This window comes from Thermococcus sp. 21S9 (genome assembly GCF_012027635.1).
Taxonomy (GTDB): domain Archaea; phylum Methanobacteriota_B; class Thermococci; order Thermococcales; family Thermococcaceae; genus Thermococcus.
Genome location: NZ_SNUS01000001.1, coordinates 1093262 through 1144598, shown reverse-complemented (window position 1 = coordinate 1144598; position 51337 = coordinate 1093262). Strand labels below are relative to the sequence as shown.

Sequence of the window (51337 nt, the reverse complement as noted above, 5' to 3'; positions counted from 1 at the left end):
GTTTCTCCTGAGGGAATACGGCGACGTCATAGAGGAGTACCGGCGTAAGGTTCTCGGATGACCGAAACGTATTTATACATTTTCTTGTTAAACAACGGGCACGCGGAGGTGAGAGGATGAGCCAGCTAAAGTCCGTCCAGGAGAAGCTCAGACTCATCAGGGTGTTGAGGCTCCTCAAGAAAAGCTACACCTACGAGGAACTCTCGAAAATAACGGGACTGCCGATAACGGTTCTGAACAGGTACGTTCGCGGAAAGGTCCTTCCAAGCGCCGAGAGGACGAGGGAACTGCTCCAGCTCCTCCTGCCCTACATAAACCTTGAGGAGGAGGTAAAGAAGAGGATAAAGTTCGATGAGAGGGGCTTCTTCGACAACATGCCCGTGCTCAGCGACACGGCCCTGATGAGTCTTATAGCGGAAGAGGTGGCCGGGAGGTACCTTGACAAGGACGTCGACAAGGTGCTCACTGCCGCAACCGATGGAATAGCCCTCGGCGTCCACATAGCGAGGGAACTCGGAGCGGACATAGTCTACGCCAAGAAGAAGAAGGAAGTCGGAGTTGAGAAGTTCTACGAGGTCAGCTACGTTCCCAGCGCCTCGGGAACCGTTATGACCCTGTACCTTCCCCAGTGGGCACTCAAGAAGGGCGAGAACGTCCTCATAGTGGACGACGTGATAAGGAGCGGAGAAACCCAGAGGGCCCTCGTCGAGATGACGAAGCAGGCCGGAGCAAAGCCGATAGGAATGTTCTTCCTCGTGAGCGTCGGCGACATCGTTGAGAAACTCCAGGAGGAATACGAGTTCCCGGTTGAAAGCCTCATAAGGTTGGATTGATATGAAGGGGTTCATCTACAACGCCGAGGGGCTGAGCCTGCCGATAGAGTTCGCCCCCGGCGTTCCCTTCAAGTTTGAGTGTAGCGAAGAGGATTGCGGAAAGAGGGTGGTTATAGAGGGAGTTGTCGTTGAGGTTGACAGCGACGAGTTCACGAGGGTTCTCGAAAGAACCGTGGAGACCAGCCCGGACTTCAAAAAAATCCTGGAGATAACGGCGAGACGCTACGTTTTCAGGGGAAAGGTCAACGGAAAGGAAGTGGAGCTTCCCGTTGAGAGCTTCGAGGACTTTGCAAAGCGCTTCCTCGACGAGGTGTTAGTCCTCAAGGGCTAACCTTGGCTCCTCCTTCACAACCTGCATGGCCACGCTCGTGTTCGTTTTCTCAACCCCATCCAGGGATAGAAGCCACTTCACGAAGCGGTTCATGTCCTCCCTGTCCTTAAACTTCGCTATGACGAAGATGTCAAACTCGCCCGTTATGTCGTAGACCATCATCGCCCGGGTTTTCTCGGCTATCTTTCTTTCTATCTCCGCTATCTTCCGCCCCTGCGCCTTGATTCCGATGAGCGCCGTTAACCCAAAGCCCAGCTTTTCGTAATCAAGAACCGGAGCGTAACCCTTGATAACACCCTCCTCTTCGAGCCTCTTTATCCTGTTGTACACGGTTCCCACAGCAACGTTCAGCTCCCTCGCTATCTCACGGTAGGAGAGCCTCGCGTTTTTCTGGAGGAGTGAGATTATCTTGATGTCGAGCTCATCCACCACCATCACCGCCAAAAGTAAACCGTAAACTTTAAATACTCTTCCCCGGGAGGGAATAGCGGGCAGTGGACCGGTAGCCTAGCCAGGATAGGGCGGCGGCCTCCTAAGCCGCAGGTCCGGGGTTCGAAGCCCCGCCGGTCCGCCATCACAGCCCCTGCTTGCGCAAGCGCTGGCGGAAAATTGGGTGCCTTTCTCGGGCATGTCCTTGTTTTAAGCAGGTTTCCTCCATTTGCTCCTTCAATCGGTGTTTCACTCTTCAAAGGCGCCCTTTAGGCGCCGAAAACAAAGTCGAAACTACTCGAAAGGGGCTTCATTTAGTGTCAAACCCCCAGTCAAAGTTGCACTCGCCTAATGCACGACTGACTTTTGCCCATTGGTAAGAACGGGCATTTCCGCCAGCTTTCACAAAGGCCGAGCGCGAAGTTTGACAAACGAGTTCCATTGAGCAGGATACCTCAAGATTCAAAAACCAAAGGAGGTGAGAGAGATGATAGAGGACGCACTCTTACTCTACCTTGAGAGCATGCACAGGGAGAAGAGGGCCAAGAAAAAGAAGGGACGCCTTCCCTTCTGATGCCCTGAGCCCTCTCAATACCCTTCTATCAAAACTCAAATGCCCCGAAACGTTTAAATACCTTGGAGCTTTTAGTTTCTTCAGGTAAGAAAAAACGGAGGTGGTATCATGGTGTACGTGGCTGTTTTGGCGAACATAAACGGAAACCTCCCCGCCCTGGCGAAGGCCCTCGAGAAGATTGAGGCTCTCAAGGAGGAAGGTTATGAGATTGAGAAGTACTACGTCCTTGGAAACGTCGTCGGTCTCTTCCCGTACCCGAGTGAGGTCCTTGACACGCTCGACGACCTCATCAGGAACAACGTCGTCAAGGTCATCCGCGGTGAGTTCGACCAGGTTATAGCCGCCAGCGACCCGCACGCGGAGGGGCCTGATTACATCGACAAGCTGGACTACCCACCATACATCAAGAAGGCCCTCAAGTACACCTGGGAGAAGCTCGGCCACGAGGGCAGGGAGTTCATCAGGGACCTGCCGATTTACCTCGTCGACAAGATAGGTAAGAACGACATCTTTGGCGTCTACGGAAGCCCGCTCAACCCGTTCGATGGGCAGGTTCTTCCCGACCAGCCGACGAGCTACTACGAGGCCATAATGAGGCCTGTCAAGGACTACGAGATACTCTTCGTGGCGTCGCCGAAGTACCCGGTCAACGCGATGACGAGGTACGGTAGGGTCATCTGCCCCGGAAGCATAGGCTACCCGCCGAGCAAGAACCACAAGGCAACCTTCGCGCTGGTTGACGTTGACACGCTCCACGCCAAGTTCATCGAGGTCGACTACGAGAAAGAGAAGAAGCTCGTTGAGGAGAAAATCAAGAAGGAAGGCCTTCCCGAGGAGCTCATCAAGATTCTCTACCGCGGGAAGGTCTGATTCCTCATCCTTTTTTGAAACCGAGGTAAAAGCCCGCGACGAAAGCGCTGGTTCCCGGGAGGATTCCAACGACCTTCTGGCTGAGGCTGACCACCTGCTGGGTAAGACTACCGGTCAGGTTGAATAGCTTGTCTGTGTTTATTGTTATTACTCCCTTCTGCTGGAGGTAGAATAGGCTCAGGACGTAGGCACCGATTATAGCTATCGCCAGCTTCATGAGTTTCTTGAGAGCGTATCCGGTGATGAATCCAACGAGGGCTCCAACGCCCATATCTCCAAACATGCCACTCACGTTGAAATCCATAATCACCACCGAGGTTCCTTAGGAAGCGAACGTATAAAACCTTATCCCCAAAAGGCTTAAATTACACGCTTCCAAAATATTTACAAGACGTAAAACAGGTGGGAGCATGACGACGCCAATAGAGAGGTTGAGGAATAAGGTTACGAAGGAGGTGCTCTGGCTCTACATACTCCGGCTCCTCGAGGAGAGGCCGATGTACGCCTACGAGCTCAAGGAGCGCATAAAAGAGGCCTTTGACTTCGAGCCAGCAACCGTCAGCTCGTACGTCGTCCTGTACAAGCTGGAGAAGGACGGCTACGTTACGGCAGAATGGCAGGAGAGCGAAACAGGAAAGCCGGCCAGAAAGTACTACAAGCTTACGCCGAAGGGTGAGGAACTGCTAAAAGAGGGAATAGAGTTTCTGGAAGAAACGCTGAAAAAGTTGAAGAAAACCTAATCAGCGTCCGCCACCGCGCGGTTCTCTGGCCTTGGGGCGAAGCCCCTTGTAACCACACTTTCTGCACTTCTTTGCGCCCCAGGGGTTGGTGGCGCCACAGCGCATGCAGATAAGCTTCCTGAAGATTCTTGCTTCAGCCTCGGGGAATCTCGCCATCTCAACCACCTCAAATGACCTTGACGGGTTTCGTTCAACGGGGAACTTTTAAAGGTTTGGTGCGGGGGACGGGATTTGAACCCGCGAAGCCCTGCGGCACCGGATCTTAAGTCCGGCCCCTTTGGCCAGGCTCGGGCACCCCCGCGCGAGGGGAAATACAGGGGGAAAGTTAAAAACCTTCCCCTCAGGTCCTCACAATCCTCATCTCGAAGTCCTCAACGGGAACCTTGAAGTCCTCCCTGCTCTCGATTTCCTTCCTGTTGTAGAGTATCTCCCTGGCGAGTATCCAGTAGATGAGCGCGAGGGCCTTTCTACCCTTGTTGTTGGTCGGAATGGCAAGGTCAACGTAGCTCAGGAAGTTCTCGGTGTCGACGAGGGCAACTATCGGTATTCCAATCTCAACGGCCTCCTTCATGGCCTGGTGGTCTGCCCTTGGGTCGGTGACGATGATGACGTCCGGCTCGAAGAAGTTCTTGACCTGCGGGTTGGTCATGGTTCCCGGGAGGAAACGGCCCGGAATGGCCCTGGCACCGGTGACTTCGCCGAACTTCTTGACGGGCTTCTGGCCGTAGAGCCTGACGCTAACGGCCAGGATGTTTTCCGGGTCGAACTTGGCGAGGAACTTACCGGCCACCTTGAGCCTCTCGTCGGTCTTCCTGACGTCGAGGACGTAGAGGCCGTCCTGCCTGACGCGGTATATGAACTTCTTCATGTCCTGGGTCTTCTGCTGGGTGCCGATGTGGACACCCGCTGCCAGATACTGGTCGAGTGGAACGAGATACTCCTCCATTTCCTTCACACCTCCTCATCCTTCAAAGGTTATTATCCTGCCCCTTTCACCCAAATCCTCAGCTATTCTTATCAGCTCGTTCAGCCTGGCGATGGAGTCCTTCCCCAGGACCATCGCCGGGCAACGGAAGCCCACCGCGAGGTGGGCAAGGGCCTCATCGGAGGACTCGTAGCGAGCCTCCGAGAGGATTGGAACGATTCTCTCCGACTTGGCGTCGTTTATGAGATTGTACAAGTCGGTGAGCGTGCCCAGGTTTATGGGTTTTATGGAGAGCGCGTTGTAGTAGCGCCTGTCGAGTATGTCCTTCTCACGGAAGAGGTACTCGCCGTCAACGAAGACCCCGTGGGTTCCGGCTATGAGCTCAAGGAAGAGCTCCTCACCGCCAATGGGCTTTATGTAAGCGACGTTGTTGTCCTCAACCGTCGAGAGGACGGTTTCAATGTCGAGCTCCTTCTTCTGGACGAGCCCGAGGGCAACCTCAAGGCCGAGCTCGTCGGTGGCCTTTTCGGTGGCCTTTGAGTAGGCCTCAACGGTGTTGCCCTCAACGTTCTCAAGGACGCTGTTGAAAGCGTCAACGACGTCGGTAATCTCCATCAAATCGCGAACCATGACGTAGTAGTCGAACTCCTCACCCCGACCGAGCTCAAGGATTGGAACGGGCAACTCAGTGGTGAAAGTTCCACCAAGATAGCTGTAGAGGGGAAGGTTCTTCTCGCTGGCGGCGGCCTTTGCAGTGGCTATAGAAACCGCCAGCGCGGTGTTGGCTCCGATGTGGCCGAAGTTCTCGGTTCCGTCTATCTCCCAGAGGTAGCTGTCTATCAGCTCCTGCTCGGTTGCGTCGAAGCCTATTAGCTCGGGTCCGATTATCTCGTCAACCTCGCTCACAGCGCGATGAGCCTCGGCTATGTAGAGGCTCGGGTTCTCGTCTATCGGCGAGGCAAACCGCCCAAAGCTCGAGCTGGTTATGACGTCTACCTCAACGGAGTATTTGCCCCCCTTGAGCACTGCAACCCTGCCGATTACGTTCTCTATCACCGTCATCGTTCATCAGCTCGGCCTTATTACGGTGAGCGGGATTATTCCCTTCTCGAACTCCATCAAGGCAGCTTGAAGGGGAGTTATTCCCTCGGGAACGTCTATCAGCACGGGGGCGCCCATCGCTATTTGCAGAGCCCTCGCACCGATGATGCGGGCCTTCTCAAAGCGGGTGTACTTGAACATACTCACCACCCCTTCCTTCCACACCTTCAAGAGAGGTTTTTTCAGTGAACGGAATGTTGGTGGGGCCGCCGGGATTTGAACCCGGGTCTCCGGCACCCCAAGCCGGGAGGATAGACCAAGCTACCCCACGGCCCCGCCCAGAATTGCGGTTTTTAGTAGACTTTATAAACCATTACCTGGTCGATGAGCTCCACGTGGCTGAGGAGCGTTCTCCTGCAGCAGTACCTCTCGACGCCGAGGTCGTCGAGGACCTTGCCAGGGTCTTCCCCGGCCTCAACCCTCTTCTTGAACTCGTAGTACTTGTCTGCCAGCACCTTTCCGCAGGTGAAGCACCTGACGGGGACTATCATTTCCCACACCTCAAATTGTTAAAGGGAAGGCATCAACGGTAGGACTTCTGCCTCTTGGCCCTCGGACCCTTGGTCGAGCGGTTGGGCTTGTGGGGCTCGGTCCTCCTGCTGTCGCCAACGAGCATAGTCCTGTCGTACTTCATAAACTTTTCCTTGAGGTTCATGTCGTTGGTCCACTCGACGAGGGCCCTTGCTATGGCAACGCGTGCGGCCTCGGCCTGACCCATGAAGCCTCCGCCCTCGACCTTGACGTCGATGTCAACCTTGCTGACAATCTCCTCGCCGGCAAGGATGAGCGGTTCCATAATGGTGAAGCGCGCTATCTCGGGCTCGATTATCTCGACGGGCTTGTGGTTGATTCTCACCCTTCCCTTTCCTTCCCTTATGGTGGCCCTCGCTATGGCGGTTTTCCTCTTTCCAGCAGTCTGGATGACCCTCATCTTTCTCACCTCAGAACTTTCCACCGAGGAACTTGGCCACTTCACCAACGGTGACGTACTTCGGCGTGGCAAGCCTCGACATGTGGGCCTCGCTTATGGTCTCAAGCTCCTTGCCCTCAAACTCCTTGGGAACGCCGACGTAGACCTTGAGCCTTCTGAAGGCCTTCCTTCCGCGGTCGGTCTTCCAGGGGAGCATGCCCCTAACGGTTCTCCTGACTATCTCGTCGCTCCTCTTCGGATAGAAGGGGCCCCTCCTCGGGTTGGTTCTGGTTCTGAGTTCGGTCCTCTGCTTGTACTTGGCGAAGATGTCCTCGCGGTTTCCGGTGATGATGGCCTTCTCGGCGTTGACGATAACGACCTCTTCGCCCTCGAGGAGCATCTTGGCAACCTTCGAGGCGAGCCTTCCGAGTATGAGTCCTTCAGCGTTAATAATCCTCATGGCCCATCACTCCATTATGATTACTCCACTACCCTTCGGGTTTCTCTCCATAAGCTCCTCGATGGTTATGACCTCGCCACCGGCCTCAAGGATTTTCTTCTTAGCGGTCTCGCTGAACTTCCAAGCTGCAACGGTGACCTTGTGCTCGAGCTTTCCTGCACCGAGGACGCTTCCCGGAACGATTACGGTGTCGCCCTCCTTGGTGTAGCGGTTTATCTTGCTGACGTTGACTTCAGCCCTCTGCCTTCTCGGCCTCTCAAGGCGCCAAGCGATGTCCTTCCAAATCTTAACTCCCTCTTCGTTCGACTTCTTCCTGAGTGCCCGAATGAGCCTTCTCAGGTTGATGTCGGTGGGACCGGTTCTCTTGACCATGAACATACCTCCTCAACGCTCTCGCAGGGAAACCGACAGGTGGACGGGGTGAGCGTTATGGTGCGGGGGCGGGGATTTGAACCCCGGAACCCCTACGGGACGGGACCCTGAATCCCGCGCCTTTGGCCAGGCTCGGCTACCCCCGCGTCAGTCGGCTAATTTATGGAGTTCGTTTATAAATCTATCGCTCTTCCTCATGAGTATCTTGAGCGCTATGCTCACGATTTCCTCAACGGGGAGCTCTCCGTTTGTTTCCACTGTAAAGACGAACGTTCCAGGCACTACTTCTTCCCTAATCTTCTCGCCCTCGTAGGCCTCGAACTTCCTCGGCAGGTAGAAGGCCTTGGTGGTGGTTATGACTATCTCGTCCTTCTTCTCCTCAACAGGTAAACCGCGCCTCTCGGCGAGCTCCTTGAGCTCTTCCCAGTCGGGAACGTCCTTGCTAACGTGGATTTTCGTCAGGTACTTGTAGTAGACGAAGCCCGGCTGCCACTTGGCGTGGTCCTTTCCGCGACCGAGCTTGGCGTAGGCGTTGAGCGTGAGCTTCTGCCCCTCGGCGAGCTTGACTATCGGAATGTTCGGGTTCGCGGGTTTGATTCCCTCGTCACTGCTCTTGAGGTCGCCGGAGTAAACCATACCGGGCCCCTCTGCCTCGAGTGAGAGAGTAACGGTGTAGTCGTCGAGTTCAAGCGCGTCGAGCGAGAACCTCTCGACAGGAGTCGTGAGAGGAATCATGGCCAACCTATGGGCGATTATCTCGTCGAATAAAGCGGAGTCGTTCTCGAAGAACTCGACCTCGTCAACGGCAAAGGTCGGGACGTCGGCCAAAATAGTCCTTCTAAGGGCGTTGGCAAAGGCGACGTCTATGCCGCTAACGATGAACTTTATCGAGTCCTCCCTCTTTTCAAGAATTTCAAACTTCGGCTCCATTTGCATCACCAAAAAAGAAGTTGTAGAGGTCAGACGCGCCTACCGCGCCTACCGCCCTTGGGCCTGGTTCCGTCGTGCGGTATCGGGGTAACGTCTTCCACCCTGCCGATTCTGAGGCCGGCCCTCGCGAGGGCCCTGATTGCCGCCTGAGCACCGGGTCCAGGGGTCTTGCTCTTGCTTCCTCCGGGGGCGCGAACCTTGATGTGAACACCGACGAAGCCCTTCTCCATAGCCTCTTCAGCGGCCCTCTTGGCGGCAATCATAGCCGCGTACGGAGAGGGCTCGTCCCTGTCGGCCTTGACGACCATACCACCGCTCCACCTGGAGACGGTCTCGGCCCCGGTGAGGTCGGTGATGTGGATGATGGTGTTGTTGTAGGAGGAGTAAATGTGGGCAACTCCCCACTTCTCCTTCTTCTTAAGGTTAACCTGCTGCTGGGTTTCCTCGCTCATGCCTCACCACCCTGCTTGGCCTGTTCGATAACCATTCTCTCCGGGTGAGATTCCTTCGCGAAGGGAGAGTTCTTGGAGTAGGTGATGGTGTCCTCCTCCTCGCGGAGGACGAGGTAGCCGGGTGAGCGGATTATCTGGCCGTTGACCTCGATGTGGCCGTGGACTATGAGCTGTCTGGCCTGCTTGATGGTCCTGGCGAGTCCCTTCTTGTAAACTATCGTCTGAAGCCTTCTCTCGAGGACGTCCTCAACGGTGAGCGAGAGAACGTCATCGAGAACTGCATCGGCCGGGAGAAGGCCGAGCCTGTGGAGCCTCTGGAGGAGCTGCTGCCTCTCGATTTCGGCCTGCTTACCGCGGGCGGCGAGAAGGCGCCTCGCCCTACGCCTGAACTCCTTGAGCTGGGTCTCGTGGCGCCAGAGCTCCTTCTTGTTCTTGAGGGCGTACTTCCTCTTCAGAACCCTCTCGCGGTCGAGTCTCTCCTTAATCCAGGGGTGAGAGGGAGTCTCGTACTTCTTCCTCTGCCTCTTCGGGTCTCCCATTTACACCACCTCACTTCTTCCTCCTGCTAACGCCGACCGTAGTTCCGTGCCTGAAGTTCGACCTGGTCCTCTGACCGCGGAGTGGCAGGCCGAGCTCGTGCCTTATACCGCGGTAAGCGCGTATTCTCCTGAGCCTGTTGACGTCCTCGCGCCAGGCCATAACGAGCTTGGCGGTAATGAGGTGCATGTCCTTGCCGGTCTCGTAGTCCTTCGGCCTGTTGACGGCCCAGGCCGGGATTCCGTGGGCGACGGGGTCCTCGAGGATTTTCTCTATCAGCTTGACCTGCTCGTCGGTGAGGTAACCGGCCTTCATGTAGGGGTCGAGTCCTGCAACCCTGAGCACCATAGTGGCGAAGTTTATTCCTATTCCCTTAATCCCTGTCAGTGCCCATCTCAACTGCTTGTGTCCATCCAAATCAACGCCCGCAACGCGGACTATGTGCCTGAAGTTCTCGGTCATTACGAATACACCTCCCATCCCTCTTGGGAATCAAAGGGATTTTGGCGCCGGGACGGGGATTTGAACCCCGGCGGGCAAACGCCCACGGGCTCTCAAGGCCCGCGCCTTCCCAGGCTAGGCAATCCCGGCGTACACGCGGTAACCGCTCCCCTTCGCGAGCTCTCTCACTTCGGTGAAGTGCTCATCCATGAGGGCCTTAATATACTTTGCCCCCTGCTTCGTCTTAATCACCAGTTGCAGGAGGCCACCATCGTTGAGATGCCGGGGAGCGTTTATAACTATTTCCCTCAGGACTTCCTTTCCCGCGTGCACGGGGGGATTGGTGATGATTGAGTCGAATTTTTCGCCCTTAACGGGCTCGTAGAGGCTTCCCCACCTGACCTCGGCGTTTCTAACGCCGTTGATTTTTAAGTTTTTCCTCGCTATGCTGACCGCTCTCCTGTTCACGTCGGTCATGACGACGTAGTCAACGAAGCGCGATGCGACTATGCCAATAGCCCCGTAGCCACAGCCCAAATCGAGGACGCGCCAGTTCCTGTCGAGAACCATGTTCTCTATGAGCAACTCCGTCCCCCGGTCGAGCTTCCCGAAGGAGAAGACACCGCTCGCAGTGATGAACTTGAAGCAGTGGCCCCTAAGGCAGACCTCTATCGTCTTCGTCTTCAGCGGGACGTTCGGCTCTTCGGAGTAGTAGTGGCTCATGTGCGGTGCTTCGTTGAGGGGTTTATAAAGGTGGGGATGCACGCGAATCCATGTCCAGGTTGGCAGGTTTCACCAGCGCTATTGCTCATCGATTCCCACACCATGAATCCTCAACCTCAACCACCCGATAAACGTCCCGAAGGGCAAAAACATCGTCGTAAAGAGGTACAGGAGCCTAAACATAGTTAACAGGGATTCCCGGATAAACGAAAAGCTGTAGTTCCCTGTGATTATCATCAAAGCAACCACCACCCCAAGTCCATAAAAGACGGCATAAAACAAGCGTCCAGCCCCAATTTCAGCGTATTTCCTCTCCAGCAGTCCCCTCTCAATGAGCTTCCGTGTTATCTTGTAGTCTTTTTCAGAGACAACCGCGAAAACTACCCCAGCCAGCCCACTGATGATTACGTTGTCAGTTACAAACAGGTACAGCCCCAAAGTAATGGCAACAAAATTCATAACGGCCCGGATTTTGAGTACCCGGTCAGATATCACATATTTGTGGGCCATCATGGAGTAGTACCAGCCAGCGATAACAAAAACATAAAGAGCCATTGAAACACTCTTTTCCAAGCTAACACCGGAGAAGTATGAAATCATGAATAGGAGAATTGACGCCGAAAGCTCCCTCAGAAAGTTCTGCCAGGAGTAAGTGATTTTCTCAGGCGTCTTATTCTTGCTATAAAACGCCGAGGCGAGGAACATCAGGGAGGAGCCTATTGCAAAGAGAGCGCCGAGCACCTTGACGAGGGAAACGAACGAAGTTCCCGGTTTTGCAAAGACCAGATACATAAACCCGAACAAGAGCACACCGAACCCAAACGAGCCCAGGAAAAAGATGAGGTACCTTAAGCCCCTGGATTTTAAGAGCCCAGACTTTCTCCATTTCTCTGGTTCCTTCCAAAGAACATGGGCCAGAGTATAGAGAAGCGATAGGACGACCCCAAACAAGAAGCTTTCTCGCCATGGAAGCGAAAGGAAGTAGTGAAACATGACTGCCAGAAAAACAATCCCGAGAAGAAAGTTTAGGAGGAGACGAGGGTCCTTCCAGCCCATATACATGCCACCTTGCTACGATACGCTAAAACGTTTAATAAAAGTTGTTTATGAGGAAAATCAATCAAAAGCACCCAACTCTTCCGCCGGCGCTTGCGTCAGCAAGGGGCGCTACCACATTTTGGGATACCAGTCCCTTGGCATGAAGACCTTGTCAACGTCAACCGCTATGCCCTTGCTCCTCTGGAGCATCTCCCCGCTCGTCATCGTGGCCTTTCCTAAAGCGACAAGCTCGTCCTTGAGGGTCATTATCGCAACGAGGTCACCCTTCTTTATGCCCTTGTGGAGCTTGACTATTCCCGGAACGGCCAAATCTGCACCGTGCGTCACAGCTGAAACGGCCGAATCCCTTATCCACACCTTGGGGAGGTGTTCGACGGCCTTCTCCATCGGCTGTATCGCCTTCCGGAAGTACTCCTCAATGCCGTCCTCCTTCCAGAAGTGGTAGTAGTCCACCAAATCGTGGAGCGTCACCAGCGTCTCGTCCTCCTTGAAGGGACCGCTTCTGGTACGGCGCAACTCGGCCATGTGAGCTCCAACGCCCAAAGCTAGACCTATGTGGTGGATGAGCGAGCGTATGTACGTTCCCGCCTCGACGCCAACGCGGAAGAGCACGTCCCTGCCGTCTATCTCGAGCACGTCGATGTAGTAGACCTTCCTCGTCCTCAGGCGCCTCTTTACGGCACTCCTCAGCGGTGGCCTCTGGATTATCTCGCCCTGGAACTCCCTCATGACTGCGAGGATTTTGTCCTCGGGAACGTCACCGTGAAGGTGCATCAAAGCTACGTACTCCTTACCTGCAGGAAGGAGCGCCTGAACGACCCTCGTGGCCCTCTCAAGGGCAACCGGTAAAACACCACTGACCTTGGGGTCGAGGGTTCCGCCGTGGCCGGCCTTGCTCAGGTTGAAGAGCTTCTTAATCCACGCGACAACTTCGTGGCTCGTCGGTCCCGGCGGCTTGTCGAGGTTGATTATGCCGAACTGTATGTGCATCTCCATCGGCCTCTTCTCCGGCGGAAAGCCCCACTTTGGATTCGTCTCGGCCTTCTCGTCCTTAATCAGTACCTCTCGCTTTATGTCAGCCGGAAGGATTCTCCTCACTTCGTCCCTCGCCATGAGCATCACCGATGAGCGTTATCGCCCTAAACTCGAAAACTCCCCTTATAAACCCACCTAATACTTAAAGCGATACGTGAAAACCGGCCAGTTGGGGAGGTATTTGACCAGTTTGAGGTAGCCGGGGACGAAGACTTCCCGTTTACCCTTCTTCAGCCCCTTTATTATTGCCCTAACGACGTCTTCGGGTTCTATTGAACCCTTCGGGTATGGCACGTTGTTCCGGGTGAAGAACTCCGTCTTGACCTGCTTTGGATAGACGCGCATGACACGGATTCCCCTATTCTTCAGCTCCCGCTCGAGGTTCACCGCGAGGTAGTGCAGTGCGCCCTTGGCGGCGCAGTAAGATGGAAGCTCGGGAACGTTCACGAAGGCGACCCCGCTGATTACGAAGACGACCGTTGAGCCGGGTCTAAAGAGGGGCAACAGCTCCCGCGTGAGCTCAATGGGAACCAACGCGTTAACCTTGAATAGCCTCTCGAGTTCTTCGTCGCTATGCTTAAGAAGGGGCTTCCTGAGTGCATAGCCGGCGTTGTTCACGAGGAGGTCGAGTTCCCCTATTCCAAGCTCCCTTAGGGCTTTTGCTATTCTTTCTGCACTGTTTGGCTCGCTTAAGTCAGCAACGATGTAGTCAAAGTCGCCGAGGGCCTTCAGCTCCTCGAGCTTCTCCCGTCTCCTTCCCACGCCAACAACACTGTAACTTTCATCAAGCAACACCTTCACGAGAAGCCTTCCGATTCCACCGGTTGCGCCGGTAACGAGTGCAATCATGTCAATCCCCGAAGAATTAACGAGAGAAGCGTTAAGAAACTTATTGGAAGAAGAGTGAGGGAAAGCCCTCACTCAAGGCTTATGCCGGCCTCTTCGAGGGCCTTCTTTATCTCCTCGTCGGAGGCACCGCGCTCGATGTTGACCTTCTCCGGAAGGGGCTCGAGGTGCTTGACGTTCATCCTCCTGCGCTTGACCTTGTTGAGGCCAGCGCCGGTGACGAGGACGAAGTTCTTGTCGATTATGTCGGCAACGACGACCTTCTGTCCGGCCCTCCTTCCAGCAATAACGACGGCAATCCTTCCGACCTCAATAGCTGGCATTCATCCCACCTCCTTCTTTTTGTTTTCCGGGCTTGAACCCGACCCCGCGTCGCCGTCGGGGTAAAGGTGGTCGATGGCGGCCTTCACAATCGCGAAGACCCCATCGGGACCCCATTTGGCAGTGTTTATGATTAAATCGTAAATCGACTTGTCCTCGATGTCGATACCGTAGAGGTTTAAATACCTTTTCCTGTTCTGTTTCTCCCTCTCGGCAATCTGGACGAAGGCCTCCTCAACGGAGACGCCTTCCCTTCTTGCAACCCTCTTGGCACGCTCCATTATTGGAGCGTCGAGCCATATCTTAAGGTCCGCGTTCTTGACCATCCATCCGGCGAGCCTACCCTCAATGACAACGTTACACTCCTTGGCTGCCTCGACCTGCCTCCGGTCAACTTCCCTATCTATCTCCGGGTGGAACTCGACGTACTTCTGGAATTCCTCCAGGGTCATTCCCCTTTCCTTCGCCATCTGCCGGAATATCAACCCGGCGTAAACGTGCTTGAAGCCGTAGTGCTTGGCAAGGTTCCGGCAGAGGGTAGTAGTTCCGGAACCGGCCAGACCACTGACGGTTATGACGAGGCAGCCCTTCGGCATAGGCGCACCTCAGCTGAGGGAAGCCCTAACCTGGGCCTTCATAACCTTCCTCATGCAGCTCGGGCAGAGGTTCGGGTAGGGTCTCTCGGGCCTCTTGGCGGTCTTCGGGAGCTTCCTGAGCTCACTCGGCCTTCCGCGCGGAACGCCGTTGAGGGGCCTTCCGCACATGGCGCAGTGGGCAACCTTGGGCTTCCTCCTCTCGAAGTGGATTACGGTTCTTCCTCCGGGAGTCCTAACGTACTTCCTCCTCCATGACCTTGAGCGGTACATCGGCTTCATTACTCTCACCTCGCAACCCCTTTCAGCGGAGCGTTTTTAAATTTATCCCATGTCGAGGAGCTTTCTGAGCACCATACCAATGACGTAGCTCGAAAGGATGTACCAGCCGAAGTAGCCAAGTTCACTTCCCGACAGAGCGGAGTGGTACATCTTGTGGAACCAGTCGAAGAGGAAGAAGTTAAAGGGAGCCTTGGCTATCGCGACCTCGGTGTACCATCTCCTGAGCCAGCTGAAGAATATCCAGAATATTGGCATCGTTAGGAACATTGGAACCATCTGTTGCTTCATAAGTTCGCCCTGCATCTTCATAAGCTCTAACTGCTTCTGCTGGGCCTTTCTGAGCTTCTTTTCATCACCGCTCTTCTGCGCCTCCCTCATTTCCTTCTGAACTTCCTTGGCGAGCTTCTGGAGTTTCTTCTGCTTCTCAATGTCCGTGAAGAAGTAGTAGAGCAACGTGTAAAACCCGCCGATTATGAAGCCCATGAACGTTATGACCCATAGCGGGTGGTAGTTCATCATAAACGGCCCAAAGACCTTGTCAAGGAACTGATAAATCCCCTCAATCATACTCACTCACCGCCAGGTCCAGCACTTGGACGAGTTCGTTAACCGCCTCTTCAAGACCCTTATCCTCGTGGTTCTCGATTATCTTTATGAGTGCGTTTGAGTGCATGGCGTAGCTCACCGCCGCGGCCCTGTTGAGGTCCTGGTGCCTCTCAATCTGCTCCTCGGTCTCAACGTCCCTGTCCCTCTTGAGGTCGCGGAGACGCCTTCCGAGTATCTCGCTCGGCGTCGCCTCGATTATCACTATGAAGTTGGGGTTTATGACCTCTATAACCTCCCTGGGAAAACCAAGTAAGTAGCCAACGGGAGTCCTTATGGTCGCGTGGGTGTCGAGCAGTACCGGTTCCTCCCGGGCTATCTCGACTATCTTCTGGGCGGCTTTGAGCTGGAGCTCCCTCTGCGTTTTCGGGTCGAGCTTTCTCATCTCATCCCTGTGCTCAACGAGACCGGCCTTAACGGCCTCTTCAAACATTAGGTCGCCGAAGTTTACGAGCCTGAACCTCGCACGGGTTCTCTTGAGGGCAAGTCTCGTAATGGTACTTTTGCCAACTCCTGGAATGCCTGTAATCATGACCACAAACGGCATAGCTCTCACCCAGGGAGTTCTGGTGGGGTAAGGAAGAACGGCCTTAAAAGGTTTTGCAAAAAGGAAAGGGTCACTTGGCGAAGAACCTTCTGAGGGCAGGGAACATCTCCGTTGCCTGCTCCCTCGCTATCTCCTCGTAGAACCTGTAGAGTATACCGACCGTCAGCAGTATTCCTGTTCCCGTACCCAGCGCTCCGAAGAAGTCCGCGAGCACTGCCACCAACGCCAGCGTGAATGAACCCCAGAATGTAACGTACGGTATGTAGCGCTGGAGGACCCTCTCAAGGATTCTCGGGTCGCGCCTGAAGCCCGGAATCTGAAGTCCTGCCTGCTGGAGCTGTCTTGCTATGCTCTTCGCGTCGAGTCCAGTCAGCTCAACCCAGAGGAAACCGAATATCAGCGACCAGAATATCGTCATTATCGCGTAGACGAAGGCCCTCCAGGGGTCGGCTATGACGTGGAAGATGTCCCTTGGTGGGTAGAGGTACGTGACGAAACCGCTGGTCGGGTATCCGTTCTCCCCAAAGGTTCCAAGCCAGGTTATGCCGTAGTTATTGAGGAGCCTGGCCCAGAGCTGTATGTTGGCGTAGAGCGCCATGGTGAGGATTATCGGGATGTTGCTGACGTACATGAACCTTATCGGGTACCTTCCGCGAACGGTTACACGACCGTAGCTGAGCGGAATCTCGACGCGCATGCTCTCAAGGTAGACGACGATGAGGAATACCACTATTGTTCCCATGAGCTTGACCATGTCCGGCAGGGTACCACCACGGTAGAGGGCACCGGTAATGTCCCCCTTAAGGAGGTGCTGTATGAACGCAGGGATAGCACCGACGATTGCCGGCTGGCCAGTGAGCGGGTCGATGTACTCCTTGCTCGGTATTGGCGCGAGGGCCTTGTAAATGACCGTCTGCGAAACTCCCGCGGCAATGAAGAGACTGATACCACTGCCTATTCCCCACTTGCTGACGAGTTCATCAAGGAGTATAAGCATAGTTGACGCGAATCCCAGCTGGAGGACTATCAGGAGCGCAAGGCCCAAGCCAATGTAGACGAACCCATCCGGACTCGTGACGGTCTGGAATGCACCTATCCCAGTGCTGACCTTACCAAACGCTCCCGCGAAGACGTAGATAGCCGCCTCGAAGAAGCTCATGAATACCGAAAACAGCTTCTGAGCGGCCTGGTAAAACCTCCTATCCTCGGGATTTGAAAGGTCGAGCTTAACTATCTCGGAACCAACGAGAAGCTGCATGATTATACTCGCGGTAACGATGGGACCGATACCCAGAGTTAACAGGGAGCCACTCCTACCCGCAAGCACGAAACGGAGCGTTGCAAAGTAATCCTGAACCTTGGGTGGGATTCCATACAACGGGATTTCAGCGAGTATGAAGTAGAGCAGTAGAACTATTCCGGTCCACATGAACTTCTCCTTGAGGGGAACGTGCCTCTTCGGCCTCTCAACCTCGGGGAAGTAGCGCTCTATGGCGTATACAATGTCCCTTACCTTTCCCATAGCCGACACCCGCCAAAAGTTGAAAGAAATCAGGCGAGGATGACCTCGCCACCAGCGGCCTTAATCTTCTCCTCGGCCTTGGGGGTAACGTAGTAGGCCTTGACAACGATGGCGCGGGTGAGCTTTCCTGTACCGAGAACCTTGTCAACGCCGAGCTGGGTGGCGTCGAAGACGAGCTTTCCTTCCTCCTCGTAGATGATGCCCATGTCCTTGAAGAGCTCGAAGTTCTCGTCGATGTCGCTCAGGTTGATGACCTTGGGGACGTACTGAACGGCCTTGGGCCTGTGGAATCCGCGCTTGCCGAGGCGGTCGGGGGCGTACTTGATGGTCCAGGTGAACTTCTGGTCCTTCCTCTTACCGGTACCGGCCATACCACGACCGCCCTTGCTTCCTCCTCCTCTGTGCTTCTTCTTGCACCCCCATCCGTGAGTGTGACTTCCGCGGAACTTCCTAACCTTCTTCCTCCTCCTAATCATCTCTCGCCACCTCAGAGCATTCTCTCAATGAGCTCGTTAATCTTCTCGCCCCTGTAACCTAAAGCCCCGCCTTCCTTGAAGGTGCGCTTCTTGCTTCCCTTCAGTCCTCCCCTCGGCGGGTGGAGCCTGAAGACGGGCTTGATGTTGGGTAAATCCCTGAGCTTCATCTCGCCGTTGATGACCTTATCGGCGAACTCCTCGATGGTCATTCCAAGCTTCTCCTGGACGTACTCGTCGGTTATCGGCTTGTTGCCGACGAGCCTGCCCCTCTTTCTGAGGAGCTTGACGAGGGTCTCCTTGTCTATTTCGCCCCAGGTGATGTAGTCCTTGACCTTCTGTATCATTCCACGGTAGCTCGGGTTGTCGTCGACTATGACGAGGTGGTTAATCCTGTGAAGGCGAAGCATGGCGAGGGTGTCCCTCACCTCTCCCCTCGCCCTAATCCCGCTCCTAAGCCTTATGAGTGCGAGCTTTGCCATCTTCTCTCACCTCACTCAAGGGTGAAGCTCTGAGGCATCGCCCTGCCAACGACGATACCGTACTTCTCCTCCATACCGGGCTGTATGGCAACGCGGTTGGTGTTGTAGAGGGCGTTGAAAACTGCCTTGGCGAAGTTGACGGTGGTCCTCGTCTCACCGAGGGTCTGAGACCAGACGTCCTGAACGCCAGCCAGGCTCAGTATCTTCTTGCCGACGTCACCGATGACCAGTCCAAGGCCACGCGGTCCGGGCATGAGCTTGACGCGGACGCTTCCCTCTTTGCCCTCGACGGCGAACGGAATCGAGTGTGGCCTCCTGCACCTGCACTCCCATGAACCGCAACCGCGCTTGATTTCGATGATGTTCATCTTGGCGTAGCTGATGGCCTTCCTGATGGCTATACCGACTTCCCTTCCGTGGCCGATTCCGAGGCCGACGTAGCCGTCCCTGTTGCCAACAGCTGCGAGAACCCTGAAGCGAATCCTCCTACCGCTGTCGGTCATTCTGACGGTGAGAGCGATGTCGAGCACTTCCTGATTCTCCCTGAGGTTGGTCTCGGGAAGGAGGACGTCGACTATCTCGGGCTCCTTTATCTGGTAACCCTTCCTGAATATCTCGTGAATGTCAGTTATCTGACCCTCCTTGACGAGCATGCCGAGCTTGGTCCTCGGCTCCCACTCCTCAAGAACCCTCTGGGCAATCTCTCTCGGGTCGCTCATTCTCTCGCCCCCTCAAACTTCTCGATTATCTTGGCCTTAACCTCTTCAAAGTGCTCGGGGAGCTTCTCGGGCTCAAGGCCCTTGACGAGGTAGCCACCAAACTGCTTCCTGTAAAGGGCCTCGTCCTCCTCCTTGAGGGCCTTGGCGTATTCCGCCACGTGCTCGCCCCTTATCCTGTAGTCCTCGGGGAATATCTCCTCGCTGTGCGGAACGTTCAAGCCAGCGTCAACGGCTCCCTTGAGGACGGCGAAGATTGAACTGCCCCTCGTCGGCGGGTGAAGGCCTATGTCGAGTATGGCCTCCTCAACGCCGGCCTTCTTTGCCTTGTAACCGATGAGCAGTCCGAGGAGGTAGGCGCTCGGGGTGTTTCCGGTGTGGCCCTTCCAGCCGAAGTCCCTGATAAGCTCCCTCGTGTGGGCGGAAACTATCGTCCTGTCGCCCTTCGGGTCGTAGACTATAATCTGCGCTATGTGGTGGTTGAGGGTCTTCCTCACGACGAGCCTCGGCTTCTTGCTCTTGAGGAGCTTGAGCCTCTTGTGGTAGTTGGTCTTACCCTCTCTCCTCCTCCTGAAGGGAACCCTATACCTTGGTCCTCTCGCCATTTATCTCACCTCACTCCTTCAAGATGCCGTGCTCCTGCATGAACAGGTAGAGCTGCCTCTTGTTCTTGAACTGGCCACCCTTGGCCCTGATGTAGAGCCTCCTGTAGGTGTGGGCGTCAATCTTGCCCTCGGCCTTGAGCTTCCTGAGTTCCTTCCTGAGGGCCCTTATGGTCATCATCCAGCGCTCCTTCTTGCCCATCCTGGCGGTCTTCTTACCCTTCCTGCTTCCGGGGCCCCTGTGGCGTCCCTTCTTCCTCGCCTCGTGGAAGGCCCTCGCCCTGGCCCTGCTCTGGCCCTTGATGGGCTTCTTCTTGATGACGCCGTCGTGGATGAGCCTCTTTATGTCCTCCCTTGTTATTGCCGCGGCAACGTCGTCAATCCTCTCGGGGTCAATCCAAACCCTGTTCTCACCGCACTTCAAAATGTCAGCGGCAATCCTTCTCTGCATCTTAAGCATGAGCATCACCTCGCGTTGAGGACCTTAATTCCGAGCTCCTTGGCCCTCGCGATTATAAGCTCCCTCTTCCTCGCGCCGACGGTTCCAGCTATCCTCGCGGCCTGCCTGGTCGGGTCTATTGCCTCGAGTTCCTTGACGTTGTGAACGAGGACTTCCTCGTAACCGCTCGGGTGAAGCCCGCGAACGGCCTTCGGTGAGCTCCAGCCTATGCTCGGTGAGCGGGGCTTGCCCTTCTTCTTGAGCCTCATCTTGCTGTCGATTCCCTTGGGCCTGCGCCACTTGGGGTTGTTCTTGAACTTCGGGTACCTCCACCACTCCTGACGGAGGAACTTGGGCTTCTTCCTCTTGAGCCTGGCCCTCACCCTAAGGAGTCTCGCCTTCTCGTCCATTTCTCACACCTCAGAACTTTATCGGCTTGCCAGCCTTCTCAACTATGTAAATACCATCCTGGAAGACACGCCTGTCCCACTTCGTTATCCTCGTGGCCTGCTCGATGTTGGCCGCGGTCTGGCCAACGGCTTCCTTGTCTATGCCCTCAACGGTTATCTCCTGACCGCGAACCTTCACCGTAACGCCCGGAAGGATTTTGGCCCTCCTCGGGTTCTTCTCACCGAGGAAGTTCTCGATGACGACCTCGTCGCCCTGGACCTTGACGGTGACCGGGAAGTGGCTGTAGACCACTTTGAGCTTATAGGTGAAGCCCTCGGTGACGCCCTTAATCATGTTGGCTATGTGGGCCTTGAAGGTTCTCGCGATGGCGATGTCCTTCTTCCTCGGGAACTCCTTGTAAACAACGACCTTGCCGTCCTCGGTGAATATCTTAACGCCCGGGTACTTGAGCTCCCTCTGGAGTTCTCCCTTGGGGCCCTTGACCTTGACGGTGTTGCCTTCGATGGTGACCTCGACTCCCTCTGGAATCTCAACCTCTTCCCTTATCCACGCGTCTATCGGCATCGCTCTCACCTCAGTAGACGTAGGCTATCAGCCTTCCACCGATGCCCTTCTCACGGGCCTCCTTGTGGGTCATAACGCCCTGGGAGGTGGACACTATGAGGATTCCGAACTCGAACGCTGGAAGGAACCTCTTCTCCCAGTACTCGTAGTCCCTGGCCTTGACGGGGAACCTCGGCTTAATCGCACCGGCCTTGTTTATCTTGCCGATGAGCTGAACGCGGTAGATGCCTGCCCTTCCATCGTCTATGAACTCGAACTCGCCGATGTAGCCGTTCTCCTGCATAACCCTGAGAACCTCACCGATGAGCTTCGAGGCGGGCTTTATGTAAACCTCCTTCTTTCCAACCCTCTCGCTGTTGGTCATGTGGGAGAGAGCGTTCGCAAGCGGGTCAAGCAGAGTCATCGCTTCTCACCTCACTCATACTTCTTGAAGCCGAGCTTTGGAGCGACCTCGCGGAAGCAGTGCCTGCAGAGCATAAGGCCGTGTATCCTGATTATCGGGCCGTACTGGCCGCAACGCATGCACCTTCTCGCTCCCTTACCAAACTTTCTCGGCTTCCTCTTGTTGTAATCAGCCTTCGCCATCTCACAATCCCTCCACGTTGACCTTGAACTCCTCAATAGCGAAGACTATACCCTCTTCCTTCGTCAGCTTGTGCTTGGCCGGTATCTTCCTCCTCTGCCTCTTCCTCTTGGCGACCCTAAAGCCGGGCCTCTCAAGGGTGACGCAGACGTCCATACCGAAGATACCTATCTCGGGGTCGTACTCGACGCCCGGTATGTTGATGTGCTCCTGGATTCCAAAGCAGAAGTTCCCGTGCTCGTCGAAGTTGCCGACGCTGAGCTTCCTGTCAACGGCCTCAAGGAGCCTGTCGAGCATCTCGTAGGCCTTCTTTCCACGGAGGGTGACCTTAACCGCTATCGGCTCACCGCGCCTTATTCCGAAGTCCTTGTTGGTCTGCTTCGCGCGCCTCCTTATCGGCTTCTGGCCGACGAGGCCCTGGAGCATCTTCTCGGCCTTGGTAAGCCTCTCACCGCTCTCGCCAACACCGATGTTTATGGTGAGCTTCGCAATCCTCGGCTTCCTCATCGGGTGAGCTTCCCAGTCTGCAAGGATAGCCTCCCTGTTAATCTGCATCGTCTCTCACCTCACGGAAGGGAAATCTCCGGCTTGTCCTTACCAACGACGAAGGCGTACTCCTTCAGGGTGTCAAAGAGCTCGCCGTTCTCGTCCTCGATGGTGACGACGTCGGGCCAGCCCATTGGGAAGTGCCTGACCTCGACTATCTTACCCTTCCTCGCGACGTTCTTACCCTGGGTAACGAAGACGTAGGCACCGACCTCGAAGGGCAGTATCTTGACTATCTGCCTCTCCGGAACCTTCATGATGACGGTGTATGAGGTCTTGTAAGCATCTTTCTCGGCAAGGCCAACGAGGTGGTTGGTTCCGTCGTGGAGGTTGAGCTGGACCTTCGCGCCCTTGACCATCCTCTTGTTGTCAATCCTGAAGGGCTTGAGCTTTGCCTCTTCCTCGCTTATCGGGTGGAGGATGAGCTTGCCAATCCTGTTGGGCAGAACCCTGTAGTGCTCCCCGGTTTCCGGAATCGAGACAACGTCCATGATTCCAACGGGGAACTTGTAGTCCTTCCTAACCCTACCGTCAACGAGTATCTTGCCCTCGTTGAGTATCTTCCTGGCCTCACGAGCGGTCTTGGCGTAGCCGAGGTAATCCCTGACTATGTAAAGGAGCGGTATGGAAGTCTTCATGCTGTGCGGACCCGGGCTCGGGCGAACGGCCCACTTGTAGGCCTTCCTGTGGATGTACCAAGCGGTCGGGGCGGCAAGTCTCTTAAGGTGCCTCTTCGGACCCTTTCTCGCCATCACTCAGCCCTCCTCTTAATTATCTTCTCTCTCCTCTCATCGTCAAGGTTGAGGTCAACAATCATCACGTTCGAGGGGTGGAGCGGGTAGTAAACCTCGGTTCCGTCGGTTCTCTTCTGGATGACGCCCTCAACGTGAATCCTGTACCTCTTGAGGTCGACCTCGACGACCTTTCCCTCCTTACCCTTGAAGTCTCCGCGCATGACCTTGACCTTGTCGCCGACCCTAATCGGGAGGTTTCTGACGCCGTACTTCTCCCTGAGGTCCTCGCTGAGGGTCGCGCTCATTATCTTGTTCCTAAGGTGAAGGGGAGCGTTGTAGAGGAACTTCCTCTGCTTTCTCGGCTGTTTCATATCAAGCTTCATAACTCTCACCTCACAGCACTATGCTCGCTATGCTACCGAGCCTGACCCACCTCTCGGCGGCCTCTCTGGCTATGGCACCCCTGATTTCGGTTCCCCTCGGGACGCCTTCGGGGGTAACTATCGCGGCCGCGTTGTCCTCGAACTTGACGCGCATGCCGTCGAGCCTTCTGTACTCCTTCCTCTGCCTGACGACGACAGCCCTGACGACCTGGTGCCTTATGTCGGGCCTTCCCTTCTTGACGGTCGCAACGACCATGTCACCGACTCCAGCGCTGGCAAGCCTCCTCCTGGTTCCCTTGTAGCCGACGACGCCGATTATCTGGATGACCTTGGCACCGCTGTTGTCGGCGACCTTGAGGTAGGCCCCAATCGGGAGCGCGCGGGTGGGCCTAACGGGGCTGATTCCCCTCGTCGCACCGGCACCCTTCTTGGCCATTGCCTCACACCCCCTCCTTCCTCTCGGCCCTCTCAAGGACGGCCACAACTACCCAGCTCTTGGTCTTGCTTATCGGCCTGGTCTCGGCTATGAGGACTTTGTCGCCGGTCTTGGCGTTGATGCACTCCGGGTTGTGGGCGTGAACCTTGCTCCTCCTGAGCTCGTAACGCTCGTATTTCTTGAGGTAGTGGTAGTACTGCCTCTCAACGACGACGGTCTTCTTACCCTTGTCGCTGACGACTATACCTTCAACGTATCTCCCGTGTATCTTGAGGTTCCCGTGCCAGGGGCACTTGGGGTCGTTACATACCTCAGCGGGAGGCTGAACCCTCAATCCAATCTCTCTCATTTCCGCCACCTCTTCTTGAGTCTCATCTCGGGCCTTCCAATCAAATCACGACCGTTGATTCGGATTTTCTCATCGCCGAGGTCGAACTCAATCTCGACCACGTCCTTTGGAACGACCCAAACCCTCTCCCCACCTATGGTGAGGGTGTTCCTCGTCTCGTCAAGGACGTAGCCCTCGATGCCGACCAGCTCTGGATGAGATGCCCTTATAATCTTTGCTTTGAGGCCTATGAGCTCGTGCCAGACTAGGTTTTTCCGCGTCACTCGACCTCGATGAGCTCCTCGGAAAATCCAAGGTCTCCGAGCAACTTCTTGATACGGTCCCTGTGGTCGCCCTGGAGCTCTATCCTTCCCTTCTTTACGGTTCCGCCACATGCCAGCTTCGCCTTCAGCTTCTTTGCTATGTCCTCGAGGTCGAACTCCTTCTCGTCTATGCCCTCGATTATGGTCTTAAGCTTTCCGTAGCGGGCCCTCTCAATGTAGACCCTAATCCTCTGCTGTTCCTTCAGGACCTCCTTAAAGAGCATCTCATCCAGAGGGTTCACAATCCTCGGCACCTAACCTCACCTTTTCTCCCTAAGCTTCTCCTTCTTTATGGTAAGCAGGCGCGCGATGTCGCGCCTGAGGTTGCGGATGACCATGGGGTTCTCGAGGGAAGCCCCCATGGTGAGCACGCCCCTCTCCTTGGCAAGCTCGAGGCGGAGCTCCCTTATCTTCTGCTCAATCTCCTCTATGCTCATCTCCCTAATCTCACTGGGCTTCATCGGCGCTCACCTCTTCCTCGACTATGTCCTTGACCTCAATCTCATCTGGCAACCTCGCGTCAGGTGGCATGATGGCAACCTTAACTCCTATAACACCGAGCTTGAGCAGGGCCTGAGCATAGCCCTTGCTGACGAGGGTCTCGGCCGGGTTGCCGACCTTGGCGAGGTAGCCCTGGTAGAACCTGACACTCTTGGCTCTCTCACCGGTGAGCTTTCCGCTGAGCCTAATCTCAACACCGCGAGCACCGTTCCTCATGATGGCCCTGATTGCTGAGTAAGCGGCCCTCCTGAAGTGGATTCCCCTCTCGAGGGCCTGAGCAAGCCTTACCGCCTGAACCTTGGCGTTGAGGTAGGGGTTCTTGATTTCCTCGACCTCAATCTGCGGGTTCTCGAGACCGAACTGCCTCTCGAGGATTCTGGTCAGTTCCCTTATCCTCCTTCCACCCCTGCCGATGACGTAACCGGGGCTCGCGGCAAAGATTATGACCTTGGTTCCAAGGGGAGTCTTCTTGATGTCAAGGCCTCCGTAACCGCCCCTTCTAAGTTCTTTCTCAAGGTACTCGTCGATGAGCATCTCCTTAACGCCTTCCTTGATGAAGTACCTCTCGATAGCCAAAGGTCTCACCTCCTAATCTCCTCGACGACTATCTCTATGTGGGTCGTCTCCTCGTTGAACGGGGTGGCCCTTCCAAAGGCCCTCGGGATGTAGCCCCTGAGGACCGGGCCTCTGTGCGCTGCCGCGTGGATTATCTTGAGCCTGTCGACGTCGAGGCCCTTCTGCTCAGCGTTGTTCTTGGCGTTGAGGAGTATCTTCTTGACGGCCTTGGCGACCTTGACCGGGTACCTTCCGGGGCCGAAGCCCTTGCCCGGCTTGTGACCCTGGCTGTCGTTGAAGCGCTTCATAGGAACGGGCCTTCTAAGGTTTATAACGTCGTCAAGGTACTTGAGGGCGTCGTTGAGCATCATACCCCTTATCTCCCTGAGGAGCTCGACGCTGTGCTTGGGTGAAATCCTGAGGTCCCTTCCGCTTGCGCGAGCCATCCTCTCGGGGTCAAAATTTTGGAATGAGTAGGAAAACCTGCCCCTGCTCATCTAAACCACCTCACTTGATTGCCACGAACATCGATGACCTGGTAGCTCCAACACCCGGTGAGCCGTGCTGGACTATCTTCCTCGTGAGGGCGAACTCACCGAGGTAGTGGCCTATCATCTCCTCCTTTATCTCAATCGGGACGAACTCCTTGCCGTTGTAGACGTGAATGGTAATGCCGACCATCTCAGGGAGGACTATCATGTCCCTGCTGTGGGTCCTTATGGGCTTGCTGTACTTGCCCTTCTTGGCCAGGCGAATCTTCCTGAGGAGCTTCTTCTGCTCCGGGCTAAGGCCCCTCTTGAGGCTTCTCCTCTGCCTGGCCGGAAGGAGCTTGGCGAACTCCTCAAGGGACATGTTGAGCAGTTCATCGAGCGTGTAACCCCTATACTTAAACTCCTTCTTTCTCGCCATCTTCACTTCCTCCTACCAGTTCTTCTCGCGGCTATGTGACCGACCTTCCTTCCGGGCGGAGCGCGCCTCGAAACGGTGCTCGGCCTGCCTATGTGGTGCTCCTTACCACCGTGCGGGTGGTTGACGGCGTTCATCTTGACACCCCTCGGCTTGGGCCAGAACCTGTTCCTGGCCTTGGCGATGTAGTAGGCCTTACCGGCCTTGACGATGGGCTTCTCGAGCCTTCCACCGCCGGCAACGACACCGATGGTTGCCCTGCACTCGGGCTTGAACTGCTTGAGCTCACCGCTCGGAAGCTGAACGATGACCTTGCCCTTCTCCCTGCTGACGACGAGGGCGTAGGTTCCTCCAGCCCTGACGTACTTTCCGCCGTCGCCCGGAATGCCCTCGATGTTGTAAACGTAGGTTCCCTCCGGTATCTTGGCGAGCGGAAGGGTGTTGCCTATCGCCACCGGAGCCTCGGGGCCGATGTAGATTTCCTGGCCGACGAGGACTCCTTCCGGAGCGAGGATGAGCTTCTTGGTCCCGTCCTCGAACTTGACCCTCGCGACCGGGGCGGTCCTTCCCGGGTCGTGGAGGATTTCCTCAACGATTCCCCTGAGGGTCTTCTCCTTAGTCACGCTAAGAGGAACGTACTTAACGGCTCCCCTGTACCTGTGGGAAGGAGCGCGGAAGGTGGTAGTGCCCTTACCCCTCCTCTGCTGTATGAGACTCTTTCCCATCTCACATCACCTCAGAACAATCCCAACCTTGCGGCAATCTCACTCGCGTCGTATTCGGGCTTGAGCTTGACGTAAGCTTTTTTCTCGCCCCTCATGGTGATGAGGGTGTTGACCTTCTCGACCTTGACGTTGAACATCTCTTCCACGGCCCTCTTGATGTCGGCCTTGGTAGCTCTTCTGTCCACTATGAATGTGAGCTTGTTCTCCCTCTCTATGAGCGAAACAGCCTTTTCGGTAACGAGTGGCCTTATGATAACCTTATAGGGGTCCATCTCTCATCACCCGTAGATTTCCCTAAGCCTCTCTATAGCGCCCTTAGTCCAGACCGTAAGCCTTCCGGGGTGAGTTCCGGGCGCGAGAAGCTCAACGCCGAGGTTGTCAACGGTAACGACGTCAACACCTGGGTGGTTCCTCGCTCCCTGGACGATTCCCTCGTTCTTGGCAACGACGATGAGCGGGCCCTTGGCCTTCTTGTAGCGCCTTCCGCGCATCTTACCCTTACCGGCCCTTATCTTGGTGTTCCTCTTGGCCCTCTCGATGTCGTCCCAAACGCCGAGCTTCTTGAATATCTCCCTGGTCTGGGCGGTCTTGAAGACCTTCTCAAGGTCGTCAACGACGACCAGCGGGAAGGCCGGAACGTTGTCAACCACGTGACCCCTCGCCCTAACGAGGTCGGGGTTGGCGGTTGCGGCAATGGCGCTCATTATGGCCAACCTGCGCTCCTTCTTGTTGATGTCCTCCCAGATTATCTTCTCGACCTTCGGCGGATGGGTTCTCCTTCCACCGCGAGCGAACGGAACGAATGCCGCGAACCTCGGCGGGGTCTTTATCCTCTCAACCCTCGCCATTCCGTGGCCCTTACCGATGTTCTCAGTGACCCTTCTCTTACCCGCCTGCGGGTCCCTTCCCTGGGGCTGTATCCTGTGGGTCCAGGAAGCGATGACAGCTCTCCTGATGAGGTCGGGCCTGAAGGGAGTGCTGAACACCTTGGGGAGCTCTATCTCCTCAACGGGCTCGCCTTCGAGGTTGAAGACCTTAACCTTCATTTATCTCACCTCACTGCTTGGACTCCCTACTGACGTAGGTTATCTGGGGCCTCTCAACGGGTGGCTTCTTCTTGGGTGGCCTTATAGCAGGCCTAACGCGGATTATCCTCTTGAAGGAACCCGGAACGCTACCCTCAATCATAAGGAAGTCGCTCCTGACGATTCCGTAGTGCGGGAAGCCACCCTTCGGGGTTATCTCAATCTCGTTGCCGTTGAGCACGAGCTTTCCGTTCTCGCCTATCGCTATGAGCCTCTTGTTGAACTCGGTCCTGTGGTGGAAGCCCATCTGACCGGCCTGCGGAACGGTCCACATGACGCGAGCGGGGTGCCAGGGACCGAGGTTACCGATGTGCCTGCCCTTTCCGGCCCTCTGGGCCTTGTGGAACTGGACCTTGACTCCCCAGCGCTTGACCGGGCCCTGGGTACCCTTACCCTTGGTGACCGCTATGACGTCGAGGAGCTCACCCTCGTGGAGAACCTCGCTCGCGCGGAGCTCCTTGCCTATCTTCTCCTTGGCGTAGTCGAACTTGGCCTTAACGTCGTCGCCACCGATGGCGTACTCCATAACCTCGGGCTTCTTCTTGAGCTTGATGAGCCAGGGCTGGGTGTGGACGAGAAGCCTGACGTCGACAATCTCGCCGTCGTTGACGAGGTCCTCAAGCTGACCGAGCTTGGCCTTGAAGGCCTCCTCGTCGTAGTTCTTCGGCAGGGTCTTTATACGCCTCTTGACGTTGTCGTTGAGCTCGTGGAACCAAACTTCGGTGGCGGTCTCAAGGCCAAGGTAGCCCTGCTTGTAGGCCCTGATTCCGTAGACGAAGAGAGGCGGAACCTCAACTATGGTCACGGGCACGAATATCTCCTTGCCCTTGGTGAGCCCGGGGCTGTCGTCTATCATGAGGATGTGGGTCATTCCGGCCTTGTAGCCAGCAAAGCCCAGCATCCTGACCTCACTGTCCTTTGGCCACTTCTTGATTCTCGGGACTACACTCCTAGCCCTTTTCCTTGGGCTGAAGGCGAGTGAACCTCTCCTTGGTCTGTGAACCTTTCCCATCTCAATCCCTCCTCATGAGATTGAATATCGCCAGCGTGGCGAGGAGCGCCTCCTCGGTGCGGACGGTTTTAGTTTTCTGATTTGGAATCGTGTTGAGCACGAAGTCGAACTCGTACTCTCCGCCGAGGAGCTCCATAACGCCCTTCCTCGGCGAGCCAAAGGCGATACCAACCTCCCCTTCGAGCGGGGGAAGGTTGACCTTTCTCACGTCGCGACCCTTCCTCGAGGTCGCGATTGCCAAATCCAGGTGAGCCTTTTTAAGTGTTTTCGCCAGGGGCTTCCCACTCAGGTGGACTTTGTACCCCCAGTATTCAGTTGGCTTCGCCGGAACGACCTTGAGGGGTCTCGTTGACACGATTCTGAACGTTGCCCTGCCTTCGACGTTTCCCTCAACGATTGCCAGCTCGTCGAGTCCAATGTCCGCGTAGATTCTCCTTCCCTTCCGGAAGGCGTAGCCCTCGCGGATTTCCCCGACCCTTGGTTTTCCCTTGAGCTTGTGATGTGGCGTCCTGAGCGGGGGGACGACGCCCACGTACTTGAGCTCGGGCATCAGGGGAAACAGCCTCTTCCTGAGGTACTGCGGGGTCTCCATGTACTCAAGGACCGTTTTTATGAACTTCCCGTCCCTTCCGCCTGCCCTGTAAATCCAGATGTGCTCGACGCCGAAGATTGCGCAGGCCCTCGCAACCTGCCCAACCTTGTACGTCCGGATTTTTGGGTCGTCGGTTTCCTCAAGGAGGGAATCGGGAATGAAGACGTGCCAGGCCATATTTCGCCCCCACTGTCCTCCCTAACCCCAACGCGCTGAAGGGAGCTTATGGAGACTATTTAAAAGACTTTCGAACCCTGCAACCCTTTTTCGTGTTTGAGAGTATGAAAATTTTTTGCAAACGAAAGACAAGGGGGCTCTGCCCCCTTATCTCTCTGTACTCTCAAACCCCCGGAGGGGGCTTCGCCCCATAACCCCCGTTTTCTTCCAAACCTCCGGGGGGCTAGCGCCCCCACACCCCCAAACTTCGCGCAGGCGAACAAGCTTTAAGAAAGCTTGACCAAAGAAGTGCCCTATCTCGCCAACGGGCAAAAAGACAGTTGTGCACTAATTAAGGCGCGATTTTAAAACGAGTTTAACTTCAAAGATGCCTTGAGTATTAGTTTCAACTTATTTTTGGCGTCCGAAGGACGCCGTTTGGAGAGTGAAACACTCAACAAAGGGCAAGTTAATAAGAAACTCCACTTTACAATTGTTAAATCTTAGAACATGCACTCACTCTTCCGCCAGCGCTTTCGTCAGAAAGGGCTGTACTGGTGGGCCCGCGGGGCTTCGAACCCCGGACCTCCGCCTCGTGAGGGCGGCGTCATAACCAGACTAGACCACGGGCCCGCCCGGAGTATGGAGAGCGGGCAAAAATATAAAGCTTTCGCTAAACCTCCTTCAAAATCTCCTCGGGCGCACCCGCGAACTCGACCAAGTACTCCGCCTCGACGATGTGGAGCCTTCCCGGAACTATGAGAACGTGGGGTTGCCTTCCAAAGTCCTCGTTAATCATATCCTTGACGTAGCCTGCCCTTATCCTCGGGTTCAGCGAGCCGGCCCTTGCCAGAACCACGACGAGGGTTTCGGGCGTGAAAACGCCTTCCCTCTTCATCTCCTCTACCTGAAGGAGTATCTCCATCGCCTCGTTGGCGGTCATGTAGCGGTTCCGCTCGGCCTTTATGTCGAGGAAGAGAAGCGTGTGAAGACCGCGTTCCCGGTTCTCCCTGATTACGTCGTAGTGGCTCGTTGGGAACCAGTTCTTCTCCGGATAGGCAACGGTCGCGCTCTTTCCGAACTTGTAAATTTGAAGCCCGGTTACGGCCACCGCGGAGTAGATGCTCGGGGCGTGAATCACGTAGCTCTCAACACCGGCCTTCTTCGCCCGGATTCTCAGGTCGGAGTGGGTCGTCGCCACCATCGGGTCTCCGGCGGTGAGAAACGCCACGTCCTTCTCCTTCGCCTCCGGAAGGACGATTTTCTCGAAGTTGAGCTCAACGTCCTCCCTGCTCAGCCTGACTATTGGCTTGCCTATGAGTTCTTCCACTTTGTCTATCGTCGTTCCCGCGAGGAGCGATGTGTAGAACTCCGCGAAGACCTTCTCACACTTCCTGGCCGTTTCGAGGCCCTTGAGCGTTATGTCCTTCTCATCGTAGAGTCCGAGCCCTATGAAGTAGAGCGCCATTCTCACCACCGATACCGGATTTCCCTAAAACTTTTAAGTTTTGGGAAAACTACTTAAAGGTTTTTGGCGAACCTAACCCGGTGAGGGCCGTGCAGGTCAGCAAGAGGGAGGAGGAGTACCTGGAGGCTATGTACATCCTTCACAAGAATAAGGGTGTAATCAGGGTTAAGGACATAGCCAAGATAATGAACGTCAAACCGCCGAGCGTCGTTGACGCCCTCAAAAAGCTCGCCGAAAAGGGTCTCGTTGAGTACGAGAAGTACGACAGGATTCTTCTAACGGAGGAGGGCAAGAGAATAGCGGAGGAGACCTACTCGAAGCACGTCTTCCTCACGAAGTTCTTCGTTGACATTCTCGGAATTCCGCCCGAGATAGCTGAGCACGACGCCTGCCAGTTCGAGCACTACGTCAGCGAGATTACGGTCAAGAGAATGAAAGAGTTCGCGAAGTTCATTCAAGAGCAGTGTCCGTACGTTCTCAAGCAGTTCCTCAAGGAGAAACTGGAGGAATGATTCTTTTCTGCTTCCGTCTTCTTGTTCCAGCGTTTCTTTTGAAGAATAGAAAGTTCAAAATGGAAGAATTCAGAAGAGACCTCCAAGGTAGGCAAAGTAGGCTATAAAGACACCGGCCAGGACGTACATGAGCGGATGAACTTCCCTCCAGCGACCACTGAAGACCTTGAGGACTGTGTAGCTTATGAAGCCCACTCCTATTCCGTCCGCTATTGAGTAGGTGTACGGTATCGTGACGAGCACAAGGAACGCCGGCAGGGCCTCGGTGTGGTCGCTGAAGTCGACCTCCTTTAGGGCACTGAGCATGTAGTAACCGACTATGACGAGCGCGGGAGCGGTTGCGAAGGAAGGTATCGCGCCGGCGAGGGGAGCTATGAAGAGGCCTATCGCGAGGAAAAGCAGGCCGGTAACGAGGGCCGTCATTCCCGTCCTTCCGCCCTCTTCGATTCCCGCTGCACTCTCAATGTAAGTGGTGACTGTTGATGTTCCAAGGACGGCACCGAGGGTCGTTCCAATTGCATCGGTGAGGAGAACCTTCTCCGCATCGGGAACCTTGCCGTCCTTAGTGAGGAAGCCAGCCTTGGCGCTCAGGCCGGTAACGGTTCCAAGGGTGTCAAAGAAGTCAACCATGAAGAACGCGAAGACGACTCCAAGGGCTCCGGCGCTTATGAGACCGTGAAGGTCCATCTTCATGAAGGTGTAGCTTATAGTCGGCGTCGAGAACAGCTTGTGTGGCCACGGCGCCGCTCCGGTAATCCAACCAAGGAAGCTCGTCGTGAGGATTGATATGAGCAGGGCCCCCTTGATGCGCATGGAAATCAGAACACCTGTGAGGAGGAGTCCGAAGACGAAGAGGAGAACGTGCTTTGAGGTCAGAACCGATGTGTTCAGGCCGGTGAACTTAAGGGTTCCACTCAGGAGAACAGTCTTGCCAAGCGGGATGACGGCATCCTTGGCACCCTCAACCTGCGCGGAGAGCAGGCCAACGTCGTTCAGGCCAATAAGCGTCAGGAACAGACCAATTCCAGCACCGATGGCATACTTCTGGCTCCTTGGAATCGCGTGGATTACCGCGCTCCTGACCTTGGTGAGGGTGAGCGCGATGAAGATTAGGCCCTCGACAAAGACCGCCGCAAGGGCGACCTTCCAGCCGTACTTAGGCGCGACAGTGTACGCGAAGTAGGCGTTGAGACCCATTCCCGGCGCGAGGGCGAAGGGCTTCTTGGCATAGATACCCATGAGAATCGTCGTGAGTCCTGCAGAGAGCGCAGTTACGGCGACGAGGGAGTCAAAGGCATCCTTTCCCATCGCAGCGCTGAGTATCTGCGGATTGACAAAGAGGATGTACGCCATCGTGAGGAACGTCGTTATTCCAGCGAGAACTTCGGTTTTCATATTGGTTCCATACCTGTCAAACTCGAAGTACCTCTCAAACCACTCCATGAGCGTCCCCCCAGATGTTGACATAAAAACGGCGATAGAATGAGCTTATAAAACTTTTTTTGACATAAATCTGTTATAAACTGAGGAGGGAGAAAGACCTTACTAAGATGCCCACCCGCGGAGGAACGCGGTTTGGCTCAAAGGGCAAATCCGGCAGGGGACGCTCCGCTATGATTGTATGACCCTCGACGTCCAGATAAAGCCTCATCCTCCCAGGGAGGAGCTCGTAACCTGTAACAGTGGCATCTTCACCTTCAGTTATCAAAACACTTTCAGGCCTGAAGAACACCTTAACATTTCCATCAGCACCAACCGGGAACTCAAGGTTTCCAAGCCTCGCCACGCCGTTCTCGGCCTCAAGCTCAAGGATGTTGCTCGTCCCGAGGAACCGCGCCACGAACTCCGTCCTCGGCCGGTAGTAGAGCTCGAGTGGCTCTCCCACCTGTTCGATTCTTCCGACGTTCATGACGGCAATCCTGTCGCTTATAGCCATCGCTTCCTCCTGGTCGTGGGTGACGTAGACCGTCGTTATCCCGAGCTCGCGCTGAATCCGCCTTATCTCGGAGCGGAGGCGCTCCCTTATCTTCGCGTCGAGGTTGCTGAGGGGCTCGTCCAGGAGCAGGACTTCCGGCTCAATGACAAGAGCCCTCGCGAGGGCAACGCGCTGTTGCTGTCCGCCACTCAACTGCTCCGGATAGCGGTTTTCAAGGCCCTCCAGCCCGACGAGTTCGAGGGCCCATCGAACCCGCCTCTCTATCTCCCCCTTCGAGAGCCTCCTCATCTCCAGACCGAAGGCGATGTTCTTGAAGACCGTCATGTGGGGAAAGAGCGCGTAGTCCTGAAAGACTATGCCGATGTTCCTCTCGTTGGGCTCAAGGTCCGTAACGTCGGTACCGCCAAAGAAAACCCTCCCTGAGTCAGGCTTTTCAAGGCCCGCTATAATCCTCAGCGTCGTCGTTTTTCCACAGCCACTCGGGCCGAGCAACGTCAGGAACTCGCCGTCCTTCACCGAGAGGTCAACGCGAAGCTCAAAGCCGTCCCAGCGCTTGCTTACGTTCCTGAGCTCAATACTCACCATACCTCCTCACCGACCTTTTCTATTATTAGGAATCCTACTGCAGACACCACCATCAGGATGGCCGAGAGGGCAGAAGCGCTTCCAAAGTGCCTCGCACCAAGAAACTTGTAAACGGCGAGGCTCATCGTGGTGTACTCCGGCGGGGCGAGCATGTAGGTCGCTCCCAGCTCGGCTATACTCATCGCGAAGGCGAAGATTGCCCCAACGATGAGGCTTCCAAGGGCCAGTGGCAGTTCCACCTTCAGGAATGCCTTCCACTCGTTGGCTCCGAGCGTCAAGGCGGCCTCGCGCAGGTTCCGCTTTATCTTGGCCAGTCCGGTTGAGAGGGAGCGGAAGACGAAGGGGTAGGCTATGACGGAGTGGGCTATAGCCACAATCCAGAAGGTGTAGTAGAGGGGCGTTGACTGGAAGACCATTATGTATCCGAGCGCGACCGTTACTGGGGAACTCGCAAGGGGTAGCATGACGAGAACGTCGAGAACGCGCTTTCCCCGGAAGTCCCAACGGTTCAGCAGGTAAGCGAGCGGGAGCGCGACGAGAATCGAGATTACAACGGTCGTGAAACCGAAGAGGAGGGAGTTCTTTATCGCACCGAGGGTCGAGACGCCGAACATCGGGTTGTACTCCGGCGAGAAGACCCTGCGGTAGTTCTCAAGGCTGAGGTGACCGTTGAAGAGAAGGGAGTCGTAAACTATCGCCAGCAGTGGGGCAACGATGAAGACGAACACGAGAACCGAATACAGGACCACACCCAGCCCCCTGATACTGAGAAAATCCCTCGGCCCGAGCTTCTGGGGTCTTTGAAGAACCCTCTGCTCCTCCCTCTTAGAGTACGCCTCAAGGGAGCGGAGGTAGAGGTACATGAAGATGGCACTCAGGGTTATCTGAATCACAGCCAGAGCGGAGCCGGTCCGGAAGTCAAGAAGGGTCATGACGGTCGAGAAGATGTCCACCTCCATGGTCACGTAGCGGTAGCCACCGAGGATTAGAGGGATTGAGAAGCTCAGGAAGCAGAAGACAAAGGTGAGCATCGCCGAGGCAAAGATTGCGGGCGAAATTAGGGGCAGGGTCACCTTCCAGAAAAGCCTGAAGCCCCGCGCACCGAGCGTTTTGGCCATCTCCTCGTAGTGGGGATTAACGCGTTGCCAGAGCGACGAGACCATTCTAACCACTATCGGGAAGTTGTAGAAGGCGTGGGCGAGGAGTATGGCCTTCCACGTGTAGATTATCCCCGGGTCGCGTCCGAGGAGGTGGGCTATGAAGCCGTCCTTTCCGAAGAGGAGGATGAAGCCGAGGGCGACCATTATACCAGGCATTACGAAGGGGACTGTCAGAATAGCCCTGATTACCCTCTTGCCCGGAAAGTCGTACTTGGCAAAGATGTACGCCCCGGGGAGGCCAATAATGAGCGTAAGGACGGTCGAGGCGAGCGCCTGGCCGATTGTAAAGCGTATAACCCAGCGGTGGTAGGAGTTGCCGAGGACTGCCGAGAGGAACTTGGGCGTCGGGCCGTTATCCCAGAGACCCAGCTTTAGAATATGCACCATAGGCAGGTAGAAGAAGAGGAGCAGGAAGGCCAGCGGGAAGGCTATGAGTAGGTAGCTCGGCCTGAACCTCATGGCCAAAACTCGGTTTTGAGGGTTTATAAGGGTTGATTAACAATAAAACCTTCCCAAACACGAAAGCAAAGTATAGTTATCACCGTCCATCTTCCCCCACCTGAGCCTTAAAGTACTCCTCGGCCCTTTTAATGAGGAACTCGTCCTCCACCTTCCGGCCGATGCGCTTGAAGGTGAGTCCAACGATTTTTAAACTGAACAATGCTTTGTCCTCTAAAATGTCACTGTAGCACTCTTCATCCGTCAAATCGATTTCCTCTATCGAAACGAGCACTTTATAGTTATCTAGGGTTTTAACAAGCACATACTCCTTCTCCTCCCGCCTGGGTCGTTCAATAAGCTCGTAAAGGCCATCTTCAATGCCAAGGAGCTCTTTCTTCACCACTGTGAGACCAGAGGGCAGAATTTCGAGCTTTCTGTTTTTAATTGTCTCGGGAAGCAAGTTTATGAGCAAATACGACATGTCTTGCTCGAAGCCAAGTTCTGTAAGGTCTGTATCATCCCGGTAGCCGCATATTAGGAGGGGTTCTGCCTTCATGAATTGTTTTAAGAGCCTGATAACCTCCGAGCTGAGGACGAACCACCACCAGCTTCTTGGATTAGGGTGGATTTCGAGGATTGTGTAGCCTTTGACAGTATAAATCCGAAAGTCCGCATCGACTATCGTCTCACCATCGTCAGTCCTCAGTGGCGGGTCAAAGAGCAACTCACCTGAGGTGATTAACTGAAAGTCCTCTCCTAAAAGACCCTTCCCTCTGAGGTAATCCATCCGAGCATCACCGAACTCTTCATCCCTAACCTCAACTTTAAACTCCCTTTTAAGGAAGTCTTCAACCTCTTCTGGCTTCTTATCAAAGACAAGGTAGACGTAGGTATCAACACCCATAATTTCACCACCTTTGCTATAGTTTGGAAAAAATAAAATAAGAAAGTTAGTTAAAGGACCCGAGATAAACTAAGTTTAATCAACGTATTGTATTTTGAACTAATAATGTCGCCCGATGGATTTTTAATCCAACCTGAAATAGATTTCCCAAATCCTAAAAGCACTGTTGGTGTTGAATCGTTTGGGTGATACCATGAAGGCCCCAGAGCTGGGAATCAAAATCGGCGTTTACGAGCACGGAAAGAGGAACTCGATAGCGGATTTGGGCGTTAAAGTCGGCCACACGACGCTCATCGAAGGGGAGGACGTGAGAACTGGCGTGACGGTTCTCTTACCACCGGTCAAGAACCCCTACAAAGAGAGGCTCTTCTCGGCCACTTTCGTCATGAACGGCTTCTCCAAGCCGATAGGCTTCGTCCAGGTTGACGAGCTCGGCTACATTGAGACTCCGATAGCGTTAACCAACACGCTGAGCGTCTACACGGTCGCGAGCGCGATGGTGAAGCACATGATTGAGCTGAACCCCGATTTGAAGAGCGTTTCTCCCCTCGTCATGGAGTGCAACGACGCTTACCTCAACAACGTCAGGAAGATGGCGGTTAGGGAGGAGCACTACTTCGAGGCCCTCAAAAACGCCTCGCTGGACTTCGAGGAGGGAGCAGTTGGAGCGGGAACTGGAATGAGCGCCTTCGAGTTCAAGGGCGGGATAGGCTCGTCTTCACGGGTTGTCGAGATAGGTGGCGAGAGCTATACGGTCGCCTCGCTCGTCCTCGCGAACTTCGGAAAACGGGAGGACCTGACCATCGCCGGCGTTCCCGTCGGTCTCGAGCTGAAGGACTACCCTGGAAGGGGAACCTCTGGTAAGGGTAGCATCTCGATGGTGGTAGCGACAGACACTCCGCTAACGGCGAGGCAACTGAAGAGGCTCGCGAAGAGGGCCGTTGTGGGCCTCGCGAGGACGGGTGGCTACGCCTATCACGGCAGTGGCGACGTCATCTTAGCTTTCTCGACCGCTCAAACCGTTCCCTTCGACAAAGAACCACACCCGATAAGTTTCCTGCCCGACAACGCCCTCAGCAGGCTCTTCAAGGCAACGGCTGAGGCGACGGAAGAGGCGATAATCAACGCCCTCCTGGGGGCGAAAACCGTCGAGGGCAACGGCCACGTTAGGTACGCCCTGCCCGTAGAGAAACTGCTCGAGATAATGGAAAGGTACGGGAGGCTCGAAAAGGCCTAAACCTTTATCTCCTCGTACTTCTTCTTCATCAGGAGTGCGTCCTCCTCGATGTTGGGGCTCTCGCTTATGACAACGCCCTTGACGCGGAACTCCTTGAGAACGCGAAGCAGGTCCTCCCAGTTCATGTCACTCTCCTGGAGCGGGAGGTGCCTCTTTTCACCTTTCTCGGTGTACTCGATACCGCTCATGTGGATGTGCATGTTGTCCAGAGCCTCTCTGCCAAGCCTGTCCTCGATAAAGGCCAGCATCTCGCGCCACTCTTCAACGGAGTTGCACCTGCCTTTGTTCCTCGCGTGGGCGTGCGCGAAGTCTATCGTTGGCAAAACGGTCTCAAGCTCCTCGCTGAGCTTCACTATCTCCTTAAGGTCGCCGAACTGGGTCGGCTTTCCTGTCAGCTCGGGCCTGAGCCAGACCTTTATTCCTCTGTCAAGGAGTTCCCTCTCAATCTCCTTCAGCGCGTCCCTGATTCTGTTGTAAACCTTCGCCGGGTCCTGCTTGAGGTAATAGCCCGCGTGAAAGACGACGCTCCAGCCACCCGCCTGATAAAGCCTCTCGGCGCTCTGGATTATCCTCCTCTTGCTTGCCTCGACCTTGGCTTTTTCACTCGCGTTGAGGTTGATGTAGTAAGGGGCGTGCGCCGTGAGCAGGACGTCGTGCTTTTTGGCGACGTACTTGATTTTCTTCGCGAGTTCTGGCTTGAGGTTGACGCCCCTGACGAACTCAAGCTCCATCGCGTCCAGTCCAAGGTTTCTCACGTGGATGATGCCGTCTATCGTTGAGCGCTTTGGCGTTGAGAGTGGTATTCCAGCGGTTCCGAAACGCAACCTGTCTACTTTGAACATCCCTCTCACCGGTTTGATTAGGGAAGCCTAACTTAAAAACTTACCTCAACGCTCTCACCAAGGTAGTCCTCCAGCTTCTTTAGCTCCTCCTTGAGCTCGGCCTCGATTCTCAGAAGCTTTCTCTCGAGCTTCTTAACATCGTCCGCCAGCAGGGACAGCTCCCGTTCTATGGCAACGAGCTCATCTTGAACGGGCTTAACGCTTCTCAGGAGCTCCTCCCGCCGTGCCTCAAGCCTTTCCTGTTCCCTACGAAGTTCACTCAGCTCGGACAGCTTGCCCTCAAGGTTTTCAAGCAACCATTCCGCCGATTTCCTGGCCTTTCCCTCAAGTCTCGGGTAGACGTTGACGAGAAGGGACAGGAACTCTTCGGGCCTCTCAATTGCAACCCCACTGTCTCGGGCAACCTCATCTGCTATTCCGCCGAGGCGCATCCTCTTAAGTGGTTTCTGGAGCTTTGAGACCTTTGAACGGAGTTCAAGCTCGATTGAGCGAATCTTAGAAGAAACTTCACGGGCCTCTTTCTCAACTCTCGCGAACTCCTCCGATGAAAGGAGGGACTCGAGTTTTTTCCTCTCCTCTTCGAGTTCGTGAGCGAGTCTTGAAAGCGCATCCCTCTTGGCCTGGAATTCACGCTGAGCCTTTCTGAGCTCCTCAAGCTTCTCCACAACACTAATCTCCGGTGGAACGCTTTTTTCAAGCTCTTCCCTGAACTCCGTGTAGCCCTCGCTGAGCTCCTTGAGAAGGGAATTAACCGCGTAGACCTCTTTCTCGAAGAGAATCATAACGTGCTTTCCGTAGTCAACGTGAACTTTCGCAAGGTCTGGAAGACGCTTTCCGAGGTCATCGATGGTCTGAATTCCCTCAACGGCATGCCTCATGGCACTTACGTAGTTCCTCCGGTCGGCTTCAACTATCTGGAGGAGCCTCTCGTCCACATTCTTCGGGGGCGTGGCCTTCTCCAGCTTTCCGACGGCCCTGAGAAGTTCCTTTTTCTTCTTTCCAAGCCACTTGTTGTACTTCTTCCTGAGTTTTTCGGCCTTTTTCAGGCCTTCCTCACGCCTTAGCTCGTACTCCCGTATCGCTTCCTCCAGTCTCAACCTTCATCCATCCTTTAACTTTTCCACGGAGGTAAACACCAACCACGACGGCGAGCGCAACGTCGGCAATCGCAAAGAGCAGTTTCTGGAAGACGTCTATGTCCGAAATCGTCAGTATCGCGAGGGCGTAGCGGGTGGTGAGGTCAATAGTCACCCAGAGGGCCGGCGTCATGAGAAGGGCAGACGCGTAGTACCATATGTGGTGGTCCCTCTTGAGGTAAGCCTGGATTACCCTTCCGGCCATCATAACCGCGATTCCCAGGGCAATCGAGCCCGCAAGGGCGTTGAGGTAAATCAGAGTCGCCAGGAGCGATGTTCCCGGATAACTGCCGATTAGCTTAAGCGAATAGCTCTCAAGGTTCAGGTAGGCGTTGATTGCACCGCTCGCTATGACGAGTATACCCGCAACGAAGGAAAGAACTACGACGAACTGCTCAACAACCGCCTTCCTGAGTGAAAGAATGAACTTTCCAATGCTGAAGTTGAAGCCCTTGGTGAAGAATATCCCGCCGATTATCAGGAGGACAGTCCCCCAAATAACCGTTGAAACTATCTTCTCGCTCTCGGGATACCACACGCCGACGAGCTTGGCTATCCCGTAGAGCAGGGCCATCAAACCCGGAATGCCGAAGACGACGCGCGCGACCTCGGGGTCGCTCAGGATTTCCTTCATGTACTTGACGATGATATACCAGGTCGTCTCGATGCTCGGGCTCTGCTTGACGACGACGCGGTGGGAGGTTATGATTGGGACCTTTGAGGTGATAATCGGGAAAATCTGCTCGTCCTCGGCCCCATCGGTAACGGGGATAACCCCATCGGCCGGAAAGACCTTGAGAACCTCCTCAAGCTGTCTCGCAAGTTCCATATCGCTCTTTAGCCCAACTTTCGGGTGGCCGGTTATTATGGCAACCTCAACCTCATCGAATTCGCCCTTCTCCTCGAGCTCGTCCCTCAGCTTAACGGCCGCGTAAACGACGTTCGCGTCGCTGTCCTCGGGATCGGCGAGGCTGAGCTTCAGGGCGGCATCGATACAGGCATCTCTCCCTATGACCGGCCCCTTAACGCCCGCCTTCTTGCCGAAGTCGTCATCGCGGTCAATTGCCAGAACGAGAACCCTCATCACCGCACCTCTCCAACCTTTTCGAGGACGGATTTTACCTTGTCCTCCATGTGCCTCTCCTTGTCGCGCCTGTCGTCAATCCTTATCGTTGTGGAAACCCTCTCCGCGCCGAGCTTGAACATAAGCTCGTGGGCCTCCTCGATTATATCGAAGGCCTCCCTAACGGTCTTTGTCTCGATGATGGTGGCCATCGGCGTCAACTGATATTTAACGCCCTTCCTCTCTAAAAGCTTTATCACCTCGGCGACGTACCTGCTCAGGCTCTTCTCCCCGAGGGGAACGACCACGAACTCGACGATGACCACCTTCGACACCCGCTTTAATCTTTCTCGGCAGTAATTTAAGGGTTGCGATAGGTTAATAAACTAACGAGAGGTAATTTTAAGGGGGTGAGAGCATGTACAGGATTAAGGACGAGTGGGGTGAGTTCCTTGTCAGGCTCGCAAGGAAAGCCATAGAGGAGTACGTGAGGAACGGAAGGGTCATCGAGCCTCCTGAGGACACACCGCCGGAGCTCTGGGAGAAGATGGGTGTCTTCGTGACTCTCAACCGCTACAACGTCCCGCCACAGATGGCGCTTCGCGGGTGCATAGGCTTCCCCCTGCCGATTTACCCGCTGGTCGAGGCGACGATAAAGGCGGCAATCCACGCGGCCGTTGAGGACCCGCGCTTCCCGCCGGTCAGACCTGAGGAACTCGACGAGCTAACGGTGGAGGTCAGCGTCCTAACTCCGCCCGAACCGGTAGAAGGTCCGCCCGAGGAGAGGCCGAGGAAGATAAAGGTCGGCAGAGATGGGTTAATAATCGAGAATGGCATCTACTCGGGCTTACTGCTCCCGCAGGTGCCAATAGAGTGGGGCTGGGACGAGGAAGAATTCCTGGCCCAGACCTGCTGGAAGGCCGGCCTGCCACCGGACTGCTGGCTCGACCCGGACACGAAGGTCTACCGCTTCACCGCTGAGATTTTCGAGGAGGAGTACCCAAGGGGACCAGTGAGGAGGAAGCCGTTGGTTTAGGCTTGTGTTAGGGAGTCAATTTCTCCTTTAAGGACGTCGTAAAAGGCAACCATAGTCTCAACTGCCCAATTTTTTATAGCTTCATTTGAGGTCAGGTTCGAGAGGGGTCCCGCTTCCCGTTCGGTGTATATGAGATTGAGAGATCTAGTAGATGACGTTTCATCCCAATGAATTTCATCTTCACGCAATCTCTTTTTAAGTGCTGACGTTATGGTGTCTTTTCGTTGAATCAGGGCTTGTTTGAGTTGTTGTGAACCTTGCGATTTCATGTCTAAAATGAGAGCAACCCTGACACGCTTAGAATTTTTAGGGCCTAGTATCTTCCACTCTAAATGGACACCAGTGTGTCCCAAGGGAATTTCAAGCCATCTGTTGGGTCTCGCCCGCCGTTCTGTAACTCCTGGCTTCTTTTCTTTGAACATTGATAGGACATCACGGAAGAACTCAAAGTAAATCCTTTCTGATTCTGACAACGTCTTGGGTTTGTTGGAATCTTCCGTAGCTGAATCATCAATAATGAGCCGAGGAGCCAGTATTTCTATTTCACCCTCGGTAAAATAGTCAAACTCGATTATGTTAATATCAATCCCAACCTTCCTGAGCCAATTGACTATTCTCTTGGTGTCCTCTCCTGCGGAGTATGACACAAGAAGCATACCAATGTCATACGGAGATGTCAGGGAGTTCAAAAGAGTCTCCACAAAAGACTGAATTGTATCCTCCTCAGCATCACCGAATAAAAACTCGTAGAGTTGCTCTGGTGTTTCTACATCTATTTCCAAAATTCTCATTAGCTCGTTGAACGTCATGTTTTGAATATCAGAGGCATAGTCAAGTAACTGCGCTATTGCATCTCTGTATCCCATATCCCGTTTGAACTCTACAAGGAATAATTTTCCAGTTGAGGCCAACAGCAGTAAATCCAATCTGCCACCACTTGGTAGTCTGACTTCCCTCTTTAAAGACCTGATGTCACACTCGGAATCATCGCACACAAGAGAACCAATAATTTCGGGATTGGAGCTAATTAAGCTCTGCAAATCTCGCTCTAAATGCACATTAGAGTACTGAACTTCGGGCACAATTCTGAGCTCTCCTCGCGACTTTAATACTATGTAGGACATAAGTTCTGCACCAAAACGAATACCCAGTTAATCTTTAAAACATTGCCCAACCCAAATGTTACTTGTTACTTCCTACATGCCAAAGCCTTCAAAATACCCGTATTCTTCAATGTACTCACGGAGTTCCCTCCAAGAGCCTTTAAGCTTCCTGCGTTCCCTTGGTTTTCCATGAATACGCCCGGACCTCAACAGGTTTGCCAGTGCAAACACGTCATCAAAATCAGAGATCACGCTCTCCATGTGTGGAAATTGGGGGAGAATGGTTTTAACCCTTTCTCATCTTCACTATGAAGAAGCTGTTGCAGTCGTGCCTGTGCGTCCACGCGCGGAACACCTTATCCCCGATTTCGAGGAAGCCTCTATCGCCCCAGCTGAAATCGTAGGGGATTATCTTCAGTCCAACCCTCTCGACGGCGAAGAGGACGTTCTCCTCGTCCTCATCAACCCTAATCGAGCACGTCGAATACGTCATCTCTCCGCCGTCGCGCAGGTTCTCGTAGGCGTTGCGGAGCATGTTCCTCTGAACGCTTATTATGCGCTTAATCTTGTTCTCGTCGAAGCGCCACTTCACTTCAGGGAACTGTCTGTAGGTTCCCGAGCTTGAGCACGGCGCGTCGAGGATTATCCTGTCGAACCTGTCTTTGTCCTTAAAGCTCTGCCCGTCCGCGTGAACCAGCTTGACGTTCTTAATCCCGAGTAGCTTCATCTTCTCCTTCATGCGCATCAGCCTGTCGTAGGAGTAGTCCACCGCGACTATCTCGCCCTTGTTCTCCATTAACGCGGCGGCATGGAATGTTTTTGAACCCGGGGCAGCGGCCAAATCAAGAACCCTCTCTCCCGGCTTCGGACTGAGAACGTGGGCGACGTAAGCACTCGCCAAATCCTGAATGACGAACTTCCCCTCTTTATACCAGTCAAGCCTCGTTACCGGCGTCTTGTAGTCGAGAACCTTTAGAACGTCCGGGACTGGCGTTAAGGCCGTTCTCACGCCGTTCTCCTCAAGGTAATCGCGGAGGGAGTCCACGTCGGTCTTTAGAGTGTTCGCTCGAACGTAGTATCTCTGAGGCCTGTTGTTGCTGAGGAGCAAGCGAACGGCTTCGTCGTAGCCCAGAAGCTCTATCACATACTCAACGTACCAGCGCGGGTGAGAGAAGCGAACAGAAAGCCACTCAATCCTATCCCTCTCCTTGAGCCGTTTCAAGGCCCTCTCCACGTCGAACTTCTCTATCGAGTGCATCAGCGCGTTGATGAACTTCGCCCGGCTGAAGTCAAAGCGCTCCTTGACGACCCTCACAATGGAATCGGTTGCCACCGCCGGAGGAACCTTCCGGAAGTGGATTTCAAACGTCCCGATTCGGAGGAGATTGGCGAGATAGGGGTCGAGGTCTTCCACCTTCGAGCCCTTCAGCACGGAGTTGATGATGAAGTCTATTTTTCCCCTCCACTTCTCAATCTCGAAGACGTAGGCGTGCGCCAGTCCGCGGGCCTTCTCCCTGTCCTTTCCGGCAACCTTCCGGAAGACCCGCTCAAGGGCGTGCTTGGAGGAGAGCTCACGCTCATCAACTAAGCTCAAAGCGTCCGCAACGACCTCCTGAAAGCTCACCCTGTAAAACAGCTCCATGCTCGGCCCTCCGAGGGATACCTTAAAAACCTGGCGGTGAGGTTTATTAGCCCTCGGTTCGATAAAACCTTTAGGTGTGAGTCATGATTCTCGATACCGACTACATCACCGAGAACGGGAAGCCCGTGATAAGGGTCTTCAAGAAGGAGAACGGCGAGTTTAAAATCGAGTACGACAGAACCTTCGAGCCGTACTTTTACGCCCTTCTGAAGGACGATTCGGCGATAGAGGACGTTAAGAAAGTAACGGCAAAGAGGCACGGGACGGTCGTCAGGGTGAAGCGCGCCGAGAAGGTGCAGAGGAAGTTCCTCGGAAGGCCGGTGGAGGTCTGGAAGCTCTATTTCACGCACCCCCAGGACGTTCCGGCGATTCGAGACAAAATACGCGCCCACCCCGCGGTTATCGACATCTACGAGTACGACATACCCTTTGCCAAGCGCTACCTCATTGATAAGGGCCTGATTCCGATGGAGGGCGACGAGGAGCTTACGATGCTCGCCTTCGACATCGAAACGCTCTATCACGAGGGTGAAGAGTTTGGAACCGGGCCGATTCTCATGATAAGCTACGCCGACGGGAACGAGGCGAGGGTCATAACGTGGAAGAAGATTGACCTGCCCTATGTGGACGTCGTCTCAACTGAGAAGGAGATGATTAAGCGCTTTCTCAGGATTGTTAAGGAGAAGGACCCCGACGTGCTCATCACCTACAACGGCGACAACTTCGACTTCGCCTACCTGAAGAAGCGCTGTGAGAAGCTCGGGATAAAGTTCACGCTCGGCAGGGACGGGAGCGAGCCGAAAATCCAGCGCATGGGCGACCGCTTTGCCGTTGAGGTGAAGGGCAGGATTCACTTCGACCTATATCCAGTCATAAGGCGCACGATAAACCTCCCGACCTACACCCTTGAGGCCGTTTACGAGGCGGTCTTTGGAAAGCCCAAGGAGAAGGTTTACGCCGAGGAGATAGCACAGGCCTGGGAGAGCGGGGAGGGCCTTGAAAGGGTCGCGCGCTACTCGATGGAGGACGCGAAGGTGACCTACGAGCTGGGAAGGGAGTTCTTCCCGATGGAGGCCCAGCTTTCCAGGCTAATAGGCCAGAGCCTCTGGGACGTCTCACGCTCGAGCACGGGCAACCTCGTTGAGTGGTTCCTTCTCCGGAAGGCCTACGAGAGAAACGAGCTCGCCCCAAACAAGCCCGACGAGAAAGAACTTGCAAGACGGCGCGGAGGCTACGCGGGGGGATATGTCAAGGAGCCGGAGCGGGGATTGTGGGACAATATTGTGTATTTAGACTTCCGCTCGCTGTACCCCTCAATCATAATAACCCACAACGTCTCGCCCGATACGCTCAACCGCGAGGGCTGTAAGGAGTACGACGTCGCCCCCGAGGTTGGACACAAGTTCTGCAAGGACTTCCCGGGATTTATACCAAGCCTTTTAGGAGACCTCCTTGAGGAGAGGCAGAAGATAAAGAGGAAGATGAAGGCAACGGTTGACCCGCTGGAGAAGAAACTCCTCGATTACAGGCAACGCGCTATCAAAATCCTCGCCAACAGCTTCTACGGCTACTACGGCTACGCCAAGGCCCGGTGGTACTGCAAGGAGTGCGCCGAGAGCGTTACGGCATGGGGGAGGGAGTACATAGAAACCACCATTCGCGAAATAGAGGAAAAGTTCGGCTTTAAAGTGCTCTACGCAGACACAGATGGATTTTTTGCGACAATCCCCGGAGCAGACGCCGAGACCGTGAAGAAGAAGGCCAAAGAGTTCCTCAAGTACATCAACGCGAAACTACCCGGCCTGCTCGAACTCGAGTACGAGGGCTTCTACGTGAGGGGGTTCTTCGTGACCAAGAAGAAGTACGCGGTGATAGACGAGGAGGGCAAGATAATCACGAGGGGCCTCGAGATTGTGAGGCGCGACTGGAGCGAGATAGCGAAGGAGACACAGGCCAGGGTTCTTGAGGCGATACTCAAGCACGGTGACGTTGAGGAGGCCGTCAGGATAGTGAAGGAAGTGACGGAGAAACTGAGCAAGTACGAGGTTCCGCCCGAAAAGCTCGTAATCCACGAGCAGATAACGCGCGATTTGAGGGACTACAAGGCTACTGGCCCGCACGTTGCCGTTGCGAAGAGGCTCGCGGCGCGTGGAGTGAAAATCCGGCCCGGCACGGTGATAAGCTACATCGTTCTCAGGGGCTCTGGAAGGATAGGCGACAGGGCGATTCCAGCCGATAAGTTCGACCCGACGAAGCACCGCTACGATGCGGAGTACTACATCGAGAACCAGGTTCTCCCTGCGGTGGAGAGGATTCTAAAAGCCTTCGGCTACCGGAAGGAAGACTTAAGGTATCAGAAGACGAAGCAGGTCGGCTTGGGCGCGTGGCTGAAGGTGAAGAAGTAATTAGACGGGTTATTCCCCGTTTTCTATTCTCTCCAAAACCTCTAAAATCCCCTCGACGCTCGGCACCTCGAAGCCCCTCTCGTGGATTCTCCTCACGCCTTCTGCTTCTGGATTAATCCAGACCGCCCAGAGGCCCGCTTTTAGAGCACCCTCAAAGTCCTCCGCCTTTGTGTCGCCGATGTGTATGGCCTCCTCAGGCTTCACGTTGAAGGCCTCCAGAGGTTTCCTGAACATTTCTGGCAGAGGTTTGAAGGCCCCGACCTCGTCGGCGAAGAAGGTTCTGTCAATGTAGTTCATGAGCCCGAAGCGCTCGAGGAGAAACCTCGTGTATGAACCCGGCCAGAACATCACGTTGCCCGTGACGGTGACCTTCAGGCCCTTCCGCTTGACGCCTTCGAGGGCCTTTTTGGCTCCGGGGAGCACTATCGCCTCATCGACCTTGAGGACCGCCCTCGCTCCCGCTCTCTTCACCAGCTCGACGTCTATTCCGAGTAAATCTGCCAGCATCTCCTGGCTTTCCTCCAAAGCTCGCCTCGGGTCACCCTCACCTCTGGCGCGCATGGCCTTTATCCTCTCGCGCGTCAGCATTATTCCCTCGGCCACGTCGAGTATGCATGCCCCCATGAGCTTCGTCAGCTCCACCGTGAGGGCATCGAGCATGACCTCTATGTCGAGGAGGGTGTTCCAGACGTCGAATGAGACGAGCTTCACCTTTATCACCTCCTCATAGTACAACATATGTGGTTTAAAGTTCTTTTGTGGTATACATAAATTAGGATAGTCAGAGAGACCAAAACAAAAAGAAATGCAAGTCAAAAGGGCCAATGCAGTCTATAAATATAGCTCAATGTACAAATTCCTTTTTCACGTATGGGCTTGTAAACGCACGTAATAGTGCACCATAACTCCGTATTACAAATGCAAACCTGTCTCCTACACTGGACTTTCTGGGGATGTTATAGACAACCATATGGTCACTGCTACTCCACAGAACCTTCACTTCATCTGGTGACTTTAGGCCTTCTGGGTCAACGTCCTGCCGTCCCACCGCGAGGATTGCCCTCCTAATCGTACCAAGATTTTTAAATTTCGGTGTTTCACCGAATGCGTTCTCTCCGAGTTGCCCCTGTGGTAGGGACGGTTTCCTTCGAACCTCGATTGCCTCTGCCTCTAAGACAAATGCATCACTATGAGTTCCGGGAATCCGACGTCGATAAACGGCGTCGTGCCCGAGCAAGATTGCTTCCCCGATACGGAGGTTGTTTATCCTCGAATCCGGATGTTCATCCAGCAGGAGGGGTATGTTTGCGGAGTTTCCCCCGCTGATTAGCTCAAACCTTATTCCAAATTTATCTTCAATTCGATTCACTATCGAGTCAAATTCGTGTATCTTGTCCTCAGTCGGTATAACCCCTGTCAGACATGCCAGGTTCATAGCCAGTCCCTTTACCTCAACGCCATCGTAGCTTAGGGCAGTGTCGATGAAGTCCTCGAGTTCATCCCTGCATATTCCATCACGCCTCTCACCCATCTCGACCAGAAGAACCACGTCATGAGTCGTTCCGCGTTCAATTGCGACTTCTGAAAGCTTACAGAGGGTCTTGAGCTCGGTGTTCAAGGACATATCAGTGTACTTAACGACCTCGTCCACTTCGCTAATCATTGGGGGTCTGAGAAGCATGATGGGAGCATTTATACCGGCTTCTCGAAGCTTTTTAACGTTTTCAATCCTTGAATCCGCCAGAAATGAGGCACCTCCATTCAACATAGCCTTTCCAATTTCTGGGCTTCCGCAGACTCCCTTTGTAACCCCCGCAACGTTCATTCCGTGTCTTTTAGCAAGCTGAACAATGGTTCTTGTGTTCTTTTCAATCTTTTTCAGATTTACAACAAGGCGGGGATACTCACTCATTCGGTGGTTCCCCCGCGATAAAGCATTCTGTAGTACTTCTTTTTCATTCCAATCTTCTCGTAGAGCCTGATGGCATTGGTGTTCTTGACATCAACGTGGAGTGAAAAATCACCGCCGGTTACTTCCTTTACCTTCTCAAGGAGCATCGTTCCAATTCCTCTTCCCCTGAACTCCGGCTTTGTTGCTATGTACGAGAGATGATACCTCGGGAAGAAAGTTTCGAAGCACACCCTCGATACCACCGCTATTCCGGCGAGTTCGCCCTCCTCATACGCCAGAAGTATGAACCCCTTGGCCAATGCATTGTACACTGCCTCGAGAATCTCATTTTTTGGGTCACTGAACTCTCCAAGCCATTCGTCGAGGGTATCCACAAACGTTTCGATGTCAAGTGGAACCGTGGTTGGACCCCGCAGAACAACCAACGTCCTTTTACTGTCTCCATACTCCTCAGTAACATACGCGCTTTTAATGGCTTCTGCCATACACACACCCCCATTTACAATGTTTTTAAGTAATATTGTTTACTCGATGTACTATTATGTCACGACACTTAAGTATTTTTCGGTTGGGGACAAATGTGGCAAAATTACAAAATAGTAACTCTAAATATCCTATTATTTGGCAAATTATATCCCATTTAATCCAAATAAGTGGCTAAATGTTAACATGATACCACAGTTATAAGTGAAAGGGTAGGGTAAAATTAATCAAATTAATGAAGTAACAAAATTATTTCATAAAATTCAGCGCTCTGAGAATGCGAGGTATCTGAGGCCCTCCATAAGCCCGGCTTCCCTCAGAACCGCCTTGAGGTTTCTAAACCGGGAGCGCATGACGAACAGCTCGTAGAAGCCCTCGAGGTTGCCCCAGTGGCCGTAGGCAGATAGAGCGAGGTACATCACTTCCTTGGGCTTGAGCTTTCTCCCGAGGCTCTCGTTGAGGGCTTTAAGTCCCGGCCTGACTCTGTCGAGCAGTCCCTCGCGCTCGATGAGGTGGAGCATCAGGTCCTCGACCGTCGGTTTCTTCCACTCTATCAGCTCGTCCTCGAAGGGCAGTCCAATAACGAGCGGAATCACCTCGGTTTTTCCGACGAGGTAGCCCCTCGCCGTAGTTCCATGCTCAAAGCCCGAGAGCTTCCCCGCTATCGAGGCGAGTGCGCTTTCCCTGCTCTCGTCGATGTCAACCGCAACGCCGAGCCGGTCAACGCTGAAATCGAAGACCTCCATGGCTCTTAGAAAGTTTCCGAGGTTTCTAATTACCCCGGAGTTGCCCTCGCTCGGGATGACGGCGAGATAAACCCCATCAGATTCCCGTCCGAGGAGGTCGAAGTTGTCGCGCTCAAAGACGCGCTCTATGAAGCGGAACTGGTACGGGGCCTTTCGGCTCTCCCTGAACTCGAAGAGCTTCTTGAAGACGGCCTTGAAGAACTTGGCGTCGGTCTTCCCCTCGACGAAGAGTACGCTCGCCTTGGCATTTTCCCCCGAGAAACCTCCGCGGACGTCGAAGTCGAGGTATTTCCTCAGCTCGTAGGTCTCCTTGAGCGTTATGCTCCTCCCGGTGTCCGAGTAGATTAGAACGTTCTCCTCTCCTTTTCTAAAGCGGTTCGATATCAGGTCTATCAGCTCTAAACTGGCCGTGACGATGGTCTCGTCGCCATTCAGTGAGCTCACGAAGTTAATCAGCTCGTCGCGGTTCTTCGAGTACTCCGGGAAGAGAACGGCACTATCTGCGAAGGCCTCCCAGCGCTTTCCCGTTACTACTTTCATTCACCTCACCATGTCAACCGCTATCGCGCCTATGACCGCGAAGGTGCTGATTATGACCGTCGCGTTGAAGTACTGAACCGCGTCGAAGTGGGCTATGTAGTCTATGCCGAAGAGGTAGATTAGAACCGCGGAAACGGCGTAGGAGATGAGGGCGACGGTTATAAGCCTCTTGGGGACGTGAAAGATTTCCTCGCGCTT

75 protein-coding genes and 6 tRNA genes (2 of these 81 cut by a window edge) are annotated in these 51337 nt (G+C 54.6%); 10 read left to right on the top strand and 71 right to left on the bottom strand.

Annotated elements, in window-relative coordinates; all coding sequences use genetic code 11:
* The 3 genes in view from E3E28_RS06555 to E3E28_RS06545 are tightly spaced (at most 55 nt apart) and all read left to right on the top strand, a layout consistent with a single transcriptional unit that may run on beyond the window.
* Positions 1-61 carry the 3' end of a YkgJ family cysteine cluster protein gene (locus E3E28_RS06555; protein ID WP_167914484.1) on the top strand. Its footprint begins 425 nt before the window's first position, so the window shows 61 of its 486 coding nt (coding positions 426-486); its start codon lies beyond the left edge, outside the window; the stop codon is at positions 59-61.
* 55 nt (positions 62-116) lie between these two features.
* Positions 117-833 (top strand): phosphoribosyltransferase family protein, encoded by a 717-nt coding sequence (locus E3E28_RS06550; RefSeq protein ID WP_167914483.1) that lies wholly within the window; start codon positions 117-119, stop codon positions 831-833.
* Position 834: 1 nt separating this feature from the next.
* The gene (locus tag E3E28_RS06545; RefSeq protein WP_167914482.1) at positions 835-1164 is read left to right on the top strand and encodes a hypothetical protein; all 330 of its coding nucleotides are present in this window, start codon (positions 835-837) and stop codon (positions 1162-1164) included.
* Here the strand turns inward: E3E28_RS06545 and E3E28_RS06540 are convergent.
* Positions 1147-1599 carry an Lrp/AsnC family transcriptional regulator gene (locus E3E28_RS06540; protein ID WP_206203871.1) on the bottom strand — a complete coding sequence of 151 codons (453 nt, stop codon included), beginning with the start codon at positions 1597-1599 and terminating at the stop codon, positions 1147-1149. The two genes, E3E28_RS06545 and E3E28_RS06540, sit on opposite strands and share 18 nt — an antisense overlap.
* Before the next feature lie 61 nt (positions 1600-1660).
* Between E3E28_RS06540 and E3E28_RS06535 the strand changes: the two genes are divergently transcribed.
* Together E3E28_RS06535 and E3E28_RS06530 are read left to right on the top strand one after the other, a co-directional pair.
* Positions 1661-1738: transfer RNA gene (locus E3E28_RS06535), tRNA-Arg, on the top strand.
* 537 nt (positions 1739-2275) lie between these two features.
* On the top strand, positions 2276-3037 hold the full coding sequence (locus E3E28_RS06530) for a metallophosphoesterase (protein ID WP_167914481.1): 762 nt from the start codon (positions 2276-2278) through the stop codon (positions 3035-3037).
* A 4-nt stretch (positions 3038-3041) separates the two neighbouring features.
* Here the strand turns inward: E3E28_RS06530 and E3E28_RS06525 are convergent, their stop codons facing one another.
* Entirely contained in the window at positions 3042-3341 is a 300-nt protein-coding gene (locus E3E28_RS06525) for an FUN14 domain-containing protein (RefSeq protein ID WP_167915271.1), read from the bottom strand.
* Positions 3342-3447: 106 nt separating this feature from the next.
* Between E3E28_RS06525 and E3E28_RS06520 the strand changes: the two genes are divergently transcribed.
* Positions 3448-3777 carry a PadR family transcriptional regulator gene (locus tag E3E28_RS06520; protein WP_042692896.1) on the top strand — a complete coding sequence of 110 codons (330 nt, stop codon included), beginning with the start codon at positions 3448-3450 and terminating at the stop codon, positions 3775-3777.
* On the opposite strand, the gene E3E28_RS06515 is transcribed toward E3E28_RS06520, so the two are convergent.
* The 53 genes from E3E28_RS06515 to dph5 form a co-directional block, all read right to left on the bottom strand.
* Entirely contained in the window at positions 3778-3933 is a 156-nt protein-coding gene (locus tag E3E28_RS06515) for a 50S ribosomal protein L40e (protein ID WP_014122450.1), read from the bottom strand.
* Between the two features lie 57 nt (positions 3934-3990).
* Positions 3991-4078, bottom strand: a tRNA-Leu gene (locus tag E3E28_RS06510).
* 39 nt (positions 4079-4117) lie between these two features.
* On the bottom strand, positions 4118-4723 hold the full coding sequence (gene rpsB, locus E3E28_RS06505; protein WP_099209859.1) for a 30S ribosomal protein S2: 606 nt from the start codon (positions 4721-4723) through the stop codon (positions 4118-4120).
* A gap of 15 nt (positions 4724-4738) precedes the next feature.
* The gene (locus E3E28_RS06500) at positions 4739-5764 is read right to left on the bottom strand and encodes a hypothetical protein (protein WP_167914480.1); all 1026 of its coding nucleotides are present in this window, start codon (positions 5762-5764) and stop codon (positions 4739-4741) included.
* A gap of 6 nt (positions 5765-5770) precedes the next feature.
* Positions 5771-5944, bottom strand: coding sequence for a DNA-directed RNA polymerase subunit K (locus E3E28_RS06495; protein ID WP_042692889.1), 174 nt, complete (start codon positions 5942-5944; stop codon positions 5771-5773).
* A 57-nt stretch (positions 5945-6001) separates the two neighbouring features.
* Positions 6002-6079: transfer RNA gene (locus E3E28_RS06490), tRNA-Pro, on the bottom strand.
* A gap of 17 nt (positions 6080-6096) precedes the next feature.
* Entirely contained in the window at positions 6097-6294 is a 198-nt protein-coding gene (locus E3E28_RS06485; protein WP_011250450.1) for a DNA-directed RNA polymerase subunit N, read from the bottom strand.
* 32 nt (positions 6295-6326) lie between these two features.
* Entirely contained in the window at positions 6327-6734 is a 408-nt protein-coding gene (locus E3E28_RS06480; protein ID WP_015859569.1) for a 30S ribosomal protein S9, read from the bottom strand.
* Positions 6735-6744: 10 nt separating this feature from the next.
* The gene (gene rplM, locus E3E28_RS06475; protein WP_014122445.1) at positions 6745-7173 is read right to left on the bottom strand and encodes a 50S ribosomal protein L13; all 429 of its coding nucleotides are present in this window, start codon (positions 7171-7173) and stop codon (positions 6745-6747) included.
* A gap of 6 nt (positions 7174-7179) precedes the next feature.
* On the bottom strand, positions 7180-7545 hold the full coding sequence (locus tag E3E28_RS06470; RefSeq protein ID WP_167914479.1) for a 50S ribosomal protein L18e: 366 nt from the start codon (positions 7543-7545) through the stop codon (positions 7180-7182).
* 58 nt (positions 7546-7603) lie between these two features.
* Positions 7604-7691, bottom strand: a tRNA-Leu gene (locus tag E3E28_RS06465).
* 1 nt (position 7692) lies between these two features.
* Entirely contained in the window at positions 7693-8475 is a 783-nt protein-coding gene (locus E3E28_RS06460; protein WP_167914478.1) for a DNA-directed RNA polymerase subunit D, read from the bottom strand.
* Between the two features lie 29 nt (positions 8476-8504).
* On the bottom strand, positions 8505-8927 hold the full coding sequence (locus tag E3E28_RS06455; protein ID WP_099209855.1) for a 30S ribosomal protein S11: 423 nt from the start codon (positions 8925-8927) through the stop codon (positions 8505-8507).
* Positions 8924-9466: a 30S ribosomal protein S4 gene (locus E3E28_RS06450; protein ID WP_167914477.1), complete on the bottom strand. Its 543-nt coding sequence runs from the start codon at positions 9464-9466 to the stop codon at positions 8924-8926. Before E3E28_RS06450 ends, E3E28_RS06455 begins: the two co-directional genes overlap by 4 nt.
* 10 nt (positions 9467-9476) lie before the next feature.
* A complete protein-coding gene (locus E3E28_RS06445; protein ID WP_167914476.1) occupies positions 9477-9926 on the bottom strand; it encodes a 30S ribosomal protein S13 in 450 nt (149 codons plus the stop codon).
* A gap of 42 nt (positions 9927-9968) precedes the next feature.
* A tRNA-Ser gene (locus tag E3E28_RS06440) sits at positions 9969-10055 on the bottom strand.
* A complete protein-coding gene (locus E3E28_RS06435; protein WP_167914475.1) occupies positions 10041-10628 on the bottom strand; it encodes a class I SAM-dependent methyltransferase in 588 nt (195 codons plus the stop codon). The genes E3E28_RS06440 and E3E28_RS06435 overlap by 15 nt, the downstream gene beginning before the upstream one ends.
* Positions 10629-10706: 78 nt before the next feature.
* Positions 10707-11684 carry a potassium transporter Kef gene (locus E3E28_RS06430; protein WP_167914474.1) on the bottom strand — a complete coding sequence of 326 codons (978 nt, stop codon included), beginning with the start codon at positions 11682-11684 and terminating at the stop codon, positions 10707-10709.
* A gap of 111 nt (positions 11685-11795) precedes the next feature.
* Entirely contained in the window at positions 11796-12800 is a 1005-nt protein-coding gene (locus tag E3E28_RS06425; protein ID WP_167915270.1) for an RNA-guided pseudouridylation complex pseudouridine synthase subunit Cbf5, read from the bottom strand.
* Positions 12801-12857: 57 nt separating this feature from the next.
* Positions 12858-13571, bottom strand: coding sequence for an SDR family oxidoreductase (locus tag E3E28_RS06420; protein ID WP_167914473.1), 714 nt, complete (start codon positions 13569-13571; stop codon positions 12858-12860).
* 68 nt (positions 13572-13639) lie between these two features.
* A complete protein-coding gene (locus E3E28_RS06415) occupies positions 13640-13891 on the bottom strand; it encodes a 50S ribosomal protein L14e (protein WP_042692860.1) in 252 nt (83 codons plus the stop codon).
* Positions 13892-14485: a (d)CMP kinase gene (cmk, locus tag E3E28_RS06410; protein ID WP_167914472.1), complete on the bottom strand. Its 594-nt coding sequence runs from the start codon at positions 14483-14485 to the stop codon at positions 13892-13894.
* A gap of 9 nt (positions 14486-14494) precedes the next feature.
* The gene (locus tag E3E28_RS06405) at positions 14495-14764 is read right to left on the bottom strand and encodes a 50S ribosomal protein L34e (protein WP_042692855.1); all 270 of its coding nucleotides are present in this window, start codon (positions 14762-14764) and stop codon (positions 14495-14497) included.
* Between the two features lie 42 nt (positions 14765-14806).
* A complete protein-coding gene (locus tag E3E28_RS06400; protein ID WP_167914471.1) occupies positions 14807-15331 on the bottom strand; it encodes an EMC3/TMCO1 family protein in 525 nt (174 codons plus the stop codon).
* A complete protein-coding gene (locus tag E3E28_RS06395; protein ID WP_167914470.1) occupies positions 15324-15914 on the bottom strand; it encodes an adenylate kinase in 591 nt (196 codons plus the stop codon). The genes E3E28_RS06400 and E3E28_RS06395 overlap by 8 nt, the downstream gene beginning before the upstream one ends.
* Before the next feature lie 70 nt (positions 15915-15984).
* A complete protein-coding gene (secY, locus tag E3E28_RS06390) occupies positions 15985-17436 on the bottom strand; it encodes a preprotein translocase subunit SecY (protein ID WP_167914469.1) in 1452 nt (483 codons plus the stop codon).
* Positions 17437-17465: 29 nt separating this feature from the next.
* On the bottom strand, positions 17466-17912 hold the full coding sequence (locus E3E28_RS06385; protein ID WP_167914468.1) for an uL15m family ribosomal protein: 447 nt from the start codon (positions 17910-17912) through the stop codon (positions 17466-17468).
* 11 nt (positions 17913-17923) lie between these two features.
* Positions 17924-18391, bottom strand: coding sequence for a 50S ribosomal protein L30 (locus E3E28_RS06380; protein ID WP_167914467.1), 468 nt, complete (start codon positions 18389-18391; stop codon positions 17924-17926).
* A gap of 11 nt (positions 18392-18402) precedes the next feature.
* On the bottom strand, positions 18403-19110 hold the full coding sequence (rpsE, locus tag E3E28_RS06375; protein WP_099209843.1) for a 30S ribosomal protein S5: 708 nt from the start codon (positions 19108-19110) through the stop codon (positions 18403-18405).
* Positions 19107-19712, bottom strand: coding sequence for a 50S ribosomal protein L18 (locus E3E28_RS06370; RefSeq protein WP_167914466.1), 606 nt, complete (start codon positions 19710-19712; stop codon positions 19107-19109). Before E3E28_RS06370 ends, rpsE begins: the two co-directional genes overlap by 4 nt.
* Positions 19713-19722: 10 nt before the next feature.
* Positions 19723-20175 carry a 50S ribosomal protein L19e gene (locus E3E28_RS06365; RefSeq protein ID WP_206203809.1) on the bottom strand — a complete coding sequence of 151 codons (453 nt, stop codon included), beginning with the start codon at positions 20173-20175 and terminating at the stop codon, positions 19723-19725.
* Entirely contained in the window at positions 20175-20558 is a 384-nt protein-coding gene (locus tag E3E28_RS06360) for a 50S ribosomal protein L32e (protein WP_167914465.1), read from the bottom strand. The genes E3E28_RS06365 and E3E28_RS06360 overlap by 1 nt, the downstream gene beginning before the upstream one ends.
* A gap of 10 nt (positions 20559-20568) precedes the next feature.
* Positions 20569-21123, bottom strand: a complete 555-nt coding sequence (locus tag E3E28_RS06355) for a 50S ribosomal protein L6 (RefSeq protein ID WP_167914464.1) — start codon at positions 21121-21123, stop codon at positions 20569-20571.
* A gap of 10 nt (positions 21124-21133) precedes the next feature.
* A complete protein-coding gene (locus E3E28_RS06350) occupies positions 21134-21526 on the bottom strand; it encodes a 30S ribosomal protein S8 (RefSeq protein WP_042692830.1) in 393 nt (130 codons plus the stop codon).
* Positions 21527-21537: 11 nt separating this feature from the next.
* Positions 21538-21708, bottom strand: a complete 171-nt coding sequence (locus tag E3E28_RS06345) for a 30S ribosomal protein S14 (protein WP_011250478.1) — start codon at positions 21706-21708, stop codon at positions 21538-21540.
* A 1-nt stretch (position 21709) separates the two neighbouring features.
* Positions 21710-22261, bottom strand: a complete 552-nt coding sequence (locus tag E3E28_RS06340; RefSeq protein ID WP_167914463.1) for a 50S ribosomal protein L5 — start codon at positions 22259-22261, stop codon at positions 21710-21712.
* Between the two features lie 11 nt (positions 22262-22272).
* The gene (locus E3E28_RS06335) at positions 22273-23004 is read right to left on the bottom strand and encodes a 30S ribosomal protein S4e (RefSeq protein WP_167915269.1); all 732 of its coding nucleotides are present in this window, start codon (positions 23002-23004) and stop codon (positions 22273-22275) included.
* Entirely contained in the window at positions 23004-23369 is a 366-nt protein-coding gene (gene rplX / locus E3E28_RS06330; protein WP_167914462.1) for a 50S ribosomal protein L24, read from the bottom strand. Before rplX ends, E3E28_RS06335 begins: the two co-directional genes overlap by 1 nt.
* Positions 23370-23379: 10 nt before the next feature.
* Complete coding sequence (locus tag E3E28_RS06325) at positions 23380-23805, bottom strand: 50S ribosomal protein L14 (RefSeq protein WP_068665902.1); 426 nt, start codon at positions 23803-23805, stop codon at positions 23380-23382.
* 4 nt (positions 23806-23809) lie between these two features.
* On the bottom strand, positions 23810-24154 hold the full coding sequence (locus E3E28_RS06320; protein WP_099209835.1) for a 30S ribosomal protein S17: 345 nt from the start codon (positions 24152-24154) through the stop codon (positions 23810-23812).
* Positions 24151-24528: a ribonuclease P protein component 1 gene (locus tag E3E28_RS06315; RefSeq protein WP_167914461.1), complete on the bottom strand. Its 378-nt coding sequence runs from the start codon at positions 24526-24528 to the stop codon at positions 24151-24153. Before E3E28_RS06315 ends, E3E28_RS06320 begins: the two co-directional genes overlap by 4 nt.
* Entirely contained in the window at positions 24414-24680 is a 267-nt protein-coding gene (gene yciH, locus E3E28_RS06310) for a stress response translation initiation inhibitor YciH (RefSeq protein ID WP_206203870.1), read from the bottom strand. Before yciH ends, E3E28_RS06315 begins: the two co-directional genes overlap by 115 nt.
* A gap of 36 nt (positions 24681-24716) precedes the next feature.
* Positions 24717-24917, bottom strand: coding sequence for a 50S ribosomal protein L29 (gene rpmC, locus E3E28_RS06305; protein ID WP_042692814.1), 201 nt, complete (start codon positions 24915-24917; stop codon positions 24717-24719).
* Complete coding sequence (gene rpsC, locus E3E28_RS06300) at positions 24904-25533, bottom strand: 30S ribosomal protein S3 (protein WP_167914460.1); 630 nt, start codon at positions 25531-25533, stop codon at positions 24904-24906. The genes rpmC and rpsC overlap by 14 nt, the downstream gene beginning before the upstream one ends.
* A gap of 5 nt (positions 25534-25538) precedes the next feature.
* Positions 25539-26009: a 50S ribosomal protein L22 gene (gene rplV, locus E3E28_RS06295; RefSeq protein ID WP_099209831.1), complete on the bottom strand. Its 471-nt coding sequence runs from the start codon at positions 26007-26009 to the stop codon at positions 25539-25541.
* Positions 26010-26019: 10 nt separating this feature from the next.
* Positions 26020-26421 carry a 30S ribosomal protein S19 gene (locus E3E28_RS06290; RefSeq protein ID WP_167914459.1) on the bottom strand — a complete coding sequence of 134 codons (402 nt, stop codon included), beginning with the start codon at positions 26419-26421 and terminating at the stop codon, positions 26020-26022.
* Positions 26422-26423: 2 nt separating this feature from the next.
* The gene (locus tag E3E28_RS06285) at positions 26424-27143 is read right to left on the bottom strand and encodes a 50S ribosomal protein L2 (protein WP_167914458.1); all 720 of its coding nucleotides are present in this window, start codon (positions 27141-27143) and stop codon (positions 26424-26426) included.
* A gap of 11 nt (positions 27144-27154) precedes the next feature.
* Positions 27155-27415 (bottom strand): 50S ribosomal protein L23, encoded by a 261-nt coding sequence (locus E3E28_RS06280; protein ID WP_042692801.1) that lies wholly within the window; start codon positions 27413-27415, stop codon positions 27155-27157.
* Positions 27416-27421: 6 nt separating this feature from the next.
* The gene (rpl4p, locus tag E3E28_RS06275) at positions 27422-28189 is read right to left on the bottom strand and encodes a 50S ribosomal protein L4 (protein ID WP_167914457.1); all 768 of its coding nucleotides are present in this window, start codon (positions 28187-28189) and stop codon (positions 27422-27424) included.
* Between the two features lie 10 nt (positions 28190-28199).
* The gene (locus tag E3E28_RS06270) at positions 28200-29240 is read right to left on the bottom strand and encodes a 50S ribosomal protein L3 (RefSeq protein ID WP_099209827.1); all 1041 of its coding nucleotides are present in this window, start codon (positions 29238-29240) and stop codon (positions 28200-28202) included.
* A gap of 1 nt (position 29241) precedes the next feature.
* On the bottom strand, positions 29242-30009 hold the full coding sequence (locus E3E28_RS06265) for a putative RNA uridine N3 methyltransferase (RefSeq protein WP_167914456.1): 768 nt from the start codon (positions 30007-30009) through the stop codon (positions 29242-29244).
* 534 nt (positions 30010-30543) lie between these two features.
* Positions 30544-30621 (bottom strand) — tRNA-Val (locus tag E3E28_RS06260).
* A gap of 40 nt (positions 30622-30661) precedes the next feature.
* Positions 30662-31456, bottom strand: coding sequence for a diphthine synthase (gene dph5, locus E3E28_RS06255; RefSeq protein ID WP_167915268.1), 795 nt, complete (start codon positions 31454-31456; stop codon positions 30662-30664).
* A gap of 89 nt (positions 31457-31545) precedes the next feature.
* On the opposite strand from dph5, the gene E3E28_RS06250 reads away from it, so the two are divergent.
* Complete coding sequence (locus tag E3E28_RS06250) at positions 31546-31968, top strand: metal-dependent transcriptional regulator (protein WP_167915267.1); 423 nt, start codon at positions 31546-31548, stop codon at positions 31966-31968.
* Positions 31969-32037: 69 nt separating this feature from the next.
* Here E3E28_RS06250 and E3E28_RS06245 read toward each other — a convergent pair whose 3' ends face one another.
* From E3E28_RS06245 to E3E28_RS06230, 4 genes are all read right to left on the bottom strand, one after another.
* Positions 32038-33411, bottom strand: a complete 1374-nt coding sequence (locus E3E28_RS06245) for an NCS2 family permease (RefSeq protein ID WP_167915266.1) — start codon at positions 33409-33411, stop codon at positions 32038-32040.
* A 73-nt stretch (positions 33412-33484) separates the two neighbouring features.
* Positions 33485-34489, bottom strand: a complete 1005-nt coding sequence (locus E3E28_RS06240) for an ABC transporter ATP-binding protein (RefSeq protein ID WP_167914455.1) — start codon at positions 34487-34489, stop codon at positions 33485-33487.
* The gene (locus E3E28_RS06235) at positions 34483-36108 is read right to left on the bottom strand and encodes an iron ABC transporter permease (protein WP_167914454.1); all 1626 of its coding nucleotides are present in this window, start codon (positions 36106-36108) and stop codon (positions 34483-34485) included. Before E3E28_RS06235 ends, E3E28_RS06240 begins: the two co-directional genes overlap by 7 nt.
* 79 nt (positions 36109-36187) lie before the next feature.
* Entirely contained in the window at positions 36188-36994 is an 807-nt protein-coding gene (locus E3E28_RS06230; RefSeq protein WP_167914453.1) for a hypothetical protein, read from the bottom strand.
* Positions 36995-37187: 193 nt separating this feature from the next.
* On the opposite strand from E3E28_RS06230, the gene E3E28_RS06225 reads away from it, so the two are divergent.
* A complete protein-coding gene (locus E3E28_RS06225; protein WP_167914452.1) occupies positions 37188-38231 on the top strand; it encodes a P1 family peptidase in 1044 nt (347 codons plus the stop codon).
* Here the strand turns inward: E3E28_RS06225 and E3E28_RS06220 are convergent.
* From E3E28_RS06220 to E3E28_RS06205, 4 genes are read right to left on the bottom strand one after another with little or no spacing between them, the layout of a single operon-like run.
* The gene (locus E3E28_RS06220) at positions 38228-39073 is read right to left on the bottom strand and encodes a deoxyribonuclease IV (RefSeq protein WP_167915265.1); all 846 of its coding nucleotides are present in this window, start codon (positions 39071-39073) and stop codon (positions 38228-38230) included. The two genes, E3E28_RS06225 and E3E28_RS06220, sit on opposite strands and share 4 nt — an antisense overlap.
* A gap of 32 nt (positions 39074-39105) precedes the next feature.
* The gene (locus E3E28_RS06215) at positions 39106-40170 is read right to left on the bottom strand and encodes a hypothetical protein (RefSeq protein WP_167914451.1); all 1065 of its coding nucleotides are present in this window, start codon (positions 40168-40170) and stop codon (positions 39106-39108) included.
* Entirely contained in the window at positions 40127-41293 is a 1167-nt protein-coding gene (locus tag E3E28_RS06210; protein ID WP_167914450.1) for a DUF373 family protein, read from the bottom strand. The genes E3E28_RS06215 and E3E28_RS06210 overlap by 44 nt, the downstream gene beginning before the upstream one ends.
* Positions 41293-41598 carry an MTH1187 family thiamine-binding protein gene (locus E3E28_RS06205; RefSeq protein WP_167729016.1) on the bottom strand — a complete coding sequence of 102 codons (306 nt, stop codon included), beginning with the start codon at positions 41596-41598 and terminating at the stop codon, positions 41293-41295. Before E3E28_RS06205 ends, E3E28_RS06210 begins: the two co-directional genes overlap by 1 nt.
* Before the next feature lie 92 nt (positions 41599-41690).
* On the opposite strand from E3E28_RS06205, the gene E3E28_RS06200 reads away from it, so the two are divergent.
* Entirely contained in the window at positions 41691-42308 is a 618-nt protein-coding gene (locus E3E28_RS06200; protein WP_167914449.1) for a TIGR00296 family protein, read from the top strand.
* Here the strand turns inward: E3E28_RS06200 and E3E28_RS11290 are convergent.
* The 3 genes from E3E28_RS11290 to E3E28_RS06185 all read right to left on the bottom strand — a co-directional run bounded on the left by E3E28_RS11290 (position 42305) and on the right by E3E28_RS06185 (position 45053).
* Positions 42305-43390: a DUF4268 domain-containing protein gene (locus E3E28_RS11290; RefSeq protein WP_167914448.1), complete on the bottom strand. Its 1086-nt coding sequence runs from the start codon at positions 43388-43390 to the stop codon at positions 42305-42307. The two genes, E3E28_RS06200 and E3E28_RS11290, sit on opposite strands and share 4 nt — an antisense overlap.
* Before the next feature lie 114 nt (positions 43391-43504).
* Positions 43505-43672 (bottom strand): hypothetical protein, encoded by a 168-nt coding sequence (locus E3E28_RS06190; RefSeq protein ID WP_167914447.1) that lies wholly within the window; start codon positions 43670-43672, stop codon positions 43505-43507.
* Between the two features lie 25 nt (positions 43673-43697).
* Positions 43698-45053 (bottom strand): RsmB/NOP family class I SAM-dependent RNA methyltransferase, encoded by a 1356-nt coding sequence (locus E3E28_RS06185; protein WP_167914446.1) that lies wholly within the window; start codon positions 45051-45053, stop codon positions 43698-43700.
* 83 nt (positions 45054-45136) lie between these two features.
* Between E3E28_RS06185 and E3E28_RS06180 the strand changes: the two genes are divergently transcribed.
* Positions 45137-47458, top strand: a complete 2322-nt coding sequence (locus tag E3E28_RS06180; RefSeq protein ID WP_167914445.1) for a DNA polymerase — start codon at positions 45137-45139, stop codon at positions 47456-47458.
* Between the two features lie 9 nt (positions 47459-47467).
* On the opposite strand, the gene E3E28_RS06175 is transcribed toward E3E28_RS06180, so the two are convergent.
* From E3E28_RS06175 to E3E28_RS06155, 5 genes are all read right to left on the bottom strand, one after another.
* On the bottom strand, positions 47468-48169 hold the full coding sequence (locus E3E28_RS06175) for an HAD family hydrolase (RefSeq protein ID WP_167914444.1): 702 nt from the start codon (positions 48167-48169) through the stop codon (positions 47468-47470).
* Between the two features lie 133 nt (positions 48170-48302).
* Positions 48303-49370: an alanine/ornithine racemase family PLP-dependent enzyme gene (locus tag E3E28_RS06170; protein WP_167914443.1), complete on the bottom strand. Its 1068-nt coding sequence runs from the start codon at positions 49368-49370 to the stop codon at positions 48303-48305.
* On the bottom strand, positions 49367-49855 hold the full coding sequence (locus E3E28_RS06165; protein ID WP_167914442.1) for a GNAT family N-acetyltransferase: 489 nt from the start codon (positions 49853-49855) through the stop codon (positions 49367-49369). The genes E3E28_RS06170 and E3E28_RS06165 overlap by 4 nt, the downstream gene beginning before the upstream one ends.
* Before the next feature lie 261 nt (positions 49856-50116).
* The gene (locus E3E28_RS06160; RefSeq protein WP_167914441.1) at positions 50117-51139 is read right to left on the bottom strand and encodes a DUF3226 domain-containing protein; all 1023 of its coding nucleotides are present in this window, start codon (positions 51137-51139) and stop codon (positions 50117-50119) included.
* Positions 51140-51337 carry the end of a DUF2391 family protein gene (locus E3E28_RS06155; RefSeq protein ID WP_223211973.1) on the bottom strand. Its footprint extends 321 nt past the window's final position, so only the last 198 of its 519 coding nucleotides appear in the window; the start codon falls outside the window, past its right edge — the gene reads right to left on this strand; the stop codon is at positions 51140-51142. It abuts the gene before it with no gap.

Bases quoted from the DNA above. Each gene is read 5' to 3' on its own strand.
- E3E28_RS06385 (WP_167914468.1), bottom strand. From the start codon at position 17,912: ATGATTAGGAGGAGGAAGAAGGTTAGGAAGTTCCGCGGAAGTCACACT.
- E3E28_RS06470 (WP_167914479.1), bottom strand. From the start codon at position 7,545: ATGGTCAAGAGAACCGGTCCCACCGACATCAACCTGAGAAGGCTCATT.
- E3E28_RS06365 (WP_206203809.1), bottom strand. From the start codon at position 20,175: ATGCTCATGCTTAAGATGCAGAGAAGGATTGCCGCTGACATTTTGAAG.
- E3E28_RS06495 (WP_042692889.1), bottom strand. From the start codon at position 5,944: ATGTTCAAGTACACCCGCTTTGAGAAGGCCCGCATCATCGGTGCGAGG.
- E3E28_RS06395 (WP_167914470.1), bottom strand. From the start codon at position 15,914: ATGCCGTTTGTGGTCATGATTACAGGCATTCCAGGAGTTGGCAAAAGT.
- E3E28_RS06445 (WP_167914476.1), bottom strand. From the start codon at position 9,926: ATGACCGAGAACTTCAGGCACATAGTCCGCGTTGCGGGCGTTGATTTG.
- E3E28_RS06315 (WP_167914461.1), bottom strand. From the start codon at position 24,528: ATGTGGCGGAACCGTAAAGAAGGGAAGGATAGAGCTCCAGGGCGACCA.
- E3E28_RS06430 (WP_167914474.1), bottom strand. From the start codon at position 11,684: ATGGGCTGGAAGGACCCTCGTCTCCTCCTAAACTTTCTTCTCGGGATT.
- rplM (WP_014122445.1), bottom strand. From the start codon at position 7,173: ATGAGGATTATTAACGCTGAAGGACTCATACTCGGAAGGCTCGCCTCG.
- E3E28_RS06230 (WP_167914453.1), bottom strand. From the start codon at position 36,994: ATGGGTGTTGATACCTACGTCTACCTTGTCTTTGATAAGAAGCCAGAA.
- yciH (WP_206203870.1), bottom strand. From the start codon at position 24,680: ATGCTCTTTAAGGAGGTCCTGAAGGAACAGCAGAGGATTAGGGTCTAC.
- E3E28_RS06165 (WP_167914442.1), bottom strand. From the start codon at position 49,855: ATGGCAGAAGCCATTAAAAGCGCGTATGTTACTGAGGAGTATGGAGAC.
- E3E28_RS06400 (WP_167914471.1), bottom strand. From the start codon at position 15,331: ATGATTGAGGGGATTTATCAGTTCCTTGACAAGGTCTTTGGGCCGTTT.
- E3E28_RS06290 (WP_167914459.1), bottom strand. From the start codon at position 26,421: ATGGCGAGAAAGAAGGAGTTTAAGTATAGGGGTTACACGCTCGATGAA.
- E3E28_RS06520 (WP_042692896.1), top strand. From the start codon at position 3,448: ATGACGACGCCAATAGAGAGGTTGAGGAATAAGGTTACGAAGGAGGTG.
- cmk (WP_167914472.1), bottom strand. From the start codon at position 14,485: ATGCCGAAGGGCTGCCTCGTCATAACCGTCAGTGGTCTGGCCGGTTCC.
- E3E28_RS06325 (WP_068665902.1), bottom strand. From the start codon at position 23,805: ATGGCCAAGAAGGGTGCCGGTGCGACGAGGGGAATCAGCCCCGTTAGG.
- E3E28_RS06200 (WP_167914449.1), top strand. From the start codon at position 41,691: ATGTACAGGATTAAGGACGAGTGGGGTGAGTTCCTTGTCAGGCTCGCA.
- rpsB (WP_099209859.1), bottom strand. From the start codon at position 4,723: ATGGAGGAGTATCTCGTTCCACTCGACCAGTATCTGGCAGCGGGTGTC.
- E3E28_RS06160 (WP_167914441.1), bottom strand. From the start codon at position 51,139: ATGAAAGTAGTAACGGGAAAGCGCTGGGAGGCCTTCGCAGATAGTGCC.
- E3E28_RS06525 (WP_167915271.1), bottom strand. From the start codon at position 3,341: ATGGATTTCAACGTGAGTGGCATGTTTGGAGATATGGGCGTTGGAGCC.
- E3E28_RS06355 (WP_167914464.1), bottom strand. From the start codon at position 21,123: ATGCCGATAGACGCGTGGATAAGGGAAGAGGTTGAGATTCCAGAGGGA.
- E3E28_RS06515 (WP_014122450.1), bottom strand. From the start codon at position 3,933: ATGGCGAGATTCCCCGAGGCTGAAGCAAGAATCTTCAGGAAGCTTATC.
- E3E28_RS06340 (WP_167914463.1), bottom strand. From the start codon at position 22,261: ATGCAGATTAACAGGGAGGCTATCCTTGCAGACTGGGAAGCTCACCCG.
- E3E28_RS06500 (WP_167914480.1), bottom strand. From the start codon at position 5,764: ATGACGGTGATAGAGAACGTAATCGGCAGGGTTGCAGTGCTCAAGGGG.
- E3E28_RS06485 (WP_011250450.1), bottom strand. From the start codon at position 6,294: ATGATAGTCCCCGTCAGGTGCTTCACCTGCGGAAAGGTGCTGGCAGAC.
- E3E28_RS06210 (WP_167914450.1), bottom strand. From the start codon at position 41,293: ATGAGGGTTCTCGTTCTGGCAATTGACCGCGATGACGACTTCGGCAAG.
- E3E28_RS06225 (WP_167914452.1), top strand. From the start codon at position 37,188: ATGAAGGCCCCAGAGCTGGGAATCAAAATCGGCGTTTACGAGCACGGA.
- E3E28_RS06190 (WP_167914447.1), bottom strand. From the start codon at position 43,672: ATGGAGAGCGTGATCTCTGATTTTGATGACGTGTTTGCACTGGCAAAC.
- E3E28_RS06185 (WP_167914446.1), bottom strand. From the start codon at position 45,053: ATGGAGCTGTTTTACAGGGTGAGCTTTCAGGAGGTCGTTGCGGACGCT.
- E3E28_RS06240 (WP_167914455.1), bottom strand. From the start codon at position 34,489: ATGGTGAGTATTGAGCTCAGGAACGTAAGCAAGCGCTGGGACGGCTTT.
- dph5 (WP_167915268.1), bottom strand. From the start codon at position 31,456: ATGGCGCTCTACTTCATAGGGCTCGGACTCTACGATGAGAAGGACATA.
- E3E28_RS06220 (WP_167915265.1), bottom strand. From the start codon at position 39,073: ATGTTCAAAGTAGACAGGTTGCGTTTCGGAACCGCTGGAATACCACTC.
- E3E28_RS06265 (WP_167914456.1), bottom strand. From the start codon at position 30,009: ATGGCCTGGCACGTCTTCATTCCCGATTCCCTCCTTGAGGAAACCGAC.
- E3E28_RS06235 (WP_167914454.1), bottom strand. From the start codon at position 36,108: ATGAGGTTCAGGCCGAGCTACCTACTCATAGCCTTCCCGCTGGCCTTC.
- E3E28_RS06280 (WP_042692801.1), bottom strand. From the start codon at position 27,415: ATGGACCCCTATAAGGTTATCATAAGGCCACTCGTTACCGAAAAGGCT.
- E3E28_RS06530 (WP_167914481.1), top strand. From the start codon at position 2,276: ATGGTGTACGTGGCTGTTTTGGCGAACATAAACGGAAACCTCCCCGCC.
- E3E28_RS06335 (WP_167915269.1), bottom strand. From the start codon at position 23,004: ATGGCGAGAAAGGGTCCGAAGAGGCACCTTAAGAGACTTGCCGCCCCG.
- rpsE (WP_099209843.1), bottom strand. From the start codon at position 19,110: ATGAGCGACCCGAGAGAGATTGCCCAGAGGGTTCTTGAGGAGTGGGAG.
- E3E28_RS06350 (WP_042692830.1), bottom strand. From the start codon at position 21,526: ATGACTCTGCTTGACCCGCTTGCGAACGCTCTCTCCCACATGACCAAC.
- E3E28_RS06170 (WP_167914443.1), bottom strand. From the start codon at position 49,370: ATGAGTGAGTATCCCCGCCTTGTTGTAAATCTGAAAAAGATTGAAAAG.
- E3E28_RS06540 (WP_206203871.1), bottom strand. From the start codon at position 1,599: ATGGTGGTGGATGAGCTCGACATCAAGATAATCTCACTCCTCCAGAAA.
- E3E28_RS06245 (WP_167915266.1), bottom strand. From the start codon at position 33,411: ATGGAGTGGTTTGAGAGGTACTTCGAGTTTGACAGGTATGGAACCAAT.
- E3E28_RS06420 (WP_167914473.1), bottom strand. From the start codon at position 13,571: ATGATTGCACTCGTTACCGGCGCAACCGGTGGAATCGGAAGGCTTCTC.
- E3E28_RS06370 (WP_167914466.1), bottom strand. From the start codon at position 19,712: ATGGCGAGAGGACCAAGGTATAGGGTTCCCTTCAGGAGGAGGAGAGAG.
- rplV (WP_099209831.1), bottom strand. From the start codon at position 26,009: ATGAGCAGGGGCAGGTTTTCCTACTCATTCCAAAATTTTGACCCCGAG.
- E3E28_RS06545 (WP_167914482.1), top strand. From the start codon at position 835: ATGAAGGGGTTCATCTACAACGCCGAGGGGCTGAGCCTGCCGATAGAG.
- rplX (WP_167914462.1), bottom strand. From the start codon at position 23,369: ATGAAGCTTGATATGAAACAGCCGAGAAAGCAGAGGAAGTTCCTCTAC.
- E3E28_RS06455 (WP_099209855.1), bottom strand. From the start codon at position 8,927: ATGAGCGAGGAAACCCAGCAGCAGGTTAACCTTAAGAAGAAGGAGAAG.
- E3E28_RS06270 (WP_099209827.1), bottom strand. From the start codon at position 29,240: ATGGGAAAGGTTCACAGACCAAGGAGAGGTTCACTCGCCTTCAGCCCA.
- E3E28_RS06425 (WP_167915270.1), bottom strand. From the start codon at position 12,800: ATGGCGAGGGACGAAGTGAGGAGAATCCTTCCGGCTGACATAAAGCGA.
- E3E28_RS06480 (WP_015859569.1), bottom strand. From the start codon at position 6,734: ATGAGGGTCATCCAGACTGCTGGAAAGAGGAAAACCGCCATAGCGAGG.
- E3E28_RS06415 (WP_042692860.1), bottom strand. From the start codon at position 13,891: ATGCCAGCTATTGAGGTCGGAAGGATTGCCGTCGTTATTGCTGGAAGG.
- E3E28_RS06320 (WP_099209835.1), bottom strand. From the start codon at position 24,154: ATGAGAGAGATTGGATTGAGGGTTCAGCCTCCCGCTGAGGTATGTAAC.
- E3E28_RS06285 (WP_167914458.1), bottom strand. From the start codon at position 27,143: ATGGGAAAGAGTCTCATACAGCAGAGGAGGGGTAAGGGCACTACCACC.
- rpmC (WP_042692814.1), bottom strand. From the start codon at position 24,917: ATGAAGCCCAGTGAGATTAGGGAGATGAGCATAGAGGAGATTGAGCAG.
- E3E28_RS06380 (WP_167914467.1), bottom strand. From the start codon at position 18,391: ATGGCAAAGCTCGCACTCATAAGGCTTAGGAGCGGGATTAGGGCGAGG.
- E3E28_RS06435 (WP_167914475.1), bottom strand. From the start codon at position 10,628: ATGAGCCACTACTACTCCGAAGAGCCGAACGTCCCGCTGAAGACGAAG.
- E3E28_RS06360 (WP_167914465.1), bottom strand. From the start codon at position 20,558: ATGGACGAGAAGGCGAGACTCCTTAGGGTGAGGGCCAGGCTCAAGAGG.
- rpl4p (WP_167914457.1), bottom strand. From the start codon at position 28,189: ATGAAGGTTAAGGTCTTCAACCTCGAAGGCGAGCCCGTTGAGGAGATA.
- E3E28_RS06345 (WP_011250478.1), bottom strand. From the start codon at position 21,708: ATGGCGAAGGCTGATTACAACAAGAGGAAGCCGAGAAAGTTTGGTAAG.
- E3E28_RS06550 (WP_167914483.1), top strand. From the start codon at position 117: ATGAGCCAGCTAAAGTCCGTCCAGGAGAAGCTCAGACTCATCAGGGTG.
- E3E28_RS06460 (WP_167914478.1), bottom strand. From the start codon at position 8,475: ATGGAGCCGAAGTTTGAAATTCTTGAAAAGAGGGAGGACTCGATAAAG.
- E3E28_RS06405 (WP_042692855.1), bottom strand. From the start codon at position 14,764: ATGAAGCCGATGTACCGCTCAAGGTCATGGAGGAGGAAGTACGTTAGG.
- secY (WP_167914469.1), bottom strand. From the start codon at position 17,436: ATGGGAAAGGTAAGGGACATTGTATACGCCATAGAGCGCTACTTCCCC.
- E3E28_RS06450 (WP_167914477.1), bottom strand. From the start codon at position 9,466: ATGGGAGACCCGAAGAGGCAGAGGAAGAAGTACGAGACTCCCTCTCAC.
- E3E28_RS06180 (WP_167914445.1), top strand. From the start codon at position 45,137: ATGATTCTCGATACCGACTACATCACCGAGAACGGGAAGCCCGTGATA.